Source organism: Pseudomonas sp. P116 (genome assembly GCF_020149425.1).
Classification (GTDB): Bacteria; Pseudomonadota; Gammaproteobacteria; order Pseudomonadales; family Pseudomonadaceae; genus Aquipseudomonas; species Aquipseudomonas anatoliensis.
Genome location: NZ_JACVHB010000008.1, coordinates 55,812 through 112,390 on the forward strand (window position 1 = coordinate 55,812; position 56,579 = coordinate 112,390).

At 60.6% G+C, this 56,579-nt stretch carries 52 protein-coding genes (2 of these 52 cut by a window edge); 26 read left to right on the top strand and 26 right to left on the bottom strand.

The window, feature by feature from the left end; genetic code table 11:
- On the bottom strand, positions 1 to 3,490 hold the 5' portion of the coding sequence (locus tag ICA15_RS23885; RefSeq protein WP_210554821.1) for a DEAD/DEAH box helicase. It extends 809 nt beyond the left edge of the window; only the first 3,490 of its 4,299 coding nucleotides appear in the window; the start codon lies at positions 3,488 to 3,490; the stop codon falls past the left edge of the window.
- A gap of 363 nt (positions 3,491 to 3,853) precedes the next feature.
- Between ICA15_RS23885 and ICA15_RS23890 the strand changes: the two genes are divergently transcribed.
- Positions 3,854 to 4,738, top strand: coding sequence for a sugar nucleotide-binding protein (locus tag ICA15_RS23890; protein ID WP_042561311.1), 885 nt, complete (start codon positions 3,854 to 3,856; stop codon positions 4,736 to 4,738).
- Positions 4,731 to 5,663 (top strand): NAD-dependent epimerase/dehydratase family protein, encoded by a 933-nt coding sequence (locus ICA15_RS23895; protein ID WP_210554822.1) that lies wholly within the window; start codon positions 4,731 to 4,733, stop codon positions 5,661 to 5,663. The genes ICA15_RS23890 and ICA15_RS23895 overlap by 8 nt, the downstream gene beginning before the upstream one ends.
- Positions 5,664 to 6,031: 368 nt before the next feature.
- On the opposite strand, the gene ICA15_RS23900 is transcribed toward ICA15_RS23895, so the two are convergent.
- The 5 genes from ICA15_RS23900 to ICA15_RS23920 all read right to left on the bottom strand — a co-directional run bounded on the left by ICA15_RS23900 (position 6,032) and on the right by ICA15_RS23920 (position 10,155).
- The gene (locus tag ICA15_RS23900) at positions 6,032 to 6,730 is read right to left on the bottom strand and encodes an OmpW/AlkL family protein (RefSeq protein WP_150595190.1); all 699 of its coding nucleotides are present in this window, start codon (positions 6,728 to 6,730) and stop codon (positions 6,032 to 6,034) included.
- A gap of 195 nt (positions 6,731 to 6,925) precedes the next feature.
- Positions 6,926 to 7,444, bottom strand: coding sequence for a DUF3299 domain-containing protein (locus tag ICA15_RS23905; protein WP_210554823.1), 519 nt, complete (start codon positions 7,442 to 7,444; stop codon positions 6,926 to 6,928).
- 11 nt (positions 7,445 to 7,455) lie between these two features.
- The gene (locus tag ICA15_RS23910) at positions 7,456 to 8,721 is read right to left on the bottom strand and encodes an ABC transporter permease (RefSeq protein ID WP_210554824.1); all 1,266 of its coding nucleotides are present in this window, start codon (positions 8,719 to 8,721) and stop codon (positions 7,456 to 7,458) included.
- A gap of 1 nt (position 8,722) precedes the next feature.
- Positions 8,723 to 9,433 (bottom strand): ABC transporter ATP-binding protein, encoded by a 711-nt coding sequence (locus ICA15_RS23915; protein WP_210554825.1) that lies wholly within the window; start codon positions 9,431 to 9,433, stop codon positions 8,723 to 8,725.
- Positions 9,434 to 9,561: 128 nt separating this feature from the next.
- Positions 9,562 to 10,155 (bottom strand): DUF2796 domain-containing protein, encoded by a 594-nt coding sequence (locus ICA15_RS23920; RefSeq protein ID WP_210554826.1) that lies wholly within the window; start codon positions 10,153 to 10,155, stop codon positions 9,562 to 9,564.
- A 135-nt stretch (positions 10,156 to 10,290) separates the two neighbouring features.
- Between ICA15_RS23920 and ICA15_RS23925 the strand changes: the two genes are divergently transcribed.
- Positions 10,291 to 10,650, top strand: coding sequence for a hypothetical protein (locus ICA15_RS23925; protein ID WP_210554827.1), 360 nt, complete (start codon positions 10,291 to 10,293; stop codon positions 10,648 to 10,650).
- Between the two features lie 258 nt (positions 10,651 to 10,908).
- On the opposite strand, the gene trxA is transcribed toward ICA15_RS23925, so the two are convergent.
- From trxA to ICA15_RS23940, 3 genes are all read right to left on the bottom strand, one after another.
- Positions 10,909 to 11,781, bottom strand: a complete 873-nt coding sequence (gene trxA, locus ICA15_RS23930; RefSeq protein ID WP_210554828.1) for a thioredoxin — start codon at positions 11,779 to 11,781, stop codon at positions 10,909 to 10,911.
- 156 nt (positions 11,782 to 11,937) lie between these two features.
- Positions 11,938 to 12,594: a class I SAM-dependent methyltransferase gene (locus ICA15_RS23935; protein ID WP_150602078.1), complete on the bottom strand. Its 657-nt coding sequence runs from the start codon at positions 12,592 to 12,594 to the stop codon at positions 11,938 to 11,940.
- Positions 12,591 to 13,055 carry a YbaY family lipoprotein gene (locus ICA15_RS23940; RefSeq protein WP_150602079.1) on the bottom strand — a complete coding sequence of 155 codons (465 nt, stop codon included), beginning with the start codon at positions 13,053 to 13,055 and terminating at the stop codon, positions 12,591 to 12,593. Before ICA15_RS23940 ends, ICA15_RS23935 begins: the two co-directional genes overlap by 4 nt.
- Before the next feature lie 128 nt (positions 13,056 to 13,183).
- Here ICA15_RS23940 and nrdR point away from each other — a divergent pair, with 128 nt between their 5' ends.
- From nrdR to ICA15_RS24000, 12 genes are all read left to right on the top strand, one after another.
- Positions 13,184 to 13,648, top strand: coding sequence for a transcriptional regulator NrdR (gene nrdR, locus ICA15_RS23945; RefSeq protein ID WP_007910946.1), 465 nt, complete (start codon positions 13,184 to 13,186; stop codon positions 13,646 to 13,648).
- Entirely contained in the window at positions 13,645 to 14,778 is a 1,134-nt protein-coding gene (gene ribD / locus ICA15_RS23950) for a bifunctional diaminohydroxyphosphoribosylaminopyrimidine deaminase/5-amino-6-(5-phosphoribosylamino)uracil reductase RibD (RefSeq protein ID WP_210554829.1), read from the top strand. Before nrdR ends, ribD begins: the two co-directional genes overlap by 4 nt.
- A gap of 47 nt (positions 14,779 to 14,825) precedes the next feature.
- Positions 14,826 to 15,491: a riboflavin synthase gene (locus ICA15_RS23955; RefSeq protein WP_150595199.1), complete on the top strand. Its 666-nt coding sequence runs from the start codon at positions 14,826 to 14,828 to the stop codon at positions 15,489 to 15,491.
- A 16-nt stretch (positions 15,492 to 15,507) separates the two neighbouring features.
- A complete protein-coding gene (gene ribBA / locus ICA15_RS23960) occupies positions 15,508 to 16,599 on the top strand; it encodes a bifunctional 3,4-dihydroxy-2-butanone-4-phosphate synthase/GTP cyclohydrolase II (protein WP_150595200.1) in 1,092 nt (363 codons plus the stop codon).
- 232 nt (positions 16,600 to 16,831) lie between these two features.
- Entirely contained in the window at positions 16,832 to 17,308 is a 477-nt protein-coding gene (gene ribE / locus ICA15_RS23965) for a 6,7-dimethyl-8-ribityllumazine synthase (protein WP_003228649.1), read from the top strand.
- Entirely contained in the window at positions 17,305 to 17,805 is a 501-nt protein-coding gene (nusB, locus tag ICA15_RS23970) for a transcription antitermination factor NusB (RefSeq protein WP_047303669.1), read from the top strand. Before ribE ends, nusB begins: the two co-directional genes overlap by 4 nt.
- 17 nt (positions 17,806 to 17,822) lie before the next feature.
- A complete protein-coding gene (gene thiL, locus ICA15_RS23975) occupies positions 17,823 to 18,788 on the top strand; it encodes a thiamine-phosphate kinase (RefSeq protein WP_210554830.1) in 966 nt (321 codons plus the stop codon).
- On the top strand, positions 18,785 to 19,288 hold the full coding sequence (locus tag ICA15_RS23980) for a phosphatidylglycerophosphatase A (protein ID WP_011336134.1): 504 nt from the start codon (positions 18,785 to 18,787) through the stop codon (positions 19,286 to 19,288). The genes thiL and ICA15_RS23980 overlap by 4 nt, the downstream gene beginning before the upstream one ends.
- A 34-nt stretch (positions 19,289 to 19,322) precedes the next feature.
- Positions 19,323 to 20,075 carry a substrate-binding periplasmic protein gene (locus ICA15_RS23985; RefSeq protein ID WP_210554831.1) on the top strand — a complete coding sequence of 251 codons (753 nt, stop codon included), beginning with the start codon at positions 19,323 to 19,325 and terminating at the stop codon, positions 20,073 to 20,075.
- Positions 20,076 to 20,299: 224 nt separating this feature from the next.
- The gene (gene ribA / locus ICA15_RS23990; RefSeq protein WP_150617279.1) at positions 20,300 to 20,917 is read left to right on the top strand and encodes a GTP cyclohydrolase II; all 618 of its coding nucleotides are present in this window, start codon (positions 20,300 to 20,302) and stop codon (positions 20,915 to 20,917) included.
- A complete protein-coding gene (locus ICA15_RS23995) occupies positions 20,914 to 21,333 on the top strand; it encodes an MFS transporter (RefSeq protein ID WP_210554832.1) in 420 nt (139 codons plus the stop codon). The genes ribA and ICA15_RS23995 overlap by 4 nt, the downstream gene beginning before the upstream one ends.
- Positions 21,333 to 22,133, top strand: a complete 801-nt coding sequence (locus ICA15_RS24000; protein ID WP_210554833.1) for a cobalamin-binding protein — start codon at positions 21,333 to 21,335, stop codon at positions 22,131 to 22,133. The genes ICA15_RS23995 and ICA15_RS24000 overlap by 1 nt, the downstream gene beginning before the upstream one ends.
- Before the next feature lie 134 nt (positions 22,134 to 22,267).
- Here the strand turns inward: ICA15_RS24000 and ICA15_RS24005 are convergent, their stop codons facing one another.
- From ICA15_RS24005 to ICA15_RS24020, 4 genes are all read right to left on the bottom strand, one after another.
- Positions 22,268 to 24,154: a TonB-dependent receptor domain-containing protein gene (locus ICA15_RS24005; protein ID WP_210554834.1), complete on the bottom strand. Its 1,887-nt coding sequence runs from the start codon at positions 24,152 to 24,154 to the stop codon at positions 22,268 to 22,270.
- Between the two features lie 139 nt (positions 24,155 to 24,293).
- Complete coding sequence (gene dxs, locus ICA15_RS24010; RefSeq protein ID WP_150602087.1) at positions 24,294 to 26,192, bottom strand: 1-deoxy-D-xylulose-5-phosphate synthase; 1,899 nt, start codon at positions 26,190 to 26,192, stop codon at positions 24,294 to 24,296.
- Positions 26,193 to 26,283: 91 nt separating this feature from the next.
- The gene (ispA, locus tag ICA15_RS24015) at positions 26,284 to 27,171 is read right to left on the bottom strand and encodes a (2E,6E)-farnesyl diphosphate synthase (protein ID WP_150602088.1); all 888 of its coding nucleotides are present in this window, start codon (positions 27,169 to 27,171) and stop codon (positions 26,284 to 26,286) included.
- A complete protein-coding gene (locus ICA15_RS24020; protein ID WP_003228627.1) occupies positions 27,168 to 27,410 on the bottom strand; it encodes an exodeoxyribonuclease VII small subunit in 243 nt (80 codons plus the stop codon). The genes ispA and ICA15_RS24020 overlap by 4 nt, the downstream gene beginning before the upstream one ends.
- A gap of 490 nt (positions 27,411 to 27,900) precedes the next feature.
- Here ICA15_RS24020 and ICA15_RS24025 point away from each other — a divergent pair, with 490 nt between their 5' ends.
- The 6 genes from ICA15_RS24025 to ICA15_RS24050 are packed head-to-tail and all read left to right on the top strand — an operon-like array spanning position 27,901 to position 38,089.
- Complete coding sequence (locus ICA15_RS24025; protein WP_210554835.1) at positions 27,901 to 28,695, top strand: YfaP family protein; 795 nt, start codon at positions 27,901 to 27,903, stop codon at positions 28,693 to 28,695.
- A 47-nt stretch (positions 28,696 to 28,742) separates the two neighbouring features.
- A complete protein-coding gene (locus ICA15_RS24030) occupies positions 28,743 to 30,455 on the top strand; it encodes a DUF2138 domain-containing protein (RefSeq protein WP_210554836.1) in 1,713 nt (570 codons plus the stop codon).
- On the top strand, positions 30,452 to 31,090 hold the full coding sequence (locus tag ICA15_RS24035) for a DUF1175 domain-containing protein (RefSeq protein ID WP_150617285.1): 639 nt from the start codon (positions 30,452 to 30,454) through the stop codon (positions 31,088 to 31,090). The genes ICA15_RS24030 and ICA15_RS24035 overlap by 4 nt, the downstream gene beginning before the upstream one ends.
- Positions 31,087 to 35,652 (top strand): alpha-2-macroglobulin family protein, encoded by a 4,566-nt coding sequence (locus tag ICA15_RS24040; protein WP_210554837.1) that lies wholly within the window; start codon positions 31,087 to 31,089, stop codon positions 35,650 to 35,652. The genes ICA15_RS24035 and ICA15_RS24040 overlap by 4 nt, the downstream gene beginning before the upstream one ends.
- Before the next feature lies 1 nt (position 35,653).
- The gene (locus ICA15_RS24045; protein ID WP_210554838.1) at positions 35,654 to 37,273 is read left to right on the top strand and encodes a DUF2300 domain-containing protein; all 1,620 of its coding nucleotides are present in this window, start codon (positions 35,654 to 35,656) and stop codon (positions 37,271 to 37,273) included.
- A 3-nt stretch (positions 37,274 to 37,276) separates the two neighbouring features.
- Entirely contained in the window at positions 37,277 to 38,089 is an 813-nt protein-coding gene (locus ICA15_RS24050) for a YfaP family protein (RefSeq protein WP_210554839.1), read from the top strand.
- 88 nt (positions 38,090 to 38,177) lie between these two features.
- Here ICA15_RS24050 and ICA15_RS24055 read toward each other — a convergent pair whose 3' ends face one another.
- The 10 genes from ICA15_RS24055 to ICA15_RS24100 form a co-directional block, all read right to left on the bottom strand.
- A complete protein-coding gene (locus ICA15_RS24055) occupies positions 38,178 to 38,417 on the bottom strand; it encodes a type II toxin-antitoxin system RelB/DinJ family antitoxin (protein WP_210554840.1) in 240 nt (79 codons plus the stop codon).
- 413 nt (positions 38,418 to 38,830) lie between these two features.
- Complete coding sequence (locus tag ICA15_RS24060; protein ID WP_150617290.1) at positions 38,831 to 39,577, bottom strand: helix-turn-helix transcriptional regulator; 747 nt, start codon at positions 39,575 to 39,577, stop codon at positions 38,831 to 38,833.
- A gap of 220 nt (positions 39,578 to 39,797) precedes the next feature.
- Positions 39,798 to 40,325, bottom strand: coding sequence for an inorganic diphosphatase (gene ppa / locus ICA15_RS24065; RefSeq protein WP_003205933.1), 528 nt, complete (start codon positions 40,323 to 40,325; stop codon positions 39,798 to 39,800).
- A 112-nt stretch (positions 40,326 to 40,437) separates the two neighbouring features.
- Positions 40,438 to 41,250 (bottom strand): zinc-dependent peptidase, encoded by an 813-nt coding sequence (locus ICA15_RS24070; protein ID WP_210554841.1) that lies wholly within the window; start codon positions 41,248 to 41,250, stop codon positions 40,438 to 40,440.
- Between the two features lie 4 nt (positions 41,251 to 41,254).
- Positions 41,255 to 41,905 (bottom strand): DedA family protein, encoded by a 651-nt coding sequence (locus ICA15_RS24075; RefSeq protein ID WP_042561272.1) that lies wholly within the window; start codon positions 41,903 to 41,905, stop codon positions 41,255 to 41,257.
- A gap of 246 nt (positions 41,906 to 42,151) precedes the next feature.
- Positions 42,152 to 42,613, bottom strand: coding sequence for a GNAT family N-acetyltransferase (locus ICA15_RS24080; protein WP_016773002.1), 462 nt, complete (start codon positions 42,611 to 42,613; stop codon positions 42,152 to 42,154).
- A gap of 115 nt (positions 42,614 to 42,728) precedes the next feature.
- On the bottom strand, positions 42,729 to 43,553 hold the full coding sequence (eutC, locus tag ICA15_RS24085; protein ID WP_210554842.1) for an ethanolamine ammonia-lyase subunit EutC: 825 nt from the start codon (positions 43,551 to 43,553) through the stop codon (positions 42,729 to 42,731).
- Between the two features lie 5 nt (positions 43,554 to 43,558).
- Positions 43,559 to 44,953 carry an ethanolamine ammonia-lyase subunit EutB gene (locus ICA15_RS24090; RefSeq protein WP_210554843.1) on the bottom strand — a complete coding sequence of 465 codons (1,395 nt, stop codon included), beginning with the start codon at positions 44,951 to 44,953 and terminating at the stop codon, positions 43,559 to 43,561.
- A 53-nt stretch (positions 44,954 to 45,006) separates the two neighbouring features.
- Complete coding sequence (gene eat, locus ICA15_RS24095) at positions 45,007 to 46,458, bottom strand: ethanolamine permease (RefSeq protein WP_210554844.1); 1,452 nt, start codon at positions 46,456 to 46,458, stop codon at positions 45,007 to 45,009.
- 212 nt (positions 46,459 to 46,670) lie between these two features.
- On the bottom strand, positions 46,671 to 48,191 hold the full coding sequence (locus ICA15_RS24100) for an aldehyde dehydrogenase family protein (protein WP_042561269.1): 1,521 nt from the start codon (positions 48,189 to 48,191) through the stop codon (positions 46,671 to 46,673).
- Positions 48,192 to 48,603: 412 nt separating this feature from the next.
- Between ICA15_RS24100 and ICA15_RS24105 the strand changes: the two genes are divergently transcribed.
- The 4 genes from ICA15_RS24105 to ICA15_RS24120 all read left to right on the top strand — a co-directional run bounded on the left by ICA15_RS24105 (position 48,604) and on the right by ICA15_RS24120 (position 53,119).
- Positions 48,604 to 50,520, top strand: coding sequence for a sigma-54-dependent Fis family transcriptional regulator (locus ICA15_RS24105; RefSeq protein ID WP_210554845.1), 1,917 nt, complete (start codon positions 48,604 to 48,606; stop codon positions 50,518 to 50,520).
- Positions 50,521 to 50,848: 328 nt separating this feature from the next.
- Positions 50,849 to 52,198 carry a UDP-N-acetylmuramate:L-alanyl-gamma-D-glutamyl-meso-diaminopimelate ligase gene (gene mpl / locus ICA15_RS24110; RefSeq protein ID WP_042561268.1) on the top strand — a complete coding sequence of 450 codons (1,350 nt, stop codon included), beginning with the start codon at positions 50,849 to 50,851 and terminating at the stop codon, positions 52,196 to 52,198.
- Positions 52,195 to 52,842, top strand: a complete 648-nt coding sequence (gene ubiX / locus ICA15_RS24115; RefSeq protein ID WP_210554846.1) for a flavin prenyltransferase UbiX — start codon at positions 52,195 to 52,197, stop codon at positions 52,840 to 52,842. The genes mpl and ubiX overlap by 4 nt, the downstream gene beginning before the upstream one ends.
- Complete coding sequence (locus tag ICA15_RS24120) at positions 52,835 to 53,119, top strand: YceK/YidQ family lipoprotein (RefSeq protein ID WP_210554847.1); 285 nt, start codon at positions 52,835 to 52,837, stop codon at positions 53,117 to 53,119. Before ubiX ends, ICA15_RS24120 begins: the two co-directional genes overlap by 8 nt.
- Before the next feature lie 208 nt (positions 53,120 to 53,327).
- On the opposite strand, the gene ICA15_RS24125 is transcribed toward ICA15_RS24120, so the two are convergent.
- The 3 genes from ICA15_RS24125 to ICA15_RS24135 form a co-directional block, all read right to left on the bottom strand.
- Positions 53,328 to 53,969 carry an oxidoreductase gene (locus ICA15_RS24125; protein ID WP_150602103.1) on the bottom strand — a complete coding sequence of 214 codons (642 nt, stop codon included), beginning with the start codon at positions 53,967 to 53,969 and terminating at the stop codon, positions 53,328 to 53,330.
- A gap of 27 nt (positions 53,970 to 53,996) precedes the next feature.
- Entirely contained in the window at positions 53,997 to 55,724 is a 1,728-nt protein-coding gene (locus ICA15_RS24130; RefSeq protein WP_150602104.1) for a C13 family peptidase, read from the bottom strand.
- Between the two features lie 110 nt (positions 55,725 to 55,834).
- A complete protein-coding gene (locus ICA15_RS24135; RefSeq protein WP_150602105.1) occupies positions 55,835 to 56,290 on the bottom strand; it encodes a MaoC family dehydratase in 456 nt (151 codons plus the stop codon).
- A gap of 180 nt (positions 56,291 to 56,470) precedes the next feature.
- Between ICA15_RS24135 and ICA15_RS24140 the strand changes: the two genes are divergently transcribed.
- Positions 56,471 to 56,579 carry the start of a CidA/LrgA family protein gene (locus tag ICA15_RS24140; protein ID WP_150602106.1) on the top strand. It continues 254 nt past the right edge of the window, so only the first 109 of its 363 coding nucleotides appear in the window; it begins with the start codon at positions 56,471 to 56,473; the stop codon falls past the right edge of the window.

Sequence of the window (56,579 nt, forward strand, 5' to 3'; positions counted from 1 at the left end):
TGCGCGGCAGCAGCACGACCGGTGTGCTGCGCAACGCCGTACCGCTGACTTTCTGCCGGGCGCTGAGACGTGTCCACACCAGTTTGCCGTTGCGACACAGGTCATCCAGCCAGCTCGGTGAATAGTCCTTCAGGCGCGTCGGCAGGATGTCGCTGTCCCACGCCGATGCGGCGGCCGCATAACCTTCGAACTGGCCGACAATTGCCGGCAGTACGGCGTTGCCCTGGCCCTGAGTGCTGGGCGACAAATGCTGCCAGTCGAACAGGAAACGCATGAAGTCCTGCAACGCCACGGGTTCGATTTCCCGGCGCAGGCGCTTGACCGTGTAACGGTGGATGCGCGCCAGCAGATGCCGCTCGCACCATTCTTCAACTGCCACGCCCGGCGTGAACTGGCCGCGCAGCACATAACCTTCGCGCTCAAGATGAGCGAGAGCCTGTGCGACTTGCGCGCCGGCGAGCGCCAAAGGTTCGGCGATGGCGCTTAACGGCAGCGGGCCGAATGCACCGAGCCGCGCACGAATGACCTCGACCAGCGCTTCATCGAAAGTCCAGGCTTCATCGAAACCGGGCAGGGCTTGCTGCTGCGGTTGCAGCGTGGCTTGTGGATAAAGCGCCAGCAGGCACGTCAGTCGTTCCCGCGCCAGCCACAACGAACGTTGTGGGTTGATCTTCAGGAAACAGGCGCGACCGCTGCTGGTCAGTGCATCCAGCCATTCGCGCCACTGTGGGTTGGCCTCAACTTCCAGATCGCTGATACACGCCAGGCTCATCAGCGCCTCATGCATTTCATCAAGGTTGCCCGGTGTCGGCCAGGCTTCTTCGCGCACAGCATTGATTGCGTCGGCGTCCAGCGCACCGAGGTCGTCAGTCGATTGCGGATCGCTCCAGCGACGGTTGATCACCGCTTGAGTGCGGCGTTCCTCCAGCGGTGCATCGTCGAGAAAGGCATACGGCCGGGCACTCAGGATTTCCGCCGCCAGCGGTGACGGTGCAGGCAGATCGCGGCTGATCAAGCGCACCTCGCCAGCCTCCATGCGCCGCAGCAGGGTGAGCCAGCCTTCACAGTCCATCGCCTCGTGCAGACAATCGTCGAGGGTCTGTTCCACCAGCGGATGCGCGGGGATTACCCGTTCGCCAGCGAGGTTTTCCAGGCAGGCGATCTGATCGGGAAACACGCTGGCGATCAGGTCTTCACTCTTCATGCGCTGCAACTGCGGCGCGACTTTGCGACCGCCAGTAAAACGCGGCAACGCCAGCGCCACCCCGGCATTCCAGCGCCAGCGCACGCCGAACAGCGGTGCGTCGAGTACCGCTTGAATCAGCAGGTGTTCGGCGCTGTTGCTGTGCAGGTAACGCCAGACATCATCGAGTTCGAAACTGTGGCTGGTCGACAGCGACAGCACGATTGCGTCCTCACTGGCCGCAGCTTGCAATTCGAAGTTGAAGGTGCGGCAGAAACGCTTGCGCAGGGCCAGGCCCCAGGCGCGATTGATGCGGCTGCCGAACGGCGAATGGATGATCAGTTGCGTGCCACCTGACTCGTCGAAAAACCGCTCCATCAGCAACGTGTCTTGCGAAGGCAGGGCGCCGAGCGTCTGTCGTGCACGGGCCAGATATTCGACCAGTTGTTCGGCGCTGGCGACGTTCAGGCCAAGGGTCTGCGTGAGCCAGTCGAGCGCAGGTTGCAGATTGCCGAGGCTGGCGCCGAGCAACTCGTCGAGCGTCGCTTGCAGACGCGCCACGGCGGCCGACAATTCGTCGCTGCGCCCCGGTGCTTCGCCAAGCCAGAACGGAATGCTCGGTGGCTGTCCTTGCGCATCCTCGACGCGGACTTTGCCGGTTTCCACCCGCAGGATGCGATAGGAGGTGTTGCCGAGCTGAAAGACATCACCGGCAATGCTTTCCACGGCGAAGTCTTCGTTGACGCTGCCGATGTTCAGGCCTTGCGGTTCGAGCATCACGCTGTAATCGGCGTTGTCCGGAATGGTCCCGCCGCTGGTCACCGCCGCCAGTCGTGCGCCACGCCGGCCACGCAAGGTGCGGCTGACTGCGTCGCGGTGCAGGTAGGCGCTGCGAATGCCCTGACGGCCGTTATAGCCTTCGGCGAGCATTGTCAGCAGGGCCTGATAGTGGTTTTGGTCGAGATTTCGATAGGGCGAGGCCTGGCGAAACATCGCCAGCAACGCGTCTTCTGACCATTCCCGGCAACTGACTTCGGCGATGATCTGCTGGGCCAGCACGTCCAGCGGTGCTTCGGGGATGTGCAGCGTGTCGAGTTCGCCACGGCGTACGCAGTCGAGCAGCGCGGCGCACTCGATCAGATCGTCACGGGTGGTGGCGAACAATCGCCCTTTAGGCGTGCCGCCGACCTGGTGGCCGGAACGTCCCACTCGTTGCAGAAACCCGGCGATGGAGCGGGGCGAGGCAATCTGGCAGACCAGATCGACTTCACCGATATCAATCCCCAACTCCAGCGATGCGGTGGCAATCAGCACTTGTAGCTCACCGCGCTTGAGCCGCTGTTCGGCATCGACGCGAAATTCCTTGGCGAGGCTGCCGTGATGCGCGGCCACTGCGTGTTTGCCCAAGCGTTCGCTGAGGTGGCGGCTAAGGCGCTCGGCGAGGCGGCGGGTGTTGACGAAAATCAGCGTGGTGCGGTGCTCGCGGGCCAGTTCGGCGAGGCGGTCGTAAACCAATTCCCAAACGTCGTTGGCCATGACGGCGGACAACGGCACCGACGGCACCTCGATGCCCAGATCCCGTGGGCGCGCATGGCCGATATCGATGATGTCGCAGGTTCGATCATGGCCGACGAGAAACTGCGCCACGGCTTCCACCGGTTTCTGCGTGGCGGACAGGCCGATGCGGGTCAGCGGTTCAGCGCACAGCGCTTGCAGGCGTTCCAGGCTCAGGGCCAGGTGACTGCCGCGTTTACCGGCGGCCATGGCGTGGATTTCGTCGATGATCACGGTGCGCGTGGTGCCGAGCATTTTGCGTCCCGACTCTGAGCCCAGCAGCACGTAAAGCGATTCCGGGGTGGTCACCAGAATGTGCGGCGCGGTCTTGCGCATGGCCGCGCGTTCTTTTTGCGGGGTGTCGCCGGTGCGCACGGCGGTGGTGATTTCCAGCTGCGGCAAGCCCATCTGTCGTAACTGTTCGGTAATCCCGGCGAGCGGATTTTGCAGGTTGATGCGGATATCGTTGGACAGCGCCTTCAGCGGCGAGACGTAGACCACCAGGGTTTCGTCAGGCAGGCCGGCGGGGTTTTCCAGGCCTCGGTGGACAAGGTCGTCGAGCACGGCGAGGAACGCGGTGAGGGTTTTCCCTGAACCCGTGGGTGCGGCAATCAATGTTGAGCGGCGCTGCCGGATCAACGGCCATGCGCGGACCTGAGCGGCGGTGACCGTCGCAAAAGTGTTCCTGAACCAGGCGCTGACGGCGGGGTGAAAGCCTGCCAGGGCCGCGTCCGTGGGGATGGGCAGATTCATGGCTTAAGTTATGCGGGCGAGGGCGGGAAGATGCAAGTACCGCCGGGTATCTCGGCTGGCAATCGGGGCCTCATCGCTGGCAAGCCAGCTCCCACATGATTTGTGAACACCTCCAACCCGTTGTTGCTTCAACACAAACTCTGAGCTATCCCACAGAATTTGCAGACACCGCGCAACCTGTGGGAGCTGGCTTGCCAGCGATAGGGCCAGTTGCGTTGGTACAAATCCCGGGGATCTACACTTAACGGGTGACGGTTGCGCACTAAACCCGCAAAATGCAACGATTCCGGCAATTATCGACGACGCTGCTGCAAGCATCGTCGCCAAAGCCATCGTTCCAATCAGACTGGGCCTGCTGACTCTATGCGAATGCGCCTTATGTTACTGGGCGGCGGAAATGCCCTTGGGCAGGCGCTGATTCGCCTCGGTGCGGAAGAAGACATCGGTTTCCTCGCCCCCCGCCCGCCAGAAGACGGCTGGGATGCCGCGAGCCTGACGCAACTGCTCGACGACACTCGTCCGGATGCGTTGATCAACCTCGCCTACTATTTCGACTGGTTCCAGGCCGAAACGGTCAGCGAAAGCCGCATGGCCGGGCAGGAACGCGCCATCGAGCGTCTGGCCGAACTGTGCCAGCACCACAATATCGTCCTCGTGCAACCGTCCAGTTATCGGGTGTTCGACGGCTCGCGTGCTACCGCGTACAGCGAAAAAGATGAGCCGGTGCCCTTGGGCCTGCGCGGTCAGGCGTTGTGGCGGATCGAGCAAAGCGTTCGCGCCACCTGCCCACAGCATGTGTTGCTGCGATTCGGCTGGCTGCTCGATGACAGCGCGCAAGGCACCCTTGGGCGTTTCCTTGCCCGCGCCGAACTGCCGGAAGAATTGCTCATGGCCGATGATCGCCGAGGCAATCCGACGCCGGTCGACGACGCCGCACGGGTGATCATCTCGGTGCTCAAGCAACTCGATTGCGCGGCACCGCTGTGGGGCACTTATCACTACGCCGGGCATGAGGCGACCACACCGCTGGCGCTGGGTCAGGCGATTCTGACCGAGGCCCGCAGTCTCCACGCGCTGGCCATCGAAGCACCGACCGCCCAGGCTCACGCCGCACGGCCGGACGCTGCCGAGGAACCGCAACACGCGGTGCTCGCCTGCAAGAAAATTCTGCACACTTTCGGGATCAAGCCGCGCGCCTGGCGTGCCGCGCTTCCGGGCTTACTGGATAGGTTTTATCGCCATGGCTGAAGGCACTGTTTTAATCACCGGCGGCGCCGGGTTCATTGGCTCGCACCTGACTGACACCTTGCTCGCCAAGGGGCATTCGGTGCGGATACTGGACGACCTGTCGACCGGCAAACGCAGCAACCTGCCGCTGGACAACCCTCGGGTGGAACTGATTGTTGGCGATGTCGCCGATGCGGCGCTGGTTGCCCAGGCGATGCAGGGCTGCAGCGCGGTCGCCCACCTGGCGGCTGTGGCCTCGGTGCAAGCGTCGGTGGATGACCCGGTGAAGACTCACCAGAGCAATTTCATCGGCACCTTGAATGTCTGCGAAGCCATGCGTCTGGCCGGGGTCAAGCGTGTTTTATACGCCTCCAGCGCAGCGGTGTATGGCAACAACGGCGAGGGCGAATCGATTGATGAAGACACGCCAAAAGCCCCGCTGACGCCCTACGCGTCGGACAAACTGGCCGGCGAGCACTACTTCGATTTCTACCGCCGCCAGCATGGTCTTGAGCCGGCGATTTTCCGCTTCTTCAATATCTTCGGCCCCCGCCAGGATCCGTCCTCGCCGTACTCGGGGGTCATCAGCATCTTCAGCGAACGCGCGCAGAGCGGCTTGCCGATCACCGTGTTCGGCGATGGCGAGCAGACGCGCGACTTCCTCTATGTCGAGGATCTGGTCGACATTCTGGTGCAGGCAATCGAAAAGCCTGTTGTCGAAACCGGCGCAGTGAACGTCGGCTGGAATCAGGCGATGAGCCTCAAGCAGATGCTCGCAGAGTTGCAAAAGGTTGTCGGAGAGTTGCCGCCGATCAGCTACGGCCCGGCTCGCTCGGGCGACATCCGCCATTCGCGGGCGAACAATCGACGGTTGCTCGAGCGATTCGAAATGCCACCGCAAACGCCGATGAATGTTGGTCTGGCGCGGTTGTTGGGACTCGCCTGAAAGGCCCCTCACCCTAACCCTCTCCCGGAGGGAGAAGGGACTGACCGAGGTGGATGGTCGAGTTACGCCGAAGTGAAAGTCCGAGTCGAACTCAGGTCTTGAACAGTACCAAGATCGGCTCCCTTTCCCCCTCGCCCCCTTGGGGGAGAGGGCTGGGGTGAGGGGGTTCGATTCAACTCACTGCACAAATCTGTCAGACATGAAAAAGGCGCCCTTCAACAGGCGCCTTTTTCACGGCCGGGATTTGTCTCAATCCCTGTGGCAAGGGAATCTTATTCCCCGATCGACTGCACATCAGTCGCCTTCAGTTTCAACCTGCTCACCACCAAGCCTCATTCACCACCACGTGAACATTCTGTAAATCCGGCTTAGAACTTATAGCCCAAACCGACCATGTAGATGAACGGATCCACATCCACATTCACCCGTGCGCGAGTGCCCGGTGCAACAGCGTTGTTTTCAACGGTCGCGCGGGTATCGATATCGATGTAACGCACTTGGGCGTTGAGCATGATGTTGTCGGTGATCATGTAATCCGCACCGACCTGCCACGCCAGACCCCAGGAGTTTTTCGCCTTGAAGTTGCTGAAGCCGTTGGCGCTGGCTTCGCTGCCGACGTGTTCGTCGTAGATCCAGGTGTAGTTGATGCCGCCACCAACATAAGGTTGGAAAGCCGACTTCGAATCCAGCGGGTAGTAAACGACGCTGAGGGTCGGTGGCAGGTGTTTCAGCGTGCCGAGTTTGCCGTTGGCCGCTGGCAGGGCAGTGCCCTTGAGCTTCACGTCATGTTCAAACGGCGTGGCAGCGAGCAATTCGATACCGACGTGGCTGGTGAGCATGTAAGCGAAGTTCAGACCCAGTTGAGTGTCGCTGCTCATGGTCGCCTTGCCGCCCAGATTGGCGCCGCTCAACGGACCCTGATCGACCTTGACGCTGGAGCTGTCGGCCTTCGGGTTGACGGTGATTGCACCGGCACGGATCAGGATGTCGCCGGCTTCGTGGGCGTGGGCGAGCGGGGCTGCGAGCGCGAGGGCAACCAGCGAAGCGCTGAGCAAGGACTTGTTCATGGGGGCTCCAAAAGGACGTTGAAATTTTCTGATGTCCTATTGTATGAAGCCAACTGATACGGTCTTTTGATTCAGCTCAATGAAACAGTGATGGCGCCAAAAGATCGCAGCCTTCGGCAGCTCCTACAGTTGAAATGCTATCCCTTGTAGGAGCTGCCGAAGGCTGCGATCTTTTGATCTTGAAAGTGCCGGGGTTTACTCCGGCAGCTCATACACGTAAATCTTGTCCGCCTCCATCTGATACCCGGCATCCGCCAGCTCACTGCTGGACGCCTTGACCTGCATCGGCCCCTCGATCCAGTAAGGCTGATAAAGCTCATCGAGCTTCACCCCGAGTTCGCTTTTCACATGCACGATCTGGTTCGACGGTGGCGGCGGCACGTGGATGCAGGCGCCGAAATACGGCACCAGCAAGAAGTCCGTGGTGCGCCCCTCTTCATTGACTTCCAGCGGCACGATATAGCCCGGCAGGCGAATGTTCTGGCCGTCGAGGCTCTGCACCACCGGCGCATTCGGCAAGTCCTGTTTGGCGGCCGGCGCCGATTCAGCCGACAACGCATCGCTCATTTTCGACAGGTCGTGCAGAGGCGTCATGTTCGGCACTTCCGGCGCGGCGTCCGGCGGGATCATTTCCGACCAGGTCAGGTCTTTTGGCGCGGCTGCCCACACGGGCAGGACGACCAGCAATAACAGCGCGAGCAGTGCGCGGGGCATGGTGAACATCCTCATAAACGGATCGACAGGCCATCGGCCAAAGATTGGCGATAGGCGCGCCAGGCCGGCACGCTGCCCATCAGCAGCGCGGCCGCCAGAATGCCACCGAGCAGCGTCCATTCATACTCGCTCGGCCACGCCAGCGGCAGGAACAAACCGTAATTGGCCTGCACGTAACCCTGCGCAGCCGCAATGCCGATGTACAACAACGCCAGCCCGGCGATCACTCCGATCAACGCCAGAGCGAACGCTTCCAGCACCAGCAGACTCGCGATGTGCCACGGCCGCGCACCCACCGAGCGCAGAATCGCCATCTCGCGGCGCCGCTCGTTGAGGCTGGTCAGAATCGCCGTAAGCATGCCAATCAACCCGGTCAGCACCACGAACAGCGAGACCACAAACAGCGCTTTTTCGGCGGTGCTCATCAGGCTCCACAGTTCCTGCAAGGCCACGCCCGGCAGGATCGCCAGCATCGGCTCACCACGGAATTCATTGATCTCGCGTTGCAGGGCGAAGGTGGAAATCTTGCTGTTGAGGCCCAGCATGAACGCGGTGATCGCTTGCGGCGTCAGGTCCATGTTTCGCGCCTGATCCGCACTGATCCGCCCATTACCACGGGCCGGCACGCCGTTGTGCCAGTCGATGTGAATCGCCTCCATGCCGCCAAGGCTGATGTGCAGCGTGCGATCTACCGGCGTGCCGGTGCGCTTGAGAACGCCGACCACGGTGAACGGTTTGTCGTCGTGTTTGACCAGGCTGATCGCGGCCACGCCATGAGCCAGCACCAGTTTGTCGCCGAGTTTGTAATGCAGCGCCTCGGCCACTTCGGCGCCGAGCACCACTTCGAATGGATCGGTAGCAAAGGCGCGACCGTCGGCCAGCGCCAGATGCTGCTGGCGGCCATATTGGTAATGCTCGAAATAGGCTTCGGTGGTGCCCATCACGCGGTAGCCGCGATGGGAGTCGCCTAGGGACATCGGGATCGCCCACTTCACTTTCGGGTTGTTGGCAAAGTGTTCAAAGCTGTCCCAGCGGATGTTATTGGTGGCGTTGCCGATGCGAAACACCGAGTACAGCAGCAGATTCACCGAACCGGAACGAGCGCCAACAATCAGGTCGGTGCCGCTGATGGTGCTGGCGAAACTGGCTTTGGCTTCGGTGCGCACACGCTCGACGGCGAGCAGCAGGCAGACCGACAGGGCAATGGCGAATGCAGTGAGCAACGCGGTGAAGCGGCGGTTGGCCAGGCTGGCCATGGCCAGACGAAACAGATACATCTCAGACCTCGGCATACGTGGCGGCGCGATTGAGCTCGGCCAGTGACAGATGACGGTCGAACAGCGGCGCCAGACTCTGGTCGTGGCTGACGAACAGCAGGCTGGAACCGGCCTCGCGGCATTCGGCGAACAACAGGCGAATGAAGTTTTCTCGGGCGTCGTAGTCCAGCGCCGAGGTCGGTTCGTCGGCGATCACCAGTTCTGGCTGACCGATCAACGCACGGGCAGCGGCGACACGTTGTTGCTGACCGATGGACAGCGAGTCGGCGCGACGGCTGAGGATGCTTTCGTCCTTCAGGCCCAAGTGCGCGAGCAGGGTGGCGGCGGCTTGATCGACACTGCCGTGACGCTGTTTCGCCCGTTCAGCGCGCAATTTCGAGAAGTGGCAGGGCAACTCGACGTTCTCGCGCACCGAGAGAAACGGCAGCAGGTTGAACTGCTGGAAGATGTAACCGGTGTGGTCCACGCGGAAAGTGTCGCGCGCACCGGCAGAGAGTTCGGTCAGCTCCTGGCCCAGCAGACGAATGCTGCCTCGATCGGGTTTCTGCACGCCGCCCAGCAAGCCGAGCAGGGTCGTCTTGCCGCTGCCGCTGGGGCCTTTGAGGAACAGGGTTTCACCCGCTTCCAGCCGAAACGCCGGGATTTCCAGCAGCAGTGGGTGACCAGGCCAACTGAAGCCCAGGTCGGACAGTTCGATGAGTGCTTGGGTCATGACACCAATTTCAAGAGTTGAACACAAACCCTGTAGGAGCTGCCGAAGGCTGCGATCTTTTGATTTTTGTAAACCAGGATCAAAAGATCGCAGCCTTCGGCAGCTCCTAAAGGGGTATTTCACTGGATTCAGAATTTCAGCGAGGCAGCCTTCGCTGTCACTTCCGTACCTTGCTGGCCGCTTGCGCTGATCAGTTGTACCTGAATTTTCTGAGTCGCCGGGAAGGTGCTGAAGATAGTCGCCAGATCCAGCGTCTTCAATGCGCCCGGAGTCGCGCAGCTGAACTGATAGTGCGCGTGAATTTCGCTGTGGTCGTGGTGATGCTCGTGACCGTCCTTGCCGGCTCCATCTTCGTCGTGATCATCTGCGTCGGGCTTGTCACCGAACAACGGGCTTTCCAGTTCCTGGCTGACCACTTTGCAACCGGCAGCGGCGGGCAGGTTGAACAGGGCCAATGGCTTTTCAAGTTGCGCACGGGCAGCGGCAACCTTGGCCTTGTCGGCATCCGTGGTGGCGGCGTGTTCGAAGCCCACCAGATTCATCGCCGGGCTTTCCAGCTCAAGTTCCAGCGTCTGGCCATCCAGTGCAGCGTTGAGACGGCCAACGCCATGTTCATGCGCGCCGAGGCTGCCGTGTTCATGGTCGTGGTCATGCTCATCGGCAGCATGGGCAACGGCCAGCGGCAACAGGGCAAACGGCAAAGCGAGCAACAGACGACGCATGGCGGTCTCCGAACAGTAAAATGAAAAGTTTGTTATGTGATCTTATAACGAAAGTGCGCAGAGTTTGCCCGTGCGCTTGGCGTTACACAAGTCCCATGGGAGCATGCAGGTCAGAAATGTGCGGGAGCGAACTCAATGTTGCGGATACGCGGAACCGTCGGTGACTTGCCGGTGGATTTGACGGTGGAACTGGATGACAGTGATTGGGCCAGGCTCGGTTCGGCCCTGAATGCGCAGGCACCGACTGCTCAACCTGAAGGGGTTGCGATAACGCCAGCGGCGAAACCGATGAACCAGGACGATGCGTTGTGGCAGGTGGCCAAGGACCTGTTGCGCAAGGCCGGGCAACTCAGCGGGCCGGATCTGCTGGAACAGCTCGAAGGGCTGACCGGCAGCGCGGTGTCAGGCAAGCGCCTGCTGGTGCGACTGCGGCACAGTGCGGATGTGAAGGTGATGAGCGGCGGGGATACGCCGCTTTACAGCTGGATCGAGTAGAGCGCAAAAGCAAAAGATCGCAGCCTGCGGCAGCTCCTACAGGTTCAGCATTCACCCGCAAAAAGGTGTGGCGCCCGCGCCCCGTGTTCATACGCAAAACGGTGTGGCCACCGCGCCCCGTATTCAGCCGCAAAACGGATGGCAATCGCCTCCCGTATTCAGCCGCAAAACGGGTGGCGCCCACGATCTGCGTACATCCGCAAAACGGGTGGTCCACGATCCCCTGTAGGAGCTGCGGCACGCTGCGATCTTTTGATCTTAATAAAGCGCAGCAAACATCTTGCGACGGTAAACAGTCACCAACGGGTGCTCGTTGCCCAACAACTCGAACACCTGCAACAACGTCTTGTGCGGCAAGCCCTCGGCATAGCCGCGATTGCGGATAAACAACTTGAGCAAGGCATCCAGCGCCGCTTCATATTGCTGACGCGCCAGTTGCTGGATCGCCAGTTGATACACCGCTTCGTCGTCCTGCGGATCTTTCGCCAAACGTGCTTTCAGGTCGGCGGCGTCCGGCAGATCGCGGGCGAGGCCGAGGAATTTGATCTGCGCCTTGGCCCCGGCCAGCGCGGCTTTGTGTTCATCGCTCTTGACCGCGTCGAGCACCGTTTGCGCTTCGTCCAGTTCACCACGTTCAGTCAGGCAGCGTGCGTAGAGAATCAGCGCCTTGGCGTTGGTGTTGTCCTCATTAAGCATCACCACCAACGCCGCTTCGGCATCTGCGTAGCGACCGTCATCGAACAGCGCCTGAGCCTGTTCGAACGGATCGGCTGCGGCTGGCGGCGGCATTTGCACATGCGGTTCGAGCAACGCACGCACGGCGGATTCCGGTTGCGCGCCGGCAAAACCGTCCACCGGTTGACCGTCCTTGAACAGCACCACGGTCGGCAGGCTGCGAATGCCGAAACGGGCGACGATGTCTTGCTCGATATCGCAATTGACCTTGGCCAGCAGCAGCTCGCCCTGATAGCTCTCGGCAATGCCTTGCAGCATCGGCATCAACGCCTTGCATGGCGCACACCACTCGGCCCAGAAATCCACCAGCACCGGTTTGTTGAAAGAAGCCTCGATCACCGACTGGTCGAAATCGGCAGTCGTGGCGTCGAAGATGTACGGCGTTTGCTGACTCATAGGGGATCTCTTTTAAGCGTCAATGAACGCACTATAAGGGGTGAAGCAAAAGATCGCAGCCTGCGGCAGCTCCTACAGGTTTATCGTTCATCCGCAATATTGGCGGTGGACCCGACCACTGTAGGAGCTGCCGCAGGCTGCGATCTTTTGGCGTTATCAATCACGTCGCGCATGGTAAAGGCTGACATGCCGAAATTCTTCCGGCTCCGCCAGATCCGGTAAAGTCATCGCCTCAAGCATCTCTATGCGTTCATACAAAGGATGGCGAAAATCCCGGACCCGCGAATCCGCCACCAATGCCTCGCGGCCACGGCTGAGAAACGCATCCAGCAACGGCAGATTCGCCCGGTCGTACAACACATCCGCGACCAGAATCAGATCAAAGCGATCCGCCTCGGCAAAGAAGTCCTTCGAATAACTCATCTGCACATCATTGAGTTCGGCATTCGCCCGACAGGCAGCAATCGCCAGCGGATCGAGATCACAGGCCACCACTTCCAGCGCGCCGGCCTTCACCGCCGCAATCCCGGCGATGCCGGAACCGGCGCCGAAATCCAGCACGCGTTTGCCGCGCACCCATTCGGGAAACTCAGCCAGATAGCGCGCTACCGCCAGACCGCTGGCCCAGCAAAAGCTCCAGTACGGCGGCTCATGCAGTATGCGCTGGGTTTCTTCCTGGCTGAATTCGCGCGCCATGTTGTCGCCGTCGATCAGCCAGAGCTGTAAATCGGTGCCCGGCAACGCGCAAGCCTTGAGTCTGGCGTCGCCGAGCAATTCCCCCAATGCCTGTTGCAGGTCGAGCGGTGCATTCATGGTGCTTTGACGAATTGCAGCTGGCCCAACGCCTGTGTGGTCGGCTGGGTGATGGTCTGCGATGGCAGATGCAGGATCAGTTGGCCGGACTGACTCGCACGGCCGCGCAACTCAACCCGCGCGCCCGCCGGAAAGGCCTCGGGGTTGAAGCGCACGTGAAACGGCAGAATCTGGTTGTTGCCGATCAGGCTTGAACTGGCGAGCAATTGTTGCGGGCGATCCTTCTCGTCGATCACCAGCAGCGCCAGTTCGACTTCGGCACCGGCCGGCACACCTTGCAGGGTGCCGCTCAATTCGCGTTGATGGGCGGGCAGCGGGCCGAGGGCAGCGGCCTGATTGGCTTTTTTCTGCGCCTGCTGCGGCGCCGGGCCTGGTGTCGGCGGCTGAGGCTTGGGCGCATCGCTGCCACAGGCCACCAGCAGGCTGAAAAGACTGAGCAAAACGAGCGGACGTAAAGGCATTGGCAGCTCCGGCAAAATGAAATCCATGGATCAAACGATCATGCCCGTCTGTATACCGCAAACCCTATGTCTTGTCTTGCCACCGGGATGCGCTACCATGGCCCTCCCTTTTTTTGTTGCCAGCCACCATGCACTGTCCCTTCTGCGGTGCCAACGACACCAAGGTCATCGACTCGCGTCTGGTCGCCGAGGGCGAACAGGTGCGCCGCCGGCGTGAATGCCTGGCCTGCGGCGAACGTTTCACGACATTCGAGACGGCCGAACTGGTGTTGCCGCGCCTGATCAAAACCGATGGCAGCCGCCAACCGTTCGACGAAGAAAAACTGCGCGCGGGCATGCAACGCGCTCTGGAGAAACGTCCGGTGAGCGTCGAGCGCCTCGAATCCTCTCTGGTCCACATCAAGCACAAGCTGCGCGCCACCGGCGAGCGCGAGGTCAAATCCCTCGTGGTCGGCGAACTGGTCATGGCCGAGCTGCAAAAGCTTGATGAAGTCGCCTACATCCGTTTCGCTTCGGTGTACAAGCGCTTCCAGGACCTCAACGAGTTCCGCGAAGAAATCGACCGCCTCGCCCGCGAACCGGTGAAAGAATGACCACCGTCGCCGAGCAGGCCATCCTCGACGCCCACTTCATGGCGCGCGCGCTGGAACTGGCCCGCAAAGGTCACTACACCACGCACCCCAATCCTCGGGTTGGCTGCGTGATCGTGAAGGACGGGCAGATTGTCGGCGAAGGCTGGCACGAGCGCGCCGGCGAACCTCACGCCGAAGTCCACGCCTTGCGCGCCGCCGGTCAACTGGCCCGCGGCGCTACGGCATACGTCACCCTCGAGCCTTGCAGCCACCATGGGCGCACGCCGCCGTGCGCCGATGCGCTGGTCATTGCCGGTGTCGGCCGAGTGGTTGCGGCAATGCGTGATCCGAATCCGCAAGTGGCCGGGCGTGGTTTGCAGCGTCTGGCCGATGCCGGCATTGCGACTGATAGCGGCGTGCTGGAAGCTGAAGCGCGCAAGCTCAATCACGGATTTCTGAAGCGCATGGAACACGGCTTGCCGTTTGTGCGGGTCAAGTTGGCCATGAGTCTGGACGGTCGCACGGCGATGGAAAGCGGCGAGAGTCAGTGGATCACCGGCCCGGCTGCGCGTTCGGCGGTGCAGCGTTTGCGCGCTCAGGCGGCCGTGGTGCTGACCGGCGCCGATACCGTGCTGGCCGATGGCGCGCGCTTGACGGTTCGCGCCGACGAACTGGGTCTGGATGCCGAGCAAACCGCATTGGCCATGAGCCGTCCGCCGCTGCGGGTTTTGATCGACGGGCGTCTGCGGGTGCCGCTTGATGCACCTTTCTTCAAGGCTGGCCCGGCGTTGGTCGCGACCTGCATGGCCGTCGAAGAGCAATACGCCAACGGCCCGGAATGTTTGATCGTGCCGGGTGATGACGGTCAGGTCGACCTGCATCAACTGCTAGTCGAGTTGGCCAACCGTGACGTAAACGAGGTGCTGGTCGAGGCCGGTCCGCGTCTGGCGGGGGCGTTTGCCCAACTCGGTCTGGTCGATGAGTTCGTGATCTTTATCGCCGGCAAGTTCCTTGGCTCCACGGCGCGTCCATTGCTGGACTGGCCGCTGGCCTATATGAAGGATGCGCCGGAGCTGAAAATCACTGAAATTCGTGCGGTGGGCGATGACTGGCGAGTCACTGCCGTCCCTGTCCTTACGGCGAGCGTATAATTCCCGGCCATCGCGTTAGCGCTGGCTTCGTTCTCAAGGAGAACCCCATGTTTACCGGCATCATCGAATCCATCGGCAGCATCCGTGCAATGACCCCAAAGGGCGGCGATGTACGGGTGCATGTTGAAACCGGCAAGCTCGACCTGAGCGATGTCAAACTCGGCGACAGCATCGCGGTCAACGGCGTCTGCCTGACGGCTGTCGAGCTGCCGGGCAACGGCTTTGCCGCCGACGTCAGCCGCGAAACGCTGGACTGCACCGCCATGAATGACCTGAAAAGCGGCAGCCCGGTCAATCTGGAAAAAGCCCTGACCCCAACCACTCGTCTGGGTGGTCACCTGGTCAGCGGTCACGTCGACGGTGTCGGCGAAATCGTCTCGCGCGCCGATAATGCCCGCGCCGTGGAATTTCGCATCCGCGCACCGAAAGACCTGGCCAAGTACATCGCCCATAAAGGCTCGATCACCGTCGACGGCACCAGCCTGACCGTGAACGCAGTCGATGGCGCCGAGTTCATGCTCACGATCATTCCGCACACCCTGAGCGAAACCATCATGGCTTCCTACAAGCCGGGTCGTCGGGTGAATCTGGAGGTCGACTTGCTGGCGCGTTATCTGGAGCGCCTGCTGTTAGGCGACAAGGCCGCAGAGCCGAGCGCTGGTGGCACGATTACCGAAAGCTTTCTGGCCGCCAACGGCTACCTCAATTCCTGACTGAAGGGGGTGCCTTGTGGCGCTCAATAGCATCGAAGAACTGGTTGAAGACATCCGCCAAGGCAAGATGGTCATCCTCATGGATGACGAAGATCGCGAGAACGAAGGCGACCTGATCATGGCCGCCGAGTGCTGCAAGGCCGAACACATCAACTTCATGGCCAAGCACGCCCGTGGCCTGATCTGCATGCCGATGAGCCGCGAGCGCTGCGAATTGTTGAAGCTGCCGCTGATGGCGCCACGCAACGGTTCCGGGTTCGGTACCAAGTTCACCGTGTCGATCGAAGCGGCCGAAGGCGTGACCACCGGCATCTCCGCCGCTGACCGTGCACGTACCGTGCAGGCTGCCGCCGCGAAAGACGCTAAAGCTGAAGACATCGTCAGCCCTGGCCACATCTTCCCGCTGATGGCTCAGGCTGGTGGCACCCTGGCGCGCGCCGGCCACACTGAAGCTGCTTGCGACCTGGCGCGCATGGCCGGTTTCGAGCCGAGCGGCGTGATCTGCGAAGTGATGAACGACGACGGCACCATGTCTCGTCGCACTGAGCTGGAAGCGTTCGCCGCTGAACACAACATCAAGATCGGCACCATTGCCGACCTGATTCACTACCGGATGATCCACGAACGTACCGTTCAGCGGATTGCCGAGCAGCCACTGGACAGCGAACTGGGCCAATTCAACCTGGTGACCTATCGTGATTCGGTGGAAGGCGACGTGCACATGGCCCTGACGCTGGGCACCGTTTGCGCTGAAGAACCAACCCTGGTTCGCGTGCACAACATGGACCCGCTGCGCGACCTGCTGATGGTCAAACAACCGGGCCGCTGGAGCCTGCGTGCCGCCATGGCTGCAGTTGCCGAGGCCGGCAGCGGCGTGGTGCTGTTGCTGGGTCATCCGCTCGATGGCGACGTGTTGCTGGCGCATATTCGTGAAACCGGCGATCAAGTACCGGCGAAAAAACCGACCACTTACAGCATCGTTGGTGCCGGTTCGCAGATCCTGCGTGACCTCGGTGTGCGCAAAATGCGCCTGATGTCGGCACCGATGAAATTTAATGCGATATCCGGTTTCGATCTGGAAGTTGTAGAATACGTGCCCTCCGAATAATGACCCGCAGATTCGTATTGCTGGTGTGTACCCTTGTGGTGAGGGGATTTATCCCCGACGGGCTGCGCAGCGGCCCCTGTTTTTGGGACTGCTGCGCAGTCCATCGGGGATAAATCCCCTCGCCACAGGATGTAATGGAACGGCAATGCGGTGTCTGCGATCATGTATTCGTGGCTAATATCACTGAGGGATGCGTACGAGACGCGTCCCGGCTCTTTAAGAGATCTGACGAATGACCCTGAAGACCATCGAAGGTACCTTCATCGCCCCTAAAGGCCGCTACGCTCTGGTAGTGGGCCGTTTCAACAGCTTCGTTGTTGAAAGCCTGGTCAGCGGTGCAGTTGATGCCCTGGTTCGCCACGGCGTGAGCGAAAGCGACATCACCATCATCCGCGCTCCTGGCGCCTTCGAAATCCCGCTGGTTGCGCAGAAAGTCGCTCAGAAAGGCGAGTTCGCAGCAATCATCGCCCTCGGCGCGGTCATTCGTGGCGGTACTCCGCACTTCGAATACGTGGCAGGCGAGTGCACCAAGGGCCTGGCCCAGGTGTCCATGGAGTTCGGCGTTCCGGTCGCGTTCGGCGTCCTGACCGTTGATTCCATCGAGCAAGCCATCGAACGTTCCGGCACCAAGGCCGGTAACAAAGGTGCCGAAGCTGCCCTGTCCGCGCTGGAAATGGTCAGCCTGCTGGCACAGTTGGAGGCCAAGTGATTAGCGACGAAAGCGATCGTTTCAACCCGCGCGACCCACGTCCAGCGGACGCCGGCAAGCCTTCGAAAAGCGAAAAGCGCCGGGCTGCCCGTCAGTTGGCGACTCAGGCGCTGTACCAGCGTCTTCTGGCTGGCACTTCGCTGAACGAAATCGAAGCGCAGTTTCGCGTCGACAACGATTTCACCTTTGCCGATGCCAGCTACTTCCACGACATCCTGCACGGTGTTCCGGCCAACCAGACCGAGATCGACACTGCGTTGGCGCCGTGCCTGGACCTGACCATCGAAGAGCTGGACCCGGTTGAGCTGTGCGTGCTGCGCCTGTCCACCTGGGAGCTGCTCAAGCGCGTCGACGTGCCGTACCGCGTGGTGATCAACGAAGGCATCGAACTGGCGAAAGTCTACGGTTCGACCGATGGCCACAAGTTCGTCAACGGTGTGCTCGACAAGCTGGCCCCGCGTCTGCGTGAAGCTGAAGTGAAGGCGTTCAAGCGCTGATATGCGCTTGATACCCAATGGGCGAGTTTGAGCTGATCCGCAATTTCTTCGCCGCCGCGCCTTGTGCGCAGGGCGGCGAGGGCGTTGCTCTCGGGATCGGCGACGACTGCGCCTTGCTGGCGGTTCCCCCCGGGGAACAGCTGGCCATTTCCACCGATACGCTGGTGGCCGGCGTGCATTTCGCCGATCCCTGCGATCCGTTTTTGCTCGGTCAGCGCTCGCTGGCCGTCGCGGTCAGCGATCTGGCCGCCATGGGCGCCACGCCCATCGCCTTTACCCTTGCCCTGACTGTGCCGACGGTGACCGCCGATTGGCTGCAAGCCTATGCCCACGGTTTGAACCGCATGGCGCAGAATTGCGGCGTGGCTCTGGTGGGTGGCGACACCACGCGCGGGCCGTTGAGCCTGACCGTCACTGTGTTCGGTCGCGTCCCGACCGGATTGGCCTTGACCCGCAACGGTGCGCAGCCAGGTGATTTGCTGTGTGTCGGCGGTGAACTGGGCAATGCCGCTGGCGCGTTGCCGCTGGTGTTGGGCCAGCGCGACGCCGCGCCGGATATCGCTCAGCCGCTGCTCGATCACTACTGGTCACCGCAACCGCAACTCGCGCTCGGTCAGGCTCTGCGAGGCAAAGCCACGTCAGCGCTGGATATCTCCGACGGTTTGCTCGCCGATTGTGGGCACATCGCGTTGGCGTCGAAGGTGCGACTTGAAATTGAACGTGAGCGTGTGCCGTTGTCGGATGCACTAGTGGCGTTTCTCGGTCAGCGCGGTGCCGAGCGTGCGGCGCTGAGCGGTGGCGATGATTACGTGCTGGCCTTCACGTTACCGTCCGTCGAGTTGCCGGCACTGCTCGCCGATGGTTGGCCGATCCATGTGATCGGTCGTGTGGCGCAGGGGCAGGGCGTGGCGCTACTGGACCGCGAAGGGCACGACATCACCCCGCAAATCCGGGGCTATCAACATTTTCAGGAGTCACCGTGACAGATCACCCGAAACAGGTTCCGGCCGAATTCGTCCCGCCTTCTGTCTGGCGCAATCCTTGGCATTTCCTCGCCTTCGGCTTCGGTTCGGGCACTTTGCCCAAAGCGCCGGGCACGTGGGGTTCGCTCGTTGCGCTACCCTTTATCCCGTTGTGGCAGATGTTGCCCGACTGGGGGTACTGGCTGATGCTCGGCATCACCATGCTGTTCGGCTTCTGGCTGTGCGGCAAGGTCGCCGACGATCTGCGCGTGCACGACCACGAAGGCATCGTCTGGGACGAAATGGTCGGCATGTGGATCACCCTGTGGCTGGTGCCGGAAGGCTGGTACTGGTTGCTCGCGGGTTTCCTGGTGTTCCGCTTCTTCGACATTCTCAAGCCGTGGCCGATCCGCTGGATCGACCGGCATGTTCATGGCGGAGTCGGCATCATGCTCGACGACGTGCTGGCTGGCGTGTTCGCCTGGCTGGCGATGCAGGGACTGGTGTGGGTATTTGCCTGATTCGAGGGTTGTCAGGCTAAAGAGGGTAATTAGGATGTCGCGGCGCTGGTTGGCAGGGGTGGTTTTGGCTGTGCTGGGCACTGTCGCCAGTGCGCAGGAAACCGCGCCGGCGCCCTCGGTTATTCGTCTGGCCAGCGAAGTCTGGGAAGACTACACCGCTGCCGATGGTCATGGGCTGGCCTGGGATGTGTTGCGCAAGGTGTTCGAACCGGTCGGGGTAAAACTCGAATTTCGCAGCGAACCCTATACGCGTTCTGTAGGACTGGCGCAGCGTGCTGAAGTCGATGCTTGCGTGGGCTCGTATCACGAAGAGTTCAGTGATCTGCTCTATCCGCGCTGGAATTTCGACACCGATCACGTCTATGCGCTGGGCCTTGCCAGCAACCCGGCACCAACGCTGGAGACCTTGGGCAACTATCGGCTGGCCTGGGTGCGCGGCTACGACTATCAGAGCTACTTGCCCAATGTACGCAGCTTCAACGAAGTGATCCGGCGCACCGGGATCCTGTCGATGCTGACCCACAACCGTGCCGACTATTACATCGACGCGCTGACTGAAATCAATTACGTGCTCAGTCGGGCGAGGGATCCGTCGCAATTTCGCACGACCCATGTTGCCGAGTTGCCGCTGTACCTGTGCTTCGCCAATACCCCCAAGGCCCGCACGTTGATGGCGCTGTTTGACCGGCGCATGGATCAACTGGTGAAGAGCGGCGAGCTGAAACCGATTTTCGAGAAGTGGAAGCAGCCGTATCCGTTTAGCGCGGGCGCGGCGAATCCCCTGTAGGAGCTGCGGCACGCTGCGATCTTTTGATCTTGATTTTGAAAGCCGGATCAAAAGATCGCAGCCTCGTTTCACTCGACAGCTCCTACACGGGTCTGTGTTGTCGGGTAAGTCATCAAACTTTTTGATCGTTATGCCCGATAATTCAGCCTAAGCGTCTGTAGGAACCTGCTGTTACAATGCCGCCCAGCGAATCTTCAGACTTTTTTTAGATCAGGAGCACACCGGTGCCTGTCGTTTTTGTCGCCGCTTCCAAGCTGCCAACGCCTTTTGCGCAATTCACCATGCACGGCTTTCTAGATGAAGCCACCGGCCGCGAGCATGTCGTGCTGAGCCTGGGTGATTTCGCCGACGGTGCCCCGGTACTCGGCCGTTTGCACTCCGAATGCCTGACCGGCGACGCCTTGTTCAGCCAGCGCTGCGACTGCGGTTCGCAGCTTGAGGGCGCGCTAAAGGCCATCGCCCGCGAAGGTCGTGGCGTATTGCTCTACCTGCGTCAGGAAGGTCGCGGCATCGGTCTGTTGAACAAGATCCGCGCCTACGAATTGCAGGATGGCGGCGCCGATACCGTTGAAGCCAACGAGCGTCTGGGCTTTGCCGCCGACCAGCGCGACTACGCCATGTGCCTGCCGATGCTCGAACACCTCGGGGTCAAAGCCCTGCGTCTGATGACCAACAACCCGCGCAAGGTCAAAGCCTTGACCGACATGGGCATCGTCGTCGCCGAGCGCGTGCCGCTGCACACCGGCCACAACCCGCACAACAAACTGTACCTGGCGACCAAGGCCAGCAAGCTCGACCACATGATGGGCAACGAGCATCAGGGCGAGGTAGACCGGGCGTGACTCGCGGTCAGGTAAAGCGTCGCCTCAGCGTCGACTGGTGGAAATACCTGGCGTTAGCGCTGGTGCCGTTGTTCGTGCTGAATGCTGTGTTTGCTCAGAACGAGCCGATTCTGCCGGTGCTGGCGATGCCGCTGTTTATCGCCGGTGTCGCGTCGATGTTCGTCAGCCTGAAGTTTTTTGGCCGCTACAAACATGCGCTGATCGCCACGCAGAAATCTCTCGACACTGCAGATGAACCGGCGGCCTGGATCGCCCTCGCAGCAAGTCGCCGAGCGGCATTTCTAGCGGCCGCGTTGCCCGCGTGGATCGGTGCACTGGCGGTATTTGTCGGCCTTGAAGCCATACCGCTGATGTTGCTGGCGCTGTCCACCGTCGTGCTGTTTTACCTCTACCGTATCCCGCGTCAACTCGGCTGATGCGCCATCTCTGGCTGGCGGTTCTGCTGCTGGCCATCAATGGCCCTGTATTCGCCGCTCAGCGCGTGGTCAGCCTCGCGCCGTCGCTTTCTGAAATCGTCGTTGAACTGGATTCCGCCGATCTGCTGGTCGGCGTACTGGATGCGGGCGAGCGGCCTGCTGCGATTGCGAATCTTCCCTCGGTGGGTCGCTATGGTCAGCTCGACATGGAGCGTTTGCTCAGCCTCAAACCTGATCTGTTGTTGCTCTGGCCCGGCAGTGTCGGGCCGGCGCAGCGCGATCAGCTCCAGCGGCTGAACATCCCTACTTACGTCGCCGAACCGCACAGTCTTGAACAGCTTTCTGCGCAGATCGAAGCCATTTCGTCTCAGCTCGGTCGGCCCGAGCGCGGGGCTGCGTTGGCGGCGGATGTTCGCAAGAAACTCGAGAACCTGCGCCAGCGTTATCACCGGGATAGGCCACTTAAGGTGTTCTATCAGGTGTGGGACAAGCCGCTGTATACCGTCGGCGGGGGGCAGATCATCAGCGATGCGCTTGAGGTGTGCGGGGCGCGCAATGTGTTCGGCGACTTGAGTCTGCCGGCGCCGCAAATCAGCATTGAGGCGGTGTTGCAGCGAGATCCCGAGGTGATTCTGGCGAGTGATCAGGCGCAGCTGGATGCATGGAAGGCGTGGCCGCAGGTGACGGCTGTAAAGCAGAGGCAATTGCTGATGGTCACCGACAAAGGCCTGGAACGCCCGAGCGCTCAGATGATCGACGCTACCGCCGAACTCTGCCACCTCATCCAACCTGACAAATAACCCCTGTAGGAGCTGCCGCAGGCTGCGATCTTTTGATGTTGTTTTATAAGATCAAAAGATCGCAGCCTTCGGCAGCTCCTACAGGGATCATCAGCAATTTCAGCAATTTCAGCAATTCAGCAATATCAGAAGTTTCAGCGCAGTTCGGGGGTCCAGGTCACCCCAAACATCCACGCTCGACCTTCTTCGCGATAACCATATTGGCTGCCGTCATAGCTGTAGTTTGCGCGGCTGTGACCCTTGTCCAGCAGGTTATCCACCTTCAGATCCAGGTTGATCTCCCGGTTCAGCGCCCAACTGCTGCGCAGGCCGAACAGCGCATAGCCGCCTAGTGCTTGATTGTTGTTCAGGTCGTCATAACTGCTGCTCACCGCCTGCCAACTGGCGCCGAGGCTCAGTCGATCAAACTGCCGATCCAGATCCCAACTCAACGTCCGCCGTGCCCGCCGCGCCAACGTATGGCCGGTATCACGGTCGCGCGGGTCGATGATCGATACGCCAAGGTTGCTCTGCCAACCAAACAATTCCTGCTTCAGCGCCGCTTCGAAACCGTTGATCCGTGCTGAAGCCACGTTTTCCGGCCGTGAGTTGCTGCCGAAGATGATCGCGTCCTCAAGATCCGTGCGGTACAGCGACGCTTCCAGACGACTGTTGTCGCTCAGTTGGCTGCGCCATTGCAGCTCATAGCTTTTTGAGGTTTCCGGTTTCAGGTTCGGGTTGCTGAAATCCGGGTAGTACAGGTCGTTGAAGGTCGGTGCACGGAAGCCTTCGCTGTAGCTGAGCAGCAGATCGTTGTCCGGATTAAGCGGCAGGGTGAACGTGCCGCTCCAGGTGTTCTGGCTGCCGAACTGTTGGTTGTCGTCGTGGCGCAAACCCAGCTCCGTGGAGAAACTGTCGGCCTGATAACGGTGCTGGATGAACGCGGCGCGGTTCCAGCGGCTGTCCTCGTCGAACGCGGTGCTGCTGTTGACCCGGTCTTCGTACCAGTCGCCGCCCAGGATCAGGCTGTTGCGCGCATCCAGGGTCAGGTCGTTCTGCCAGTTCACCGAATCGCGGTAGGTGTTGAATACCGTGCGCTCGTCGCTGAGCTTGTCGAGGGTCTTTTCGCGGTTCTCTGTGTGGCCGAATTCGACGCGGGTTTTCCAGATATCGTTGACCCGGGCATCGACGTAACTGCTGACGCTACTAACGTTGAAATCGCTGTAAGGCTGTTGCTGGACCGATTCGAACGTGGTCGTGTCGAAGCGGCCGAACGGATTGTCGAACTCGCTCTTGCCACGGTTATCCAGCAGGTTGGCGCCGACTTCGATGTCATCAGTCAGCGCATGGCTGAGGCTCAGGCTCACTGACTTGTTGCGGTAGGCATCGTGATCGCCGTCGCTTGGGTATGACTCATGAGTACGGTCGATCCCGGCGGTTTCATCCAGGCTGGCGCCGAGGTTGAAGCGGGTTTTGTCGTCGCCACCGGACAGGCCGAGGCTGCGCTCCCAGGTTTGATGGCTGCCGAAGCCGACATGCATGCGTGGTTGCACGCCTTGCTCAGCCCCGCGACGGGTAAAAATCTGAATCACCCCGCCAATCGCATCGCTGCCGTAAATCACCGAGCGCGAACCGCGCAGCACTTCCACGCGTTCGATCTGCTCGATGTTCAGGTGCTGCAGATTGCTGTCACCGGAAGTGGAGTTGCCGATGCGCTGGCCGTCGACCAGCACCAGGCTTTGCGCCGACTGCGTGCCGCGGATATAGACCCCGGGCAAGCTGCCGCGTCCGCCTGCTTGCGCCACTTGCACGCCCGGCACACGCCGCAGCAGATCCGGCACATCGCTCGGTTGCAGACGATCGATGTCTTCGCGGGTGAACACGGTGTTGGCGGCGCTGCTGTCATTGCGCGCTTCGACCTGACGGTTGGCGCTGATCAACACGTCCGGCAGCTTCAGCGCTTGATCGCGCTCGAAGGTGTCGGCGACAGCGTTGGCAGTCGGCAGCAGAAGGAAGGGCAGGGCGAGGCGCGAGAGTTTCATGGCAATCCATGGTTTATGCAAAACCGTGTAGGAGCTGCCGAAGGCTGCGATCTTTTGATTTTGCTTTTAAAAAGTCTGGAGCTGCCGAAGGTCAGGATCAAAAGATCGCAGCCTTCGGCAGCTCCTACAGGGGGCCGCGTTAGCGGTTCAACAGTTCCAGCCGTTCGCGAATGGAAGCTTCGATCCCCGCTTCATCCAGGCCACACTCGGCCAGCATCTGCACAGGCTTTGCATGTTCGACGTAAACATCGGGCAAGCCCAGATGCAGCATCGACTTGAGGATATTCTCGCGGGCAAGAAATTCGCTGACCGCACCACCGGCGCCGCCCATGATCGCGTTCTCTTCGATGGTCACCAGCAACTCGTGACTGCCGGCAATCTCGCGTACCAGAGCTTCGTCCAGTGGTTTGACGAAGCGCATGTCGACCACTGTCGCATCCAGCTTCTCGGCGACTTTCAGCGCCTCGGTCAGTTGTACGCCGAACACCAGCAGGGCGACTTTGCTGCCCTGACGACGAACGATGCCTTTGCCGATCTCGATCGGTTCGAGGTCTTTCTCGATTGCCGCATTCGGGCCATTGCCGCGCGGATAACGCACCGCCGCCGGGCCGTTGTACAGATGACCGGTGGTGAGCATTTTGCGCAATTCGTTTTCATCGCTCGGGGTCATGATGACCATGCCCGGGATGCAGCGCAGGTACGACAGGTCGAAGCTGCCAGCGTGGGTCGGGCCGTCTTCGCCAACGAGGCCTGCGCGGTCGATGGCGAACAGCACGTCGAGGTTCTGCACCGCCACATCGTGAACCAGCTGGTCGTAGCCGCGCTGAAGGAACGTCGAGTAGATCGCCACTACCGGTTTTGCGCCTTCGCAGGCCATGCCGGCGGCGAACGTCACCGCGTGTTGCTCGGCAATCGCCACGTCGAAATAACGCAGCGGGAAGCGCTCGCTGAACGCCACCAGATCCGAGCCTTCCTTCATCGCCGGAGTAATCCCGACCAAACGCGGATCAACTGCGGCCATGTCGCACAGCCAATCGCCAAACACCGCCGAATACTTCGGCCCGCCGGTTTTCTTCGGCGCAGCGGCCGGTGCGTCGACAGGTTCGAGTTTGGTGATGGCGTGGTAACCGATCGGATCGACTTCTGCCGGGGCGAAGCCTTTGCCTTTCTTGGTGACGATGTGCAGGAATTGCGGGCCCTTCAGGTCACGCATGTTGCGCAGCGTGGCGATCAGGGTCGGCAGGTCGTGGCCGTCGATCGGGCCGATGTAGTTCCAGCCCAGCTCTTCGAACAGGGTGCCTGGAACCAGCATGCCTTTTGCGTATTCTTCGGTGCGACGGGCGATTTCCCAGGCGCCGGGCAGGCGCGACAGCACTTTTTTACTGCCTTCGCGCATGCTTGCGTAAGTGCGGCTGGAAAGAATCTTCGCCAGATAATTCGACAGGCCACCGACGTTGCGCGAGATCGACATGTCGTTGTCGTTGAGGATCACCAGCATGTTGGCGTTGACTTCCGGCGCATGGTTCAACGCCTCGAAGGCCATACCGGCGGTTAATGCGCCGTCGCCGATCACGGCAATCGCCTTGCGATCACTGTTCTGCAGGCGGGCGGCAATCGCCATGCCCAGCGCTGCGCTGATCGACGTGCTGGAGTGGCCGACGCCAAAGGTGTCGTACTCGCTCTCGGCGCGACGCGGGAAAGCGGCGATGCCGTCCTTCTGGCGCAGCGATTCCATGCGCTCACGGCGACCGGTGAGGATCTTGTGCGGATAAGCCTGATGACCAACGTCCCACACCAGCCGGTCATCCGGGGTGTCGAAGACGTAATGCAACGCGATGGTCAGCTCGATGACGCCCAGACCGGCACCGAAATGCCCACCGGTCTGGCCGACCGTGTAGAGCAATTCCAGGCGCAACTCATCAGCCAGGGTTTCCAGCTCGGCTTCGGCTAACCGGCGCAGGCCGTCCGGCGTATTCGCACGGTCGAGCAGGGGCGTGGTCGGGCGCTTGCGGGGAATCTCATGAAACGTCGTGGGCATCAGGCGAATCGTTATAGGTATAAAAGATGCGGCAGTTTACCTGATGCATCGCCCACTGCCCACGCGTTGATCTTTTTTGGCCGATTCGCCGTCAGCTGCGGCGCTCGACGATATACCGGGCCAGCTCGCGCAACGGCTCGGCTGCCGCGTCAAACGGTCGCAGGGCGTGCAGGGCCTGATCGCGCAGCTCCAGGGCGTAGGCCTTGGCCGCGTCCAGGCCGAGCAGCGCCGGGTAGGTCGGCTTGTCCCGGGCGATATCGGCGCCCTGGCGTTTGCCGAGGGTTTCGGTATCGCTTTCGACGTCGAGAATATCGTCCTGCACCTGGAAGGCGAGGCCGATGGCTTGTGCGTAAGTCTGCAAGGATTGCAGTTCATCCGGCTCGGCACGGCCACTGGCCAGGGCACCAAGTTTGACGCTGACTTCGATCAGCGCACCGGTCTTGTGCCGGTGCATCTGCTCGAGGGCTTTTTGATCGAGCTTGAGACCGACCGAGCCGAGGTCGATGGCTTGACCGCCGACCATACCGGCTGGGCCTGCGGCCAGTGCGAGCGCACTGACCATCTGCAAACGGATATCGGCGCTGAGGTCGCTCAGGCGCGGATCGAGCAAGGCGCTGAACGCCAGACTCTGCAAGCCGTCACCAGCGAGAATCGCGCAAGCTTCATCGAATTTTTTGTGAGTGGTGGGCTGGCCGCGACGCAGGTCGTCGTCGTCCATCGCTGGCAAATCGTCGTGCACCAGCGAATAGGCGTGGATCAGCTCCACCGCGCAGGCCGCGCCGTTAGCCTGCTCAGGCTTGCCACCGAGGGCTTCGCACGCGGCGTAGGCCAACAGCGGACGCACGCGTTTGCCGCCGTTCATCACGCTGTAGCGCATGGCCTCGTAAAGGCGCGCCAGCTCCGGCAACGGGGCGTTGAACAGGCTTTCCAGTGCCGCGTTGACCCGGGCCTGGCTGGTCGCCGAATACGCTGCAATCATTCTGGCTGTTCCGCGTCGAAGGGTTCCTCGGCGAGTTCGCCATCGCGCTCCAGCAGCACTTGCACCTTCTGCTCGGCCTGAGCCAGCGCTGCCTGGCAGTCACGGGTCAGCCCGATGCCCTGCTCGAAAGCGGTCAGCGAGTCTTCCAGCGACAATTCACCGTTCTCCAGACGCTCGACCAGTGTTTGCAGGTCGGCGAGGGACTGTTCGAAATCCAGTGCAGCTTTTTTGCGGGCCATGGCGGCAGTTTCCGGTTGACGTTAAACCGGCGCGACACTAGCAGATAGGGGGGGTATGGGCAAATGAGCGGGGCGATGTCAGCAAGAACAAAGATCCCTTGTGGCGAGGGGATTTATCCCCGATCGGCTGCGCAGCAGTCGTAATCAATGCTGACTCTGTAGACCTGAAGATAGGTGTTCTTAACTTTTGGGGATGCTGCGCAGCCCAACGGGGATAAATCCCCTCGCCACAGGATTTGTGGTGATTCAGGGTTATTCGGCTCATTTTGTGAGCCGAATAACTTCGCTATTCGGCTCACTACCTTCAAAAGGCAGGTTTCCTACAGCGATAGCACATGTATCCGATTGTTAAAAAACCGCCGAATGGCTAATCTTCGCGCCTTCTACGACCCGGCAGTCACGGGTCTTTCAGACGAAACGCAGTTTCAAACGCTGTGAAGTACCGAGGATCGGGTGCAAGGTTTCGTTCAGGCATGGCAGGAGGCATTACATGCGTTCATTTCTTTTGCTGTTGATCGGCCTGGCTTGCGCGCCTGCGCTGCTTGCCGCGCCGCCGAGTGCCGAGCTGTCGGAACCGGTGGGTGGCTGGCGTTATCACGGCTTGCTCGATCGCACGGAAAACCCGCAAGTCGCCTATCCGACGCCGCCGATCGACCGCGGCATCCAGCGCAATCGCACGATGATCCAGGGCCAGCTCAAGGCCATCGGCCATATGCGCCCGCCGCACAGCCTCGCCGTCAATGGCAATCCGCTGAATCTGTACACCGACGATCAGGGCCGTTTCGCCCGGCCATATGCCTTTGGCGCCGGTTCCAACAGCGTCGAGGTGATCAGCGCCGAGGGCCAGTCGCTCAAGCGCGTGCAATTTTATGAAGCAAATAATTTGCGCACGCCGGCGCGAATTCGTCTTGTCTTGGGATGGGACGATCCGAAAGCTGAACTCGATCTGCACATTGTCACGCCCGACGGCCAGCATGCGTTCTGGGCGCGGCCGGCATTGAGCAACGGCGGCGGCCTCGACCCCGACGGCGTCGATGGCCCTGGCCCAGAGATGTTCACCATGACCGCGCCACTGCACGGCACCTATCTGGTTTACGTCAACTATTGGGGCAACTTCGGCAATGGCGGCTATAACTTCGAGGAGACCAGCAACCAGAACGAGGTGATTACTTCGCAAATCACGCTGGTGCTCAACGAAAACACCGTCGACGAAAAACGCGAGACGTTCATCGTGCCCCTGCGGGCAATTGGTGATCTGCTGCTGGTCAAGACTTTCAACTATTAAGTATCCCGCCATGGATGAAATCGTGAGCTTTGGGAATGAGCGTGAAGATGAGCGATAACACTGTTACCCCGGCTGCCGAAACACCTGCTGGCAAACCTTCCCGGCGCTGGCCGTTGCTGTTGGCCGGGCTGTGCCTGGTGGCTGGCGTGGCAGGCGGTTTTGGCTGGCTGCTGCTCAAACCCAAGGCGCCGCCGGTGGAGCTTGCCAGTGACAAACTTGGCCTGAGCCGCCCGGATGCATTGCTGGAAACCCGCTCGCTGAGCCAGTTGCCCAAAGACCTGCTGACGGTGCCGTTCCTCAAGGCCACGCTCACCGAAGATTTCGTCTTCTATTACGAAACCCACGCTGATCGCCTCGGCTTGATCGGCAGTCTGCGCCGAATCATTTACGAGCATGACCTGAAGTTGCAGGACAGCTTGATCGAACAGCTTTTCGATCAGCCAGCCGACGTCGCGCTGTGGCGCGGTGCCGATGGTCGCTTGAAGGACTTTCTGCTGGTAATGGATCGCGGTGGTTTGGCCAAGCTGCTGGAGCCGCTGGCGAAAGTGGCGCTGGATGACACGCAGCTCAGCGTTTTCGGCAACCTCAAGGTTGGCAGTGACGAGGTGCCGCTGTACCAATTGAGCTACAACGCCAGCAAATCGCTGCTGTTCGCTTCGCGCGGCGACAAACTGGTGGTGCTGTCCAATCCGGCCAAGTACTACGACCCTGAAAGCGGCGTGTCCGAAGAGTCCGGCCACGTTTCACCGCAAGCACTGGCGGCATTGCTCAACGGCGAAAAGCTGTTCCCCGAAGCCTTCGGCCTGCCTGCTAAAACCCCGGAAACCAAACAGCGACTCTCGGTGAATTCCAGCGTCCTCGCCATGGGCTACCAGCGCTTCATTCCGAACTTCGCCGGCCTGCGTTTCGACATGGACGACAAGGGCTGGCACAGCTACCTCGCCATGGACGAGCTGGAAAACCAGCCGGACTTCGATTTCAAACCGGTCTGGCAAGCCATGCCGCTGGGCGCCAGTGCCTGCGTAACGTTGCCGGTAGCTGCCGAACCGCAAAAGCCGTTGCTGGTAAAACTCGGCGCCGAAGACGCCGTGGCGCAGACGCTCACCGAACATGTGGCTGGCGCGGCGGGCCTGTGCTGGTACGCCGATTCGCGTTTGTACACGCCATTGCTGGTCGCCAGTCTTAAAGACGAGGACAGCAGCAAGCTCGACGGTGATCTCGGCAAACTGTTCGGTTCGATGGTCGGCGCCTTCGAGTCCAACGTCGAAGAAAAAGTATTCCCGGTGGTGGAGAAACAGGAAGGCCAGAGCCACGTCTGGCAGCGTCAGGTCAGCTCCAGCTTCGGTCCATACGCGGCCAAGGACGCAGAGAATCCGGATGCAATCAGCGGCAAGGCGTTCATGAAGGTCAGCCTCGCCCGTCACGGCTCGACGCTACTGTTTTCCCTCGACGACAAACTCGTCGACAAGGCCCTCGGCACCCTCGACAAACGCTTCCCGCCGATGGCCGATGTGCTGCCCAAAGACGTGCTGATGCCGATCTATTTCGGCCCGGATTCGATGGCGCAACTGATGCAGCAGGAAACCCTCGACAGCCTGCCGCAAGACATGGAACCGGTGTTCTACAACGCTGCGCAAACCTATCTGATCCCGAAACTTCGCACTCTCGGCGGCTACGGCAAATATGCCCTGACCTTGCCCGAAGGCAGCGAGCCGGATGGTCACTGGCAGTGGCTGCCGCTGGAGTGGAAAGCGCTGTGACGGCACTGATCCGCAGCCTCGGCTTACTAGCGCTGTTACTCAGCGCCGGCGCCCGAGCCGTCGAAACGCCTGCGCTCGATCCTGCACAATCCCAGGTGTTTCGCGCCTGGTTCGTGCGCATCGCCCAGGAGCAACTGAGCCAGGGCCCGAGCCCGCGCTGGTATCAACAGGATTGCGCCGGGCTAGTGCGTTTCGCCGCCAACGAAGCGCTGAAAGTCCACGACGACAAATGGCTGCGCAGCAATGGCCTGTCCAATCGTTACCTGCCGCCGGAACTGTCGCTGAGCGAAGATCAGCGCAAGCTCGCCCAGCAATGGCAGCAGGGCGGCGGCAAGATCGGGCCGTACGTCAACGCAATCAAACTGATTCAGTTCAACAGTCATCTGGTCAGCCGCGACGTGTCGCAGGCGCGGCCCGGTGACCTGATGTTTTTCGATCAGGGCGACGACCAGCACCTGATGATCTGGATGGGCCGCTACATCGCCTATCACACCGGCACCACCACCCCGACTGACAACGGCATGCGTTCGGCAAGCCTGCAGCAACTCATGACATGGAAGGACACCCGATGGATACCCGACGCAGCCAACCCCAACTTCATCGGCGTCTATCGACTGAACTTTCTCTCCCAATGACCGGTGCCCGCATGCTGCGTTTACTGCCTCTGCTGTTGCTATTAGCCCTGCCATTTTCGGTAGTGAACGCCGAAGACACTGTTGCACCGAGCGGCTATACGCCGGTGTCCGGCGAAAGTTTTTTCCTGCTGGCTGACAGCAGTTTCGCTGCCGACGAGCAGGCCATGGTTCGCCTCGAAGCGCCGGGTCGCGATTATCGGCGTTTCCGCATGGAGCCTTACGGCGGCGCCGACATTCGCGTGTACCGCATCGACAAGCCGCTGGACTTCCTCAAACGCCAGAAGAACCTGCACCGGGTGGTCAGCGACGGTCAGTTCAAGGGCGAAGGCTTGTCCAACACCCTCGCGTATCTGTGGGACAACTGGTACCGAAAATCCCGTCGGGTGATGCAGCGAGCGTTCTCCTATGAGTCGCGCAAACAGGTCACCGAGGAAGTGCCGGAACTGAAGATGGGCAACGCCATCGCGGCGCCGACACCGTATGACGCGCAGCCGCAATTCGCGCTGATTCCGGGCTTGCCGGTGGTCAGTCAGTTCCGTTATCCGCTGTGGCAGGCCAAGCCGATTCAGCCGCCGGCCGGGGTCAACCTGGCCGGGTCTTCCAGCGACTTTGTCAGCGTCGCACCGGGCAACGTTTACATTCCGCTGGGTCAGTTGAAACCGGGCCTTTATCTGGTCGAAGCGCTCATCGGTAAATATCGCGCGACCACCATGGTCTTCGTTTCCAACACCGTGGCGGTGAGCAAGATTGCCGGTGACGAATTGCTGGTCTGGGCCGCGCGCAAGCACGAAGGCAGTTCGGTGCCGAAGGTCAATGTGCTGTGGACCGACGGCCTCGGCGTGATGAGCAGTGGCGCCACTGATGCCGATGGTTTGCTGCGCCTGAAACACGCCAGCCCCGAGCGTTCGTTCGTCATCGGCGAGGACGAGGAGGGCGGTGTATTCGTCTCGGAAAACTTCTACTACGACAGCGAAATTTACGACACCAAACTCTATGCCTTCACCGACCGACCGCTGTATCGCCCAGGTGATTGGGTGTCGCTGAAAATCGTCGGCCGCGAGTTCAAGAATGCGCGGGACTCGGTGCTGCCGGGCGCCGCAGACGTCAATGTCAGCGTGCTCGACGCCACTGGCACCGAGCTGCAACGCCTTGATCTGAAACTTGATGCGAAGGCCGGCACTCAGGGCCGCTTCCAACTGCCGGATAACGCGGTGGCGGGCGGTTATGAAATTCGCTTCAACTACAAGGATCAGGCCTACAGCAGCGCCTTCCGCGTGGCTGAGTACATCAAGCCACACTTCGAGATTTCGCTGAATCTGGCCAAGCAGGATTACCGCACCGGCGAGCCGGTCAGAGGCAGTCTGGTGCTGCTGTACCCGGACGGCAAACCGGTGGCCAACGCCAAACTGACCCTGAGCCTGCGCGCGCAACAACTGTCGATGGTCGACAACGAACTGCAATATCTCGGGCAATTCCCGGTGGAGCTGACCAGCACTGAACTGACCACCGACAGCAAAGGCAACGCCACCCTTGACCTGCCGGCCGCCGACAAACCGAGCCGCTACATGCTCACCGTGTTCGCCAGCGATGGCGCGGCGTATCGGGTCAAGACCACCAAGGAAATCCTCATCGACCGTGGCGCCGCGAGTTTCCGCATGAGTGCGCCGCAGCGTTTCAGTGCGGTCGGCGACAAGGTCGCGTTCAGCTACGCCAACGAGGGCGGCGCCGAGCAGAGCAAAGCGGTCACTCCGAGCACTTACGGCTGGGTACGTCTGGAAGACCAGAGCACTGGCGAAGGCAAACTTGCGGCGACTGACAAAGGTTTCAGTCTGGCCTTCGAACGTCCGGGCACTTACAACCTGACATTGAAAGATCAACACGGTCGCGTCCTCGGCGCCGCCGGTCATTCGGTCACGGGTGACGGCGTCAAAGCGGTGCCAGGCACGGTGGAAATCGTCCTCGACAAACCTGAGTACAAGGCCGGCGACGAAGCGCTGGCGCTGATCACTTTTCCTGAGCCGGTCAATGATGCACTGCTGTCGCTGGAGCGCGACAAGGTCGAAGCCACCGCACTGCTGGCCAAGGGCGGCGACTGGTTGAAGCTGGAAAAACTCAGCGACACCCAATACCGCGCACGCATTCCGGTGAAGGACAATTTCGCGCCGAACCTGACCTTCTCCGTGCTGTACACCAAGGGCGGTCAGTACAGTTTCCAGAATGCCGGGATCAAAGTGATCGCGCCGCAAATCGACGTGGCGATCAGCACCGACAAACAGGTGTATCTGCCGGGTGACACGGTGACCGTCGACCTGACTACGCAGTTCGCCGGCAAAGCAATTCCGGCGCATCTGACGGTGAGTGTTGTTGACGAAATGGTTTACGCGTTGCAGCCGGAAGTCGCGCCGACCATCGACCAGTTCTTCTACCATCCACGGCGCAACAACGTGCGCACCAGCGCCAGCCTGTCGTTCATCAGTTACGACGTGGCGCTGCCGGGCAGCCCGGGCGCACCGGGCAAAGCCAACCGCAGTGAACGCGGGGTAAAAGTGCTGGAGCGGCCGCGTCGTGAGGACGTCGATACCGCCGCGTGGCAACCGGAATTGCTGACCGGTGCCGACGGCAAAACCCGCTTCACCTTCAAGATGCCCGACTCGCTGACCCGCTGGCGCATCACCGCCCGCGCCATCGCCGATGACGGTCAGGTCGGCCAGAAGAAGCAGTTTGTCCGCTCGGAAAAACCGCTGTACCTGAAGTGGAGCGGGCCGAGCAAATTCCGTAGGGGCGATCAGCCGCAACTCGGTATTTTCGCGTTCAGCCAAGCCGAGAAACCGGTCAAGGCTGAGCTGGTCACCCATTACGCCGGCACCGAACAACGCCTGCCGGTGACCCTGAACAACGGCATCAATTACCTGCCGCTGCCGGCGTTCGCATTGGCTTCCGGCGAGTGGACGGCGCAGTTGGTGCAAGACGGCAAAATCGCAGATTCCCTGGCTGTACGCTTGAGCGCAACCGGTGATGGCTGGCAAGTGACCCAGACGCAAAGCCTCGACGTGGCCAGCGGCGACACAGCGCTGAGCTTGCCTGCGGACGCGACCGACATTCGTCTGCGGCTGGATGACAGTCCGCAAGCGTTGTTCCGCTCGGCGCTCGATGATCTGCTCAGCTATCCGTACGGCGGCGTCGAGCAGACCGCCAGTCGCTTGTTGCCGCTGAGCATCGCTTATCCGTCGCTGTCATCGAGCCCGCAGATCCGCGATCGCTTGCGTCTGATCATGCAGAACAGCCGTCTGCGTCTGGTGCAAATGGCCGGGCCGTCGGCGAGCTTCACCTGGTGGGGTTACGACGGTGAGCCGGATGCGTTTCTCACCGCGTACGCTTACTTCGCCGACTGGAATGCCAGCCAGGTACTGGATCTGACGCTGCCGCCGGAGCATTGGCAGCGGGTGTTGGAGGTGTACGCCAAACAGGCGCCGAACACGCCGTTGCTGCAACGGGCGCTGATTCTGTCGTTCGCCAAGCAGATGCAGTTGCCGGTGAACACGCTGCTGACGGGGTTGATGGAAGATCTGGCGAAGGCCGGTGAAGGCAATGCCGAAACCCTGATGGACGATGGCTTAGACAGCCTGGTGATGAGCGATCCGGATTCGGCGCTCGGTCTGGCGGCGGCGCGAGTGTTGACCGCATCGCTGGCCACGCAGTCGAAAGTCGCGTTGCCTGACGCATTCAATCGTCAGGTGGGCGCTGCGCAACAGCGTCTGTCGGTCAGTTCGCAGCCGTTTGTCGAAGCGCTGAACCTCTCGCTGCAACCATTTGATCAGGCTCGCGCCCTGGCCTTGCTGCAACGCCTGTTGCCGCAGCAATCGACGCTCGAACGCGCACTGGCGTTGACCTGGCTGCAACGCAGCATCGCCCAGGCTTCGCCGACCATTGCGCTGACGCCGGGTGAAGGCTGGAAGAAAAGCTACGGTGCCAGTGGCGAGATGTTCTGGACGTGGCAGGGGGCGACGCCAGTGCCGAGCGTGTTGACGGTTTCTGGCACTCAGGAGCGTCCGCTGCGTGCGGCCCTGAGTTTCCAGACTCAACAGCCAGTCGTCGATCCAATGGCCGTGACCATCACCCGTCGCCTGTCGCGACTGGTGCCGGGCGACGAAGCGTTCACCTTCAAACTGGAACCGGTCGGCACTAAGCCGCTGTCCAGCGACAGCCTGTATCTGGACGAAGTGATCCTCACCAGCAAAGCGCCGAAACCGCTGCGCTACGGCATGCTGGAAGTGCCGCTGCCGCCGGGCGCCGATGTCGAGCGCACAACGTGGGGCATCAAGTTGCAGGGCAAGGACGGCACCGAACCGACCGCGCTGGAGAAAGCGCGTTTCGAGCCGGGGCAGTTGGCTTATGCCGTGCCGGTGGATGCGCTGAGCGGCGAATTGCGTCTGCGCCATCTCGTGCGTTTCTCGCAGAAGGGCCAGTTCAATCTGCCGCCAGTGCGCTTCACTCAGGTCTACGCGCCGCAGCATCAGGCCCAGGAAGCGAAAGCCGCCCTTGGTCAGGTCACGGTCAACTGACATGAAGCGGCCGCTGCTGTGGCTGATGTTGTGTGTGATTCCCGCGCTGGCGACAGCGCAGGATGAGCCTTTGCGAGTGGCCTACAAGGGTGAATTGTTGTCGTTGAGTCAGACGCAACTGATCGCTCGCGAGCCGTTACCGTCTTCTCTGGATGCGCCTTTGGGCAGTCTGTGGAAGCTGTTTGTTTATGCGTGGCTGGTGGATACCGGCGCTCGCGAGCCCGCTTATGAATGCCGCGGGCAGTCGAAAGAAGAAGTTTATTGCTGCAGCGCCGGCGGCAAGATCGAACGTGATCAGGCGTTGGTGAAGTCGTGTGGGTTGTATTTTGAGCCTGCGCGGTTGGGGATTTCTTCTGCTGATTGGCGGGCGTATTGGCAGACGCGGCAGGCACCGTCGTGGTTGCTGGATCTGCCGTTGGTGCAACCGGCCACGCGAGTTTCTGTCGCTGACTTGTTAAAGGTTTTATCTTCGCTGCCAGCTCAGGACCAGATGCGCCGCGTGTTGCTTGATGTCGTTCTGAATGTGGCGGATGGCAACGTCGTGGGTGAATTGGGTGGGCGCTTGCGGGTGAAAACCTGGAGCTGGCTCGGCGATCAGGATCCACAATCGAGGCAGGGCGGATTTGCCGGTTGGACGGTGGACGGTTCGCCTGTGTGGGCGGGTGGGCGTGGCACCAGTCAGATGGTTCTACGAAATTACGGTCAGGCACTGGCGACGGTGTTGCCTACTGCTTGGCCAGCAGAGACGGGCCGATGTGTCGAAGTCGGGCTGTTCTCGCGCTATCCGGTTTTACGTGTTTTGGCTGGCGAGCGGGTGATAACTTCTGGCCCATTACAGGGCGATTACCGCGTCGAATTCGTTAACGGCAATGCGCTGGATATCCACAGCGACGGCGAACTGTTTCTGCTCAACAACAAACTCGTCGCCAGGCTTGATCGCGAAGAATACGTCGCCCGCGTGCTGGATCGCGAAGCCAAACCCGAACCCGCCGAAGCCGCCAAGGCGCTGGCCGTGGCGATCCGCACCTACCTGCTGCAAAACGCCGCGCGTAACGGTGATTGCCTGAGCATCGATGACAGCAGCACCCGCCAACGCGTCGCCCCGCGTCCGGCCTCGGCGGAGTCTCGCAATATCGCCGCATGGACGGCCGATCTGGTGTTGGCCGGCAGTATTGTCACCTATCACTCAGACCAACCCGGCCCGGACAAACTCGCTTGGCAACAAGCCGTCGAACAGGCCAATGCTGGACAGCGCTACGACGCGATTCTGCTCCACGCCTATCCGCGCGCGAGCCTCAGCCGTTGGGACAATCCAGTGGCCTCCTGCGAAGCACTGCCCGCCGCCCAAGACTGGCTGCAAAAGCAACGACGCGGCTGGCGCCCGAAGCTTGAAAGCGAAACCGGCTACAACGAAGTCAGCACGTTCGCGGTGTGCAAACTGGCTTTTGGCAGACCCTTCGTCGACCGCGAGCGCCAACGCATCTATGTGCGCGGCGTGCTGACCCTGCAGGATCGCCTCGACCTCACCCACGAATATCTGCACCTGGCCTTTGAAGCACATCCCAACGGCCAGGATGAAACCTACATCGAAGGGCTCGCCCGTCACCTCTTGCTGGAATAGACCATGACGCTCCGTTATCCACAGGTCTTGCTGCTGCTCTGTACGCTAACCGCGCTATCGCCGGCCATCGCCGCCGACAGCGTCAAACTCGACACCCCGGTCGGCGGCTGGCGCAGCGGCGCGCCGCAAGGCGAGGGCGAAAGCTTCCGCCAGACCGTCAACTACCCAGCCTCCTCGGTGAACACCCCGATCGGCCAAGCCAACACCGCACGCATCAGCGGCGAAATCAAAACCACACCGAAGAGCCCAGAGCCCGGCCGCCTCATCGTCAACGGCGTCAGCATGCCGCTGAAAATCGACGACGCCGGCCGCTTCGACCGCCCATTCTCCTTCCCCAACGGCAGCAACAGCGTCGAAGTCCGCAGCCCCGACGGCAAACAACGCCACCGCACCCAATTCCTCAACACCAGCGGCGGCGCCACCCCGGCCAAACTGCGCGTCCTGCTCGCGTGGGACAGCGACGGCACCGACCTCGACCTGCACCTCGTCACCCCCGACGGCGGCCACATCTGGTACGGCAACCGCACCGCCCCCAACGGCGGCGCCCTCGACGTCGACGTCACCACCGGCTACGGCCCGGAAATCTTCGCCATGCCGGCGCCGATCAAGGGGCAGTATCTGGTGTATGTGAATTACTACGGCGGTGGGTATCGCGGGGATGACGAAGGTGGTGATGAAGCAGTGCAGGCGCTGACGACGGCGCAGGTGACGGTGATTACTGAAGAAGGTACGCCGAGCGAGAAGATGGAGACGTTTTTGATCCCGATGCGGACGGCGGGGGAGTTGACGTTGGTTAAGGCGTTTAGTTATCCGTGAGGGGGAATGGGCAGCAGGTTGCTGCCCAATTGAATCGGTCAGCAGGCTGCTGACCGATTTCAGACCTAGTCATCACTGGGCGAGAGAGTTATAGGTCATCCAGCCTTACCGTTACCCGCTGAGGAGTGGCAATACGTTCGGTGGCGACGGCAATCAGTTTTTCATCCTGATCACTGGGTAGCGCCGTTTTGAATGGCAACTTGCCCCGGTCGGCGACGTACTGAAGTGTTTGGCGCAAAAGCTCTGAGGGCGTGATACCTAACCTTTCGAGTTCGGTATAGGAGCGCTGCTTCAGATCGTCGTCAATGTGAATTCTGATGAATGCCATGATGAAATACCTGTAATGACGCTTGTCGTTACCGTAACCATTACGCCCGGTGAGCAACAAGTCCCGATTCAGGTTTTTAGGCAGGCATTAAAAAGCCGGCTTGTGGCCGGCTTCTCGGGGACTGGCTTGGCCTATTTTTGGTAAGCCTTGCCAGCCTTCAAAACGTACACCCGGATCTGCGTCCGGCTGTGGGACTTGGTCAGACGTTGGTCTGCCGCGTCGGGCGTCATCTGAGCCGCGGGAGCGGGGCGATGCGCGAATGTGGGGCGCAGGATACTGAGTTTTGTCCTGGATTCCCAGTGGGAAGTGCGGGTTAGAGCGATCTCAGTGGCCAAAATCCGGGATTTGTACTGTCTATCCGGGCCTCATCGCGAGCAGGCTCACTCCTACAGGGGATTGAGCAAGCCTTCGGATTAGAGAAACGGTACCACCGGCCTTCGTTTGCTCAGCGTCGACCACCAGAACACCCAACCCAATATATGGATCCGCTGCTCTTCGATTTGTGCGGGGCGGAAGACTTCGTCCGGGTATTCGGCGCTGTTGTGGCTGCGCAGGCGCAGGCCGTTGCCGGGCATGCGGTGCAGGTATTTGATGCGCAGCATGCCGTCGTGTTCGATGGCGTAGATTTCGCCGTCGACGACTTGGGTGAGGCTTCGGTCGATGGCGACGATGGAACCGTCATCGATGCGGTCGGCCATGCTGTTGCCGATCATGTGCGCGCAGATAGCGTCGCCTGGGCGGATTTCCAGTTGATCGAGGTGCGCGCGCAGCAGGCGGATGGACAGGTCCGGGTCCTGGATGACGTGGGTTTTTCCAGAGCCGTTGGTCTGCGGTGTTTCTTTGAAGAACGCCAGGTCGATGTCATTGGGGTCGATGACGGTGTAGACGCCGCGGATGGCGTGAGCGTCAAAGGTGTCGCCATTGCTCGCGGGCGGGGTCAGGCTTGGTATCTCTTTTGTGCCTTCACCGGTTTTCAGCCATTCGCTGTTGACGGACAGCAGGCGTGAGACTTCTTCCATGCGATACGCCGGGACGCCCCGGGTGTACCAGTTGTGGACATTTTGGGCTTCCGTGCCCCAGAACTTCGCGAAACCCGTGGTGGAGATGTTCGCTTTTTCCAGGAGTGCCTTGAATCTTGGACCGCTAGTGTTCTTTCTCATAAACACGGAGTCTACGGCCGTGCTACAGGGGTTTGAATAAACCTGACGTTCAAAAACGGGCTGAATTTTGCGACTGGATGTAAGACGTGCTTGTGGGAAATTACACAGGTTAAAACTTTTCTGTAGTCCGCAATAAACAGTCTGTTTAAGGCGGGCTGTCAGGTCGAAAAAAAACCCGGGTCAACCGGGTTTTTTTCAAGCGTGTCGCAAGTCGTGAAGCTTAGCCTTTGTAGGCAGCAACCGACTTGGTGATCGCTTCGCGGGCGGCGTCTGCACCGGCCCAGCCTTCGATCTTGACCCATTTGCCTTTTTCGAGATCTTTGTAGTTCGCAAAGAAGTGCTCGATCTGCTGGATCAGCAGTGGTGGCAGGTCGGTGTATTCCTTCACGTCGACGTACAGCTGGGACAGCTTGTCGTGTGGCACTGCGATAACTTTGGCATCGCCGCCGCCGTCGTCAGTCATGTTCAGGATACCGACCGGGCGAGCGCGGATTACCGAGCCTGGCGCAACCGGGTAAGGGGTTACAACCAGCACGTCGAGGGGGTCACCGTCGTCAGCCAGGGTGTTCGGGATGTAACCGTAGTTGGCCGGGTAGAACATTGGGGTGGCCATGAAACGGTCAACGAACAGGCAATCGCTGTCTTTGTCGATTTCGTATTTGATCGGCGCGTGGTTGGCCGGGATCTCGATCGCGACGTAGATGTCGTTCGGCAGGTCTTTGCCAGCCGGAATCTTGCTGTAGCTCATTGGGCGTTGCCCCCGTAGTTGACCAAAAACACTTGGCCGGATTGACCAAAAAGTGGCGGCGATTATAGGCATATTCTGCCGTCGACGCCATGAACCTAAAGTCGTGCAGAACTTAGTCGTGCGCCTGATAGACCGGGTCGCTGGCCTGAAGTTGCCGCAACCTGCCCAACGGGTCCTGGCGGTAGAAAAGCTGCAGTTGCGCGTAGACCTGTGGATAAGTCTCGTGCAGCAGATCCGGGGCGCTGAAGAAGTATTCGCTGGTGACGGCGAAGAACTCGGCCGGGTTCTCGGCGGCGTAGGGATCGATGGCGGTTTCTGCGTCAGGATTGTCGTCGAGCTGGCGGTTGAGATCGTCGTAAGCCGTCTGCATCACGTCGGCCCAGTCGCTGACGCGCATGTCGGTGTGCAGCGGCGGCAGGCCGTTGGCGTCGCCGTTAAGCATATCGAGTTTGTGCGCCAGTTCGTGGATCACCAGGTTGTAGCCTTCCCAGCCACCACTGGCTATCACGCCCGGCCAAGCGAGGATGATCGGCCCCTGCTGCCAGGCTTCACCACTGTGTTCGCCATCCCATTCGTGCTCGACGCCACTGGCATCGCGGTGACGCTGTGGGCTGAGGAAGTCGTCGGGATAGAGAACGATTTCGTGAAAACCCTGATACCAGTTCAAATCGCCCAGATGCAAAAGCGGTAATTGCGCCTGGGCGGCGAGCAGCAGGCGTTGTTCCTGATGCAATTCGACGCCGGGCAGGGCGCTCAGGTGTTTGTCTTCGAGAAACAGCACACAGGCTTCGCGCAGCCACTGATCTTCAGCGGGCGTGATGCCATCAAGAAAGCTCAGGTGATGGCGCACCCGTTGCCACATCTCGTCGGCAATCGGGTGCCTGGCCAGAATCCGCCGGCGGCGCCAGGCGCTCAGCGACCACATCGGCTTAGTGCGATTGGACTTTAGTGCCGCCAAAACGGCTGCGCACCACGCCGATGATCATCGGAATCAGCGACAGCAGAATGATGGCGACCACCAGCAACGACAGGTTTTTCTTGATGAACGGTACGTTGCCGAAGAAGTAACCCAAGGTCACCAGCCCGCCCACCCAGAGGATGGTGCCCAACACGCTGAAACCGAAGAAGCGCGGGTACGGCATCCTCGCTACACCGGCGACGAACGGTGCGAAAGTCCGGATGATCGGCAGGAACCGCGCCAGGGTCACGGTTTTGCCGCCGTGCTTGTCGTAGAAATCGTGGGTTTTTTGCAGATAGTCGCGGCGGAAGATTTTCGAGTTCGGGTTGCTGAACAGTTTTTCGCCAGCCGTTCGCCCGATGACGTAGTTGGTGCTGTCACCCAGGATTGCCGCGAGCATCAGCAGACCGCCCAGCAGCACTGGGTCCATGCCGCCGCCGGCCGCAACAGCGCCGGCAATGAACAGCAGCGAATCGCCCGGCAGGAATGGCATCACCACCAGGCCGGTTTCACAGAAAATCACCAGAAACAGGATGGCGTAGATCCACGGCCCGTAGTTGTTCACCAGCAAGTCGAGGTAAACGTCGAGATGCAGGATAAGGTCGAGCGGGTTGAAATCCATGGGGGCACCTGTATGGCGGCCCTACTCTGTGGGCCTGTGCGGATGACTTCGTGTAAGCCTACAGCGGGATGTAGTTTTTCTTACAAGCCGGAAAGATCGGGATTATACGGTTTGAATGATGACGCGCGTGTTGGTTTTGTAGCGGCGGATGTCGGGGTGTGAGGAATTGTCAGGGAAACAGCGCATATCGGGAGTTGGGAAAAGATCGTCCGGGCGCGCCCCGAACCTTCGGACGATCTTTTGACTTCAGAGTTCGTCGCTGATCGGCAGCACGTAGTTCTTGAACTCGGTGTCTTCCTTGAAGCCAATCGATTCGTAGGTTTTCTGCGCCACTTCGTTGTTGGCACTGGTGGAGACGCGCATGCGCACGGCCTGGGTTTCCTTGGCCATTTTCTTCGCGGTACGGATCAGGTTATCGGCGACCAGTTGTCGGCGGGCGTCTTCGGCGACGTAGATGTCGTTGAGGATCCACACGCGTTTGAGCGACAGCGAGGAGAAGCTCGGATACAGCTGACAGAAGCCCATCAGCTTTTTGTCGTCATCATCGGCCAGGGCCAGATAGATCACCGACTCTTTGCGGCGCAGGCGTTTTTCGAGAAACGCGCGGGAGGAATCCGGGTAAGGCAGGGAGCCGTAGAACTCGCGATATTTGACGAACAACGGAGTCAACAAATCCAGATGTTCGAGGGTCGCTTGAATAATCCGCATGATAGGTCTCGTCTTCAAGTGGCTGTCTTCAACTGCTCTGACGGCGATGGGAAACCCTGGCGGCCGTGCGTCGATCCTGCCTTAAACCAGCGCAGAAACGCAATGCGGAAACGGTTCAGGTTTGGGGCGGATGGAGTAGGAAGTTTCCTTTCATATCCGCACCTGCGTCCGACTCCAGCGTCTGAACCTGTGCTTCGTCCTTCAGATTGACCCCCGACAGCTGTCGCCGGCAGGCTTCGCGCATCAGGTACAGCAAGCGATGGGCCGCCATGCCGTAGCTCAGGCCTTCAAGCCGCACGTTGGAAATGCAATTGCGATAAGCATCGGTCAATCCGATTTTTGGATTGTAGGTGAAATATAAACCGAGGCTGTCCGGGGAGCTGAGGCCCGGGCGTTCGCCGATCAGCATGACGACCATTTTTGCGCCGAGCAGTTGACCGATCTCATCACCGACGGCAACGCGACCCTGTTCCACCAGAACGACGGGCGCAATCGACCAGCCGTCGCCGCCCATTTGCTCTTCCAGCCGGAGCAGAAACGGCTGGGTATGGCGATGCACCGCCAGCGCCGATAGACCGTCAGCCACGACAATCGCCAGATCGACGCCGCCCGGATGGGCCGCTGCGTAATCACGCAAGGCCTGCGCTGACTCATCGCTGAGCTTGCGACCCAGGTCCGGGCGTTGCAGGTAGCTGTTGCGGTCCACCGCTGCGCTGTGCAAAAGCAGGCTTTCGCGCCCACGCTCACTCAGTTGCGCACTGAGCCCGGCATGATCGAACGGCAGATGCACCGCATCCCGCGCTTGAGCGTGAGCGTACTGGAAATCCAGTTGCGCGCTGGTCGGCAGGCTGGTCCCGGTGCGGCCGAGGGCGATTCGCGCCGGGGTCAGGCGACGCAGTTCCAGCCATGGGTTTTGTGGGTCGACAGGCGGTTTATCCATCAGGCTCATCCCAGTTGCGCCAAGGCCTGGCGGAAGGCCGGTGGCAGGTTGTTGCCGAAGCGGACCTTGCCGTCCGCCTGGGTGAAGATGCCCATGTTCGCCAGCCACTGTTCAAATTCCGGCGCCGGTTTCAGGCCCAGGGTCTGGCGTGCGTAGAGCGCGTCGTGGAACGAGGTGGTCTGGTAGTTGAGCATGATGTCGTCGGAGCCGGGGATGCCCATGATGAAGTTGATCCCCGCCACACCGAGCAGGGTCAGCAGGGTGTCCATGTCGTCCTGATCGGCTTCGGCGTGGTTGGTGTAGCAGATGTCGCAACCCATCGGCACACCGAGCAACTTGCCGCAGAAGTGGTCTTCGAGGCCGGCGCGGATGATCTGTTTGCCGTTGTAGAGGTATTCCGGGCCGATAAATCCTACGACGGTGTTCACCAAAAACGGCTTGAAATGTCGCGCCACGGCGTAGGCTCTTGTCTCGCAGGTCTGTTGATCGACACCGTGATGGGCGTTGGACGACAAGGCGCTGCCTTGCCCTGTTTCAAAATACATCAGGTTTTGCCCGAGGGTGCCGCGGTTCAGGCTCAACCCGGCGTCGTAGCCTTCCTGCAACACATTGAGGTTGATGCCGAAACTGGCATTGGCTGCCTCGGTGCCGGCGATCGACTGGAACACCAGATCCAGTGGCACGCCACGGTTGATCGCCTCGATCGAGGTGGTGACGTGGGTCAGCACGCAGGCCTGGGTCGGGATGTCGTAGCGCTGGATGATCGCGTCGAGCATTTCCAGCATCGCGCAAATGGAGGCGATGCTGTCGGTGGCCGGGTTGATGCCGATCATCGCGTCGCCATTGCCGTACAGCAGGCCGTCGAGAATGCTCGCGGCGATGCCGGAGGGCTCGTCGGTGGGGTGATTCGGTTGCAAGCGAGTCGACAGGCGCCCGCGCAAGCCGAGGGTGCCGCGAAACTTTGTGACCACGCGGATCTTCTGCGCCACCAGCACCAGATCCTGCACGCGCATGATCTTCGACACGGCGGCAACCATTTCCGGGGTCAGGCCGGGGGCGAGGGCGCGCAGGCTGGTTTCATCGGCGGCGTCGCTGAGCAGCCAGTCGCGAAAACCGCCGACGGTGAGGTGGCTGACCACGGCGAAGGCCGGTTTGTCGTGAGTGTCGATGATCAGCCGGGTGACTTCATCGGCTTCGTAGGGGATCAGCGCTTCCTGCAGGAAATGCGTCAGTGGAATGTCGGCCAGTGCCATTTGCGCGGCCACGCGCTCGCCGTCGTTGAGTGCGGCAACACCCGCGAGAAAGTCCCCGGAACGCGCCGGGCTGGCCTTGGCCATGACGTCCTTGAGGCTGTCGAAGCGGTAGGTCTGGGCGCCGACCGTGTGAGCGAAACTCGCCATACAGAATTCTCCGTGACGGCGCAGGTATGCCCCTGCGCCGTGGTTTTCGGCAGTCAGTGCAGGGCTTTTTCAGCGTTCTGAATCGCCGCGAATTCTTCTTCCGGCGTACCTGCTACCAAGTGATGTCGACTGTAGAAAGCAAAGTAAGCAATTAACACTCCATAGATGATAGCGGCACCGATCACCACCCGTGGATCGACGAGGAAACCCGCGATCACGGCGATGCAAGCCAGCACCAGCGCCACACCGGAGGTGAAAATGCCGCCGGGCGTGCGGTACGGCCGATCCATTTTGGGGCGGCGGATGCGCAGCGTGATGTGCGCCGCCATCATCAGTACGTAGGAAATGGTCGCGCCGAACACCGCCACCAGAATCAGCAGGTCGCCCTGGCCGGTCAGCGACAGACCAAAACCGATGATCCCTGGAATGATCAGGGCCAGCACTGGCGCCTTGCTTTTGTTGGTCTGGGAGAGTTTTCGCGGCAGGTAGCCTGCGCGCGACAAGGCGAAAATCTGCCGCGAGTAGGCATAGATGATCGAGAAGAAGCTGGCGATCAGCCCGGCCAGACCCACGAGATTGACGAAACTGCCCATCCAGGTCGAGCCACCATAGGCTTTGCTCAGCGCTTCAACCAGCGGGTTGCCCGACGTCAGCAGCGAGTTGGCACCCGCGCCACCAGGCCCGACGATCAGGATCAGCAGGGCAAAGGCCAGCAGCACCAGCATGGCGCCGATGAGTCCGCGTGGCAGGTCACGTTTAGGGTTTTTGGTTTCTTCGGCGGCCAGTGGCACGCCCTCAACGGCGAGGAAAAACCAGATTGCGTAGGGAATCGCCGCCCAGACGCCGACATAGCCGAACGGCAGGAAAGGGCTGGCGCCGGCAGCGCTGGTCACCGGAATGTCGAGCAGGTTGGCGACGTCGAAGTGCGGCACCATCGCCACCAGAAATACGCCAAGCGCCAGCGCTGCGACGGCAGTGATGACGAACATCAACTTCAGCGCTTCGCCGACCCCGAAGATGTGGATGGCGATGAAGATGACGTAGAACGTCAGATAAATCATCCAGCCGCCAATGCCGAACAGTGACTCGCAATAGGCGCCGATGAACACGGCAATTGCGGCGGGTGCGATGGCGTATTCGATGAGGATCGCGGTACCGGTCAGGAAGCCGCCCCACGGGCCGAACGCGCTGCGGGCAAAGCCGTAGCCGCCACCGGCGGTGGGAATCATCGAGGACAGTTCGGCCAGGGAAAAGCACATGCACAGATACATGGTGGCCATCAGCAAGGTCGCCAGGAACATGCCGCCCCAGCCGCCCTGCGCCAAGCCGAAGTTCCAGCCGGCATAGTCGCCTGAAATCACATATGCGACGCCAAGCCCCACCAGCAGAACCCAGCCGGCGGCGCCTTTTTTCAATTCGCGTTGTTGGAAGTAGTCCGGGCCGACTTTTTCAAAGTCGACGGAAGAGCCGTTCGCCGGAGCGCCAGCAGGGGATTCGCCAGGCATAGGGTTCACCATTTTTATTGTTGTATTGGCCCGGCTGTTCCGTCAGGAACTATCGGGTTGAATGGCACGCAGCTTTCGCGAGCAAGCTCGCTCCCACAGATTTCCGTGGTTAGCTCAACATTGAGATCTAATACAGATCCCTGTGGGAGCGAGCTTGCTCGCGAAAAGGGGACGAGAGGGCGACACAGAAATATCTGTGTCGCCCAAGGGCTTTAGAAGAAACCCAGCGGATTGATGTCGTAGCTCACCAGCAGGTTTTTCGTCTGCTGATAGTGATCGAGCATCATTTTGTGGGTTTCACGACCAACGCCGGACTTCTTGTACCCGCCGAACGCGGCATGCGCCGGGTACAGGTGGTAGCAGTTGGTCCACACACGACCGGCCTTGATCGCCCGGCCCATGCGGTAGGCGCGGTTGATGTCGCGGGTCCACAGGCCGGCGCCGAGGCCGAACTCGGTGTCGTTGGCGATGGCCAGGGCTTCGGCTTCGTCCTTGAACGTGGTGATGCTCACCACCGGGCCGAAGATTTCTTCCTGGAACACGCGCATCTTGTTGGTGCCTTTGAGCAGGGTCGGCTGGATGTAATAGCCGGTCGACAGATTGCCCTCGAGTTTTTCCACTTTGCCGCCGGTCAGCAGCTCCGCGCCTTCGCCCTTGGCGATTTCCAGGTAGGACAGGATCTTGTCGAATTGCTGCTCGGACGCCTGGGCGCCAACCATGGTGTCGGTGTCCAGCGGATCGCCACGTTTGATTTGCAGGACTTTCTTCATCACCACGGCCATGAACTCGTCGTAGATCGATTCCTGAACCAGTGCGCGAGAAGGGCAGGTGCACACTTCGCCCTGGTTGAAGAACGCCAGCACCAGACCTTCGGCGGCTTTTTCGATAAAGGTCGGCTCGGCCTGCATGATGTCTTCGAAGAAGATGTTCGGCGATTTGCCGCCCAGTTCCACGGTGGATGGGATGATGTTTTCGGCGGCGCATTTCATGATGTGCGAGCCAACCGGTGTCGAGCCGGTAAAGGCAATCTTGGCGATGCGTTTGCTGGTCGCCAGCGCTTCGCCGGCTTCTTTGCCGAAGCCTTGCACGACGTTCAGCACGCCCGGCGGCAGCAGGTCGCCGATCAGTTCGACCAGCACGGAAATACCCAGCGGAGTCTGCTCGGCAGGCTTGAGCACCACGCAGTTACCCGCCGCCAGCGCTGGCGCGAGTTTCCACGCGGCCATCAGGATCGGGAAGTTCCACGGAATGATCTGGCCGACCACGCCCAGTGGTTCATGGATGTGATAAGCCACGGTGTTGCCGTCGATTTCGGCAGCGCTGCCTTCCTGGGCGCGGATGCAACCGGCGTAGTAACGGAAGTGGTCGGCGGCTAGCGGGATGTCGGCGTTAAGGGTTTCGCGGATGGCTTTGCCGTTGTCCCAGGTTTCGGTGATCGCCAGCAGTTCGAGGTTCTGTTCGATACGGTCGGCGATTTTCAGCAGGACCAGCGAACGCGCCTGCACCGAGGTTGCACCCCAGGCGTCAGCGGCGGCGTGGGCGGCGTCCAGTGCCTTGTCGATGTCTTCGGCAGTGGAGCGGGGGAATTCGGCAATCGGTTGGCCATTGACTGGCGAGGTGTTGGTGAAGTACTGACCTTTGACAGGCGCGACGAACTCGCCGCCGATGTAGTTACCGTACTTGCTCTTGAACGAGACTTTGGCGCCTTCAGTACCGGGGTGAGCGTAACGCATGATGATGTTCTCCTTGGCTTTGTACTTATTAGAGAAACGCGCAAGTGCGCTTGCTATAAGCGTAGAGCAAAGGTCGGGCCACTGCCGTGCAGGTCAGGTAAATCAAGGCGTTGCGAGGTTTATGTCGGACGGGCGGATTACCACTGTTATGGTTTCGGTACAGATGGGAGGACAGTTTGTACCGCTTTTGGCACAGCCCGTGACCGGGCAGTCTGGCCAGCATTGCAATGGTGCAGCGGCAGGAGGATGCTCTGGGCATCATCGGTTTGATGGTCCCTACCGAAACCTGTAGGAGCTGCCGAAGGCTGCGATCTTTTGATTCTGCTTTTTTGCAGATCAAGATCAAAAGATCGCAGCCTTCTGCAGCTCCTACATGGGGAACGAGTCGACCTTTCGGGGAGAACAATAAGAAATGCACGACAACCATTTGAATCGCCATGCCCAACAGGTTCTTACCGCCACCCAAGGCAAACCGCACCTGCACGGGCCCGGAGCCGATCCGTCGATTGCCCGCTCATGGCTGCGCTGTCTTGAGGATTACCACCTCGACCCTGCCCTGAGCATGGCGCCTACCGTGCTCGAGCACGGGCGCGTTCTTGAAAGCCGAGAACGTCTGCAACAGGTGTTGCAGATTGCCGGCAATGAAATGAGCAGCCTGCATCAGCAACTCTCCGGCGCCGGACACGCGGTGCTGCTGACCGATGCCCGTGGGGTGATCCTCAACTGCGTCACCGCGCCGGCCGAACGGAAGATTTTTGAGCGTGCCGGCCTGTGGCTGGGCGCCGACTGGAGCGAAGCCTGTGAAGGCACCAATGGCATCGGCACCTGCCTGGTCGAGCGCCAGGCGCTGACCATTCATCAGGATGAACATTTCCGCGGGCGCCACACTGGCCTGACCTGCTCGGCGAGCCCGGTGTTCGATCCGCACGGCGAATTGCTGGCGGTACTTGATGTGTCCTCGGCACGTCACGACGTCTCGCGCCAAAGCCAGTTCCACACCATGGCACTGGTCAATCTGTCGGCGAAGATGATCGAGAGCTGCTACTTCCTGCGCTGTTTCGACAATCAATGGTTGCTGCGCTTTCATTTGCAGGCCGAGTCCGTCGGGCTGTTCAGCGAAGGGCTGCTGGCGTTTGATGGAGAAGGGCGGATCAGCGCAGTCAACCAGAGCGCGCTGAACCTGCTCGGGCATATTCGCGGCGGCTTGCTCGGTAAACCGGTCGAGGCGTTTTTCGATTGTTCGCTGGATGAATTGCTCGGTCGTGCGAGTGCCAATGCCAGCGCCAGTTGGCCGTTACGCACCCGCGATGGGCGAAATCTGTTTGCCGTGTTACGCGGCGAGTCGCGCAAAACGATGCCGATCACGCCCGCGCCGGTCGTGGCGCAGGCTCCGCGTCTGTCGGGTATTTGCCTTGGCGACGCGGCGTTGCAGGCCGATTTTCGCAAAGCCCTGCGGGTGTTCGAACGTGATGTGCCGCTGTTGATCAATGGTGAAACGGGCTCCGGCAAAGAGGCTTTTGCCAAGGCTGTGCATCAGGCCAGTCAGCGCTCGAGCAAAGCCTTCGTAGCGCTCAATTGCGCGGCGATTCCCGAGAGCCTGATCGAAAGTGAGCTGTTCGGTTATCGCGGTGGCAGCTTCACTGGCGCACGCAAGGACGGTATGCGCGGCAAACTTCAGCAGGCCGATGGCGGCACATTGTTCCTTGATGAAATCGGCGACATGCCACTGGCCTTGCAGACCCGTCTCTTGCGGGTGCTTGAGGACCGGCAAGTGGTGCCGATCGGCGGTGAGCCGGAAGCGGTCAACGTGCGGATCATCAGTGCGACTCACCGCAATCTTCTGGAGCGAGTGGAGAACGGCAGTTTTCGCGAGGATCTGTATTACCGGCTCAACGGCCTGGAAGTGGCGTTGCCGGCGTTGCGGGAGCGCAGTGATAAATCGCAGTTGCTGGATTTTTTGCTGGCCGAAGAGGCGGGCGGGGATGTGGTGGTGATTGATGAGCCGGCGCGTCAGGCGTTGCTGGCGTTCAACTGGCCGGGGAATGTGCGGCAGTTGCGCAATGTCCTGCGCACGCTGGCGGCGTTGTGTGATGAGGGGCGGATCGGGCTGGAGGATTTGCCGGCGATGATCCGGCAGGTGCGGCCGGCGGTAGAGTTGGAGGTTATGCAATCCGATCATCCGCTGGAGGATGCCGAGCGCTTGGCCTTGCTCAATACTTTGGAGCAGACCCGTTGGCACATGACCCAAACCGCGCTGCAGCTCGGCGTCAGCCGTAACACCCTTTATAGAAAGCTGCGCAAACATGGGATTGAGCGGTGTGTCAGTTAGAAGGCCCTACAACCCTAACCCTCTCCCAGAGGGAGAGGGGACTGAACGAGTTGTTCTGACGAACTACGCCGACCTGACAGATCCAGTCGAACTCAGGGCTGAATATGCCCCTGCGCGGTCGAATCAATAATCCACTCAGTCGTTCAGGTCGACGTATAGCAAAAGACACCTCGGTCAGCCCCCTCTCCCTCCGGGAGAGGGCTGGGGTGAGGGTAGCAATCCTGAGCCATACCGAAATGTTGCGCCCAACCAATCCCGCCCCATCACCTAAAGAGTGCGATTTCCCCCTCCCTACGCTAACCTGCGGCCATGTTTTACGAGGTCGACTATGCACATTCATATTCTGGGTATCTGCGGGACTTTCATGGGCTCGATGGCGGTTCTGGCCAAAGAGCTGGGCCATCACGTGACCGGCTCCGACGCCAACGTCTATCCGCCGATGAGCACGCAGCTCGAGGCCCAAGGCATTCAGCTGACGCAGGGCTACGATCCGGCCCAGCTCGATCCGGCACCGGATCTGGTGGTGATCGGTAACGCCATGTCGCGCGGCAATCCGGCGGTGGAATATGTGCTGAACAAAGGCCTGCCGTACGTCTCTGGCCCGCAGTGGCTGGCTGATCACGTGCTGCAAGGTCGCTGGGTACTGGCTGTTGCCGGTACTCACGGCAAAACCACCACCAGCAGCATGCTCGCCTGGGTGCTGGAACATGCCGGCATGAGCCCGGGTTTCCTGATCGGTGGTGTGCCGCAGAACTTCTCGGTGTCCGCACGTCTGGGCGGTACGCCGTTTTTCGTGATCGAGGCCGACGAGTATGACAGCGCCTTCTTCGACAAGCGTTCGAAGTTCGTGCACTACCGCCCGCGCACCGCGATTCTCAACAACCTTGAGTTCGATCACGCGGACATCTTCCCCGATCTGCCGGCCATCGAGCGGCAATTCCACCATTTAGTGCGCACCATTCCGAGCGAAGGCCTGGTCATCCATCCGACCACCGAGCCTGCCTTGCAGCGGGTAATCGAGATGGGGTGCTGGACCCCGGTGCAAACCACCGGTGCTGGCGGTCAGTGGCAGGTCAAACTGCTCAGCGAAGACGGCTCGGCCTTTGAAGTGATGTTCGAAGGTGTGTCCCAAGGCACGGTCGAGTGGGAATTGACTGGCCAGCACAACGTTGCCAACGCCTTGGCTGCACTGGCGGCTGCGCGTCATGTTGGCGTGGTGCCATCGATGGGCATCGCCGGGTTGAGCGCGTTCAAGAACGTCAAACGCCGAATGGAGAAAGTCGCTGAAGTGCGCGGCATCACCATCTACGACGACTTCGCCCATCACCCGACTGCGATCGCCACCACGCTTGACGGTCTGCGCAAGCGCATCGGTGATGCACCGTTGATCGCGATCATCGAGCCACGCTCCAACTCGATGAAGCTCGGCGCGCACCGTGACGGTTTGCCGGACAGCGTGAACGATGCCGATCAGGTGATCTGGTACGCCCCGGCCAACCTTGGCTGGGATCTGGCCGCCACCGCTGCGCTGTGCAAAGTGCCGTCGATTGTCAGCGATACGCTGGAAGGCATCATCGAACGCGTGAAAAGCCAGGCTCAGCCCGGCACTCACGTGGTGATCATGAGCAACGGCGGTTTCGGCGGTCTGCACGGCAAACTCGCCGAGGCGCTGCAATGAACACTTTTTCGCAGAACGGCGGCCCGGAACGCATCACGCTGGCGATGACCGGTGCTTCGGGCGCGCAGTACGGTTTGCGCCTGCTCGATTGTCTGGTGCGGGAAGATCGCGAGGTGCACTTCCTCATCTCCAAAGCCGCGCAACTGGTGATGGCCACCGAGACCGACGTCTCGCTGCCGCCCAAGCCGCAGATGATGCAGGCGTTCCTCACCGAATACACCGGGGCTGCCGCCGGGCAGATCCGCGTGTACGGCAAGGAAGACTGGATGTCACCGGTGGCCTCGGGCTCCGGTGCGCCAGCGGCGATGGTGGTCGTGCCGTGCTCGACCGGGACGCTGTCGGCCATCGCCACGGGGGCCTGCAACAACCTGATCGAACGCGCTGCAGACGTCACTTTGAAGGAACGTCGCCAGTTGATTCTGGTGCCGCGCGAGGCGCCGTATTCGAGCATTCATCTGGAGCACATGCTCAAGCTGTCGAACATGGGCGTGACGATTATGCCGGCCTCACCCGGTTTCTATCACCAGCCGCAGACCATCGATGACCTGATCGATTTCGTCGTCGCGCGGATTCTCAATCTGCTGGGCATTCCCCAGGACATGCTGCCGCGTTGGGGCGAGCATCATCTGAGCAGCGATGAATAAGCTGCTGGTGATGGTGCTGGCGCTGCAACTGACCGGGTGCGCCACCGCGCGGACGCTGGATGCGGCGAAACCGGGGGCGCCGGTGGTGTATTCCGGGACGCGGCTGGATTTGTATGCGTTGAATGGCGGGTGTTGTGCGATGGATCGGTTCGGTGCTGAGGCGCCGAGTTATCCGGGGGTGGATCTGCCGGGGAGTGCTTTGCTCGATACGCTGTTGTTGCCGTTGTCATTGCTGACGGTGATAGGCGTGAGTTTTCAGGCGACTGGCGGGTTGTAAAGATCAAAAGATCGCAGCCTTCGGCAGCTCCTACAGGGTGAAATGAAGATCCATGCAGGAGCTGCCGAAGGCTGCGATCTTTTGATCCCGGGAGTGCTGCGCACTCCATCGCCAGCAGGCTGGCTCCCACATTGGTCTCCAGCCGACACAAAACTCATGAGCAACACGCAGACCTGTGGGAGCTAGCCTGCTGGCGATAGCGTCCGCACTACTTGCCCAATTTCCTCAGATCATCCGACTCAATCACCCGCACCCCATCCTGCTCTTCCAGCGCCAACCGCCACATCGCCCGGGCCAGTTGGCACGCTTCGATCCCGCGGTATTTACCCGGAATCAACTTCGAAAACGGCGCAGCAAGCTGTTCGCCCAAGCGTGGCTCTGATCGTTCACCAAGCAACAGCGACGGCCGGCAAATGGTCAGTTGCGGCCAGTCTTGCGCGCGCAATGCCTGCTCCATTTCCCCTTTGACCCGATTGTAGAAAACCGAGGATTTCGGATCGGCGCCGATGGCGCTGATCACGATCAGATGCCGCGCGCCCATCTCCCGCGCGCGCTTGGCAAACGCCACCACCATGTCCAGGTCGACTGCGCGAAACGCAGCTTCCGAGCCGGCCTGCTTGATGGTGGTGCCAAGGCAGCAATAGGCAATGTCGACGCGACCGCTGAGCTGCGGCAGAAATGCCTGTGGGTCGCCGACCGGGTTTTCCAGGTGCGGATGCTCGGCCAGTGGCCGACGGGAAGGGGCGAGGACGCGAGAAATCGTTGGCTCGTTGAGCAAACGGTCGAGTAGATGTTCACCGGTCAAACCGGTGGCTCCGGCAAGCAATACGTGCTGAGGCGTCAAGTACATAATGTCTCTCCCTTGATACTGTTCAGCTTAGTTGCTCTTTGTCGCTCCGTCGTTCAACGCAGCACTTTGCAAAGCTTTTCGCGCTTGCTGTTTACGCAGTTGCTGCCAGTGCGACAGCACGGTTTTCGGTGCCCAGATCTGCGGCTCCGAGGCTTCGAAATTGTCCGCCAGTTCACGCTCGGCGACGGTGGCCTTGGCCAGTTTGAAGGCTTGCTCCAGATCATCGGTCTGGTTCAGTGCCTGGGCGAACAGCGCATCGCCGAAGTAGGTGAAGTTGGCTTCTTCGGAGCACCCGAAGGACACGCGGTCAGCGCGCGAGGCGGTCATGATCAGCGTGCGTTCGTCTTTCAGCGCCGGGATGAAGCCGCCGGAATAACACGCGGAAATCACGATGATCTTGTCGCGGTTTTTCAGTGGCGCGAGCACGGCGGCGAGTTCGTCGGCGGGCAGGTCGGCCAGTTCCATGCGCGGCTGGTCGAGCACCAGTTCGTGTTCGGCGGTGCCGTGGCTGGTCAGGTAGATGAACAGCAAATCTTCCGGGCCGCTGCGTTCGGCCAGGGTCAGTGCAGCGCGGCGCAGGTTCTCGCGCGTGGCCATCGGCCGGTCGCCGAGGTGGTCGCGGTGGTTGACCAGACGGATCTGGCCATGCGCGCCGAAACGCGTATTGAGCATGTTGGCGACATAGTCGGATTCGCGCAGGAACACGCTCTGCTTGCCGTCGCCGCCGAGGGTCAGGGTGTACAGCTCCACCGCAGGCGTCGAGGGCGGAATCGCCGCCAATGCCTCATCAAGCAAACGGCCCTGAGCGAGCAAGCCGAGTTCGAGGGTGTCGGGCAGCAACTTGCCATCGGCGTCGCGCACGCGCTGGCCGTTGATCCAGGTGCCGCTCATTACGCTACCATCAGTCAGCACCAGTGTGCCGCGTCCGGCGTAACTGTCGTTGTCGAATCCGCCAATATAAAAGCTGCCATCGGACAGGTTCAAGCGACCCTGACCGCTGAAGCGCCAGTCGCTGAACGAACCGATGTAATGGCTGCCGTCAGCACCGATCAGTTCGCCCTTGCCGGTCAGCGCGCCTTCCTTGAACTGGCCCAGCCAGACGTCGCCGTCAGCGTTTTCGTAGCGGCCCTTGCCGTGCAGTTGGTTGTTCTTGAAGCCACCGACGTAGATGTCGCCGTCAGCACTGTTGAACGTACCGTTGCCTTCAAGCTGACCGTTGACGAAATGACCGGTGAACGAGTTGCCGCTGGAATCACCGCGCTGGCCTTCGCCATTGGGTTTGCCGTGGGCGAACTGGCCTTGATAGGAGCTGCCGTCATCCATTTCGAGACGGCCGAGCCCGGAATATTGATCAGCCTTGAATTCGCCACGGTAGGTCATGGCGTTTTCTTTCAATGTGCCTTCGCCGTCACGCCGGCCCTGTTTGAAGCCGCCGGTGTAACTGCTGGCATTGGTGGTCAGGCTGCCCTGACCGTCGAACAAACCCTGCTGGAACTGGCCGCGATAAATCTCGCCATTGCTGCCATGCCATTCGCCCTGCCCATGCCACTGCCCTTTGTCGAACTGCCCGGCGTACCAACTGCCGTTGGGATAGTCGACACGTCCCTGACCTTGCAGCAAGCCATCGACCAACTCGCCGCGATAGCGTCCGCCGTCCGGCAGGCGCGCATCCGGGGGCAACAGCGATTCGCCATCGCCGCAAGCGGCAAGCAACAGGGTCAAGGCAAGGGGTGCAAGACAAGCGAGTGAGCGCATAGCGGGATCCGGGCAATTAGGCGACCGAGTATGCCGCAGCTATGTGACCTTATACAGCCGCTGAAGGGGAGCGGATGCGAAACAGCGTGCGCCGGTTCGCATCCCGGCGCTTAAACGAAGCAGAGCGACAGCGGTTCAGCGATGTAGGCCGGTTTGTCCGAGCCTTCTATCTCAAGTGTTGCGGTGGCTTTGAGCAGCCACTGACCAGGTTTCTTCTCGGTCACTTCAACCATGTCGACCTTGAGTCGGACTTTCGAATTGACCTTCACGGGCTGGATGAAACGCACACTGTCCAGGCCGTAGTTGACGACCATCTTCACACCTTCGGGCAGGATCAGGATGTCTTCCATCAATTTGGGCATTAGTGACAACGACAGGAAACCGTGGGCAATGGTGCTGCCAAAAGGCGTTTGCGCGGCTTTGATCGGGTCGACATGAATGAACTGATAATCACCGGTGGCTTCGGCGAACAGGTTGATGCGTTCCTGATCGATGGTGAGCCATTCGGAACGTCCGAGTTCCTTGCCGACATAATCTTTGAGCTCTGCAACTGGAACATAGGGCATTGAGACTCTCCTTGGGTTCATCTGTTTTATAGTTTTTCAGGTGGGGGATTTGACCGCCCTGCGAACCACTGTAGATCATCATGGCAATTTGCTCAGGTCAACCGACCATGCTTTTGGCGAATGCCGATCCATAGCGCAGGCGTGCTTATAATGCCGGGCGCTTTTTGTTGGAGATGTCAGATGTTGTTACGTGGCCTGACCCTGCTGGTGCTGTTCCAATTGCTCGGCACGGCACTTAATCATTTACTTTTGCCGGTGCTGCCGGGGCCGATCATCGGTCTGCTGCTGT

Coding starts and splice junctions, on each gene's coding strand:
- ICA15_RS23890 (WP_042561311.1), top strand. CDS start 3,854: ATGCGAATGCGCCTTATGTTACTGGGCGGCGGAAATGCCCTTGGGCAG.
- ICA15_RS23895 (WP_210554822.1), top strand. CDS start 4,731: ATGGCTGAAGGCACTGTTTTAATCACCGGCGGCGCCGGGTTCATTGGC.
- ICA15_RS23900 (WP_150595190.1), bottom strand. CDS start 6,730: ATGAACAAGTCCTTGCTCAGCGCTTCGCTGGTTGCCCTCGCGCTCGCA.
- ICA15_RS23905 (WP_210554823.1), bottom strand. CDS start 7,444: ATGCCCCGCGCACTGCTCGCGCTGTTATTGCTGGTCGTCCTGCCCGTG.
- ICA15_RS23910 (WP_210554824.1), bottom strand. CDS start 8,721: ATGTATCTGTTTCGTCTGGCCATGGCCAGCCTGGCCAACCGCCGCTTC.
- ICA15_RS23915 (WP_210554825.1), bottom strand. CDS start 9,433: ATGACCCAAGCACTCATCGAACTGTCCGACCTGGGCTTCAGTTGGCCT.
- ICA15_RS23920 (WP_210554826.1), bottom strand. CDS start 10,155: ATGCGTCGTCTGTTGCTCGCTTTGCCGTTTGCCCTGTTGCCGCTGGCC.
- ICA15_RS23925 (WP_210554827.1), top strand. CDS start 10,291: ATGTTGCGGATACGCGGAACCGTCGGTGACTTGCCGGTGGATTTGACG.
- trxA (WP_210554828.1), bottom strand. CDS start 11,781: ATGAGTCAGCAAACGCCGTACATCTTCGACGCCACGACTGCCGATTTC.
- ICA15_RS23935 (WP_150602078.1), bottom strand. CDS start 12,594: ATGAATGCACCGCTCGACCTGCAACAGGCATTGGGGGAATTGCTCGGC.
- ICA15_RS23940 (WP_150602079.1), bottom strand. CDS start 13,055: ATGCCTTTACGTCCGCTCGTTTTGCTCAGTCTTTTCAGCCTGCTGGTG.
- nrdR (WP_007910946.1), top strand. CDS start 13,184: ATGCACTGTCCCTTCTGCGGTGCCAACGACACCAAGGTCATCGACTCG.
- ribD (WP_210554829.1), top strand. CDS start 13,645: ATGACCACCGTCGCCGAGCAGGCCATCCTCGACGCCCACTTCATGGCG.
- ICA15_RS23955 (WP_150595199.1), top strand. CDS start 14,826: ATGTTTACCGGCATCATCGAATCCATCGGCAGCATCCGTGCAATGACC.
- ribE (WP_003228649.1), top strand. CDS start 16,832: ATGACCCTGAAGACCATCGAAGGTACCTTCATCGCCCCTAAAGGCCGC.
- thiL (WP_210554830.1), top strand. CDS start 17,823: ATGGGCGAGTTTGAGCTGATCCGCAATTTCTTCGCCGCCGCGCCTTGT.
- ICA15_RS23985 (WP_210554831.1), top strand. CDS start 19,323: ATGTCGCGGCGCTGGTTGGCAGGGGTGGTTTTGGCTGTGCTGGGCACT.
- ICA15_RS24000 (WP_210554833.1), top strand. CDS start 21,333: ATGCGCCATCTCTGGCTGGCGGTTCTGCTGCTGGCCATCAATGGCCCT.
- ICA15_RS24005 (WP_210554834.1), bottom strand. CDS start 24,154: ATGAAACTCTCGCGCCTCGCCCTGCCCTTCCTTCTGCTGCCGACTGCC.
- dxs (WP_150602087.1), bottom strand. CDS start 26,192: ATGCCCACGACGTTTCATGAGATTCCCCGCAAGCGCCCGACCACGCCC.
- ispA (WP_150602088.1), bottom strand. CDS start 27,171: ATGATTGCAGCGTATTCGGCGACCAGCCAGGCCCGGGTCAACGCGGCA.
- ICA15_RS24020 (WP_003228627.1), bottom strand. CDS start 27,410: ATGGCCCGCAAAAAAGCTGCACTGGATTTCGAACAGTCCCTCGCCGAC.
- ICA15_RS24025 (WP_210554835.1), top strand. CDS start 27,901: ATGCGTTCATTTCTTTTGCTGTTGATCGGCCTGGCTTGCGCGCCTGCG.
- ICA15_RS24030 (WP_210554836.1), top strand. CDS start 28,743: ATGAGCGATAACACTGTTACCCCGGCTGCCGAAACACCTGCTGGCAAA.
- ICA15_RS24040 (WP_210554837.1), top strand. CDS start 31,087: ATGACCGGTGCCCGCATGCTGCGTTTACTGCCTCTGCTGTTGCTATTA.
- ICA15_RS24045 (WP_210554838.1), top strand. CDS start 35,654: ATGAAGCGGCCGCTGCTGTGGCTGATGTTGTGTGTGATTCCCGCGCTG.
- ICA15_RS24050 (WP_210554839.1), top strand. CDS start 37,277: ATGACGCTCCGTTATCCACAGGTCTTGCTGCTGCTCTGTACGCTAACC.
- ICA15_RS24055 (WP_210554840.1), bottom strand. CDS start 38,417: ATGGCATTCATCAGAATTCACATTGACGACGATCTGAAGCAGCGCTCC.
- ICA15_RS24060 (WP_150617290.1), bottom strand. CDS start 39,577: ATGAGAAAGAACACTAGCGGTCCAAGATTCAAGGCACTCCTGGAAAAA.
- ppa (WP_003205933.1), bottom strand. CDS start 40,325: ATGAGCTACAGCAAGATTCCGGCTGGCAAAGACCTGCCGAACGACATC.
- ICA15_RS24070 (WP_210554841.1), bottom strand. CDS start 41,250: ATGTGGTCGCTGAGCGCCTGGCGCCGCCGGCGGATTCTGGCCAGGCAC.
- ICA15_RS24075 (WP_042561272.1), bottom strand. CDS start 41,905: ATGGATTTCAACCCGCTCGACCTTATCCTGCATCTCGACGTTTACCTC.
- ICA15_RS24080 (WP_016773002.1), bottom strand. CDS start 42,613: ATGCGGATTATTCAAGCGACCCTCGAACATCTGGATTTGTTGACTCCG.
- eutC (WP_210554842.1), bottom strand. CDS start 43,553: ATGGATAAACCGCCTGTCGACCCACAAAACCCATGGCTGGAACTGCGT.
- ICA15_RS24090 (WP_210554843.1), bottom strand. CDS start 44,953: ATGGCGAGTTTCGCTCACACGGTCGGCGCCCAGACCTACCGCTTCGAC.
- eat (WP_210554844.1), bottom strand. CDS start 46,458: ATGCCTGGCGAATCCCCTGCTGGCGCTCCGGCGAACGGCTCTTCCGTC.
- ICA15_RS24100 (WP_042561269.1), bottom strand. CDS start 48,191: ATGCGTTACGCTCACCCCGGTACTGAAGGCGCCAAAGTCTCGTTCAAG.
- ICA15_RS24105 (WP_210554845.1), top strand. CDS start 48,604: ATGCACGACAACCATTTGAATCGCCATGCCCAACAGGTTCTTACCGCC.
- mpl (WP_042561268.1), top strand. CDS start 50,849: ATGCACATTCATATTCTGGGTATCTGCGGGACTTTCATGGGCTCGATG.
- ubiX (WP_210554846.1), top strand. CDS start 52,195: ATGAACACTTTTTCGCAGAACGGCGGCCCGGAACGCATCACGCTGGCG.
- ICA15_RS24120 (WP_210554847.1), top strand. CDS start 52,835: ATGAATAAGCTGCTGGTGATGGTGCTGGCGCTGCAACTGACCGGGTGC.
- ICA15_RS24125 (WP_150602103.1), bottom strand. CDS start 53,969: ATGTACTTGACGCCTCAGCACGTATTGCTTGCCGGAGCCACCGGTTTG.
- ICA15_RS24130 (WP_150602104.1), bottom strand. CDS start 55,724: ATGCGCTCACTCGCTTGTCTTGCACCCCTTGCCTTGACCCTGTTGCTT.
- ICA15_RS24135 (WP_150602105.1), bottom strand. CDS start 56,290: ATGCCCTATGTTCCAGTTGCAGAGCTCAAAGATTATGTCGGCAAGGAA.